Here is a 57,671-nt window from a genome sequence, read left to right on the forward strand (position 1 = left end):
TCGACCTGCAGCAGGTCGATTTCGCCATCCAGCAGTGCCAGCACATGCTCGACACGCGCCGACAAGTCGATGATCTCGAGGATGTCCTGCTTCTGCTCGATTTTCAGCGCCATGTGCGCCGCCATGGTGTCGACCAGACGGCTCGGCTCATCGATGCTGTTGAGGGACGACAGCACCTCAGCCGGGACTTTCTTGCCCAGCTGCACATACTGCTCGAACTGCGAAAGCAGGCTGCGCACGAACACTTCGGATTCACGCTCAGGGGCTTCGACTTCGTCGATCAGCGCCACTTCGGCGCGCAGGTGGCCGTCCACCTCCATGAAACGCTCTACTGCACCGCGCTGCTCGCCTTCCACCAGGACCTTGACGGTGCCGTCGGGCAGCTTGAGCAATTGCAGGACAGTGGCGACGGTGCCGACGCGATACAGGGCGTCTTCGCCTGGATCATCATCAGCAGGATTCTTCTGGGCCAACAGCAGGATCTGCTTGTCGCCCGTCATCGCGGCCTCGAGGGCTTCGATAGACTTCTCGCGCCCCACGAACAGCGGGATAACCATGTGCGGATAGACGACGACATCACGCAACGGCAGGAGAGGCAATTCGCTGGTTGTCTTCATGATTTCGCCTCTATGACAGTTGAAAAATAAGCTTGAAACCAAGATGGGGGTTGCATGCAAAAAAAACAAGCTCAATGCCAGCACTTAAACGCATGAATAAACGCGATTTAATCTGTCATCCCGTAAAAACGCCCCCAAAAAACAAGGGGCCCCGAAAGGCCCCTTGCTTGTACCGCCACTGCAAAGACGCTTAGGCGTCAGGTGCAGCCTTGGCCGTCGGCTCACTGTTTTCGTAGATATACAGTGGCTTGGACTTGCCTTCGATAACGCTTTCGTCGATCACCACTTTACTCACCTCGGACTGCGAGGGGATTTCGTACATGGTGTCGAGCAATACGCCTTCGAGGATCGAGCGCAGACCACGTGCACCGGTCTTGCGCTCCAGTGCCCGCTTGGCCACTGACTTGAGCGCGTCGGTACGGAACTCGAGGTCCACACCTTCCATCTCGAACAGCTTGGCGTACTGCTTGGTCAGGGCGTTTTTCGGCTCGGTGAGGATCTGAATCAGAGCCGCCTCATCCAGCTCGTCCAGCGTGGCCAGGACCGGCAGACGACCCACGAATTCCGGGATCAGGCCGAACTTGACCAAATCGTCAGGCTCAACTTCACGCAGGGACTCGCCAACCTTCTTGCCTTCTTCCTTGCTACGCACTTCCGCGCCGAAACCGATGCCGCCGCGGGTGGAACGCTGCTGAATAACCTTTTCCAGGCCGGAGAACGCACCGCCACAGATAAACAGGATGTTACGCGTATCGACCTGCAGGAATTCCTGCTGCGGGTGCTTACGGCCGCCTTGCGGTGGTACCGAAGCGACCGTGCCTTCGATCAGCTTCAACAGAGCCTGCTGTACGCCTTCACCGGATACGTCCCGAGTGATCGACGGGTTGTCCGACTTGCGCGAAATCTTGTCGATTTCGTCGATGTAGACAATACCCATCTGGGCCTTCTCTACGTCGTAGTCGCACTTCTGCAGCAGTTTCTGAATGATGTTCTCGACGTCTTCGCCCACATAGCCAGCCTCGGTGAGGGTGGTAGCGTCGGCGATGGTGAACGGAACGTTCAGCAGGCGAGCGAGGGTTTCCGCAAGCAGGGTTTTACCCGAGCCTGTAGGACCGATCAGCAGGATATTACTCTTGCCGAGTTCGACTTCGTCGCCTTTCTTGTCACGCTGGTTCAAGCGCTTGTAGTGGTTGTACACCGCTACGGCCAGAACCTTCTTTGCACGCTCCTGACCAATCACATACTGATCAAGGATGCCGCTGATTTCTTTCGGCGATGGGAGTTTGTGCGCACTGCTCTCGGCCTGGGCTTCCTGCACCTCCTCGCGGATGATGTCATTGCACAGGTCGACGCATTCGTCGCAGATAAACACCGAGGGGCCGGCAATCAATTTGCGTACTTCATGCTGGCTTTTGCCACAGAAGGAGCAATAGAGCAGCTTGCCGTTGTCCTCGCCGTTGCGGGTGTCAGTCATTCGTTCGATCCAAATCCGATAGGCTTGCAACACAAGATGAAGGCTTATGCGGGCTTTTTCAAGCCCGCCAGTGGTCGGACATGCCGACCAGCCCTATTTTGAGCGGCTTATATTAAGCGGGGCGCTTTTCGATCACTGCGTCGATCAACCCGTATTCACGGGCGGCTTCAGCGCTCATGAAGTTGTCACGGTTGGTATCACGCTCGATTTCTTCAAGTGTGTGCCCGCTGTGCTTGGCCATCAGCGTGTTGAGACGCTCACGAATGAAGAGGATTTCCTTGGCATGGATTTCGATGTCCGATGCCTGGCCCTGGAAACCGCCCAGTGGCTGGTGAATCATCACGCGTGAGTTCGGCAGGCAGTAACGCTTGCCCTCGGCGCCGGCGGTCAGCAGGAACGCACCCATGCTGCAGGCCTGGCCAATGCAGGTCGTCGACACGTTTGGCTTGATGAACTGCATGGTGTCGTAGATCGACATGCCCGCAGTCACCGAACCACCCGGCGAGTTGATGTAGAGATGGATGTCCTTGTCCGGGTTTTCCGCTTCAAGGAACAGCAGCTGCGCACAGATCAGGTTAGCCATGTAGTCCTCTACCGGGCCAACCAGAAAGATCACTCGCTCCTTGAGCAGGCGCGAGTAGATGTCATAGGCGCGTTCGCCACGAGCGGACTGCTCGACAACCATCGGGACCAGGCCGCCTGCGGCCTGGATATCAGAGTTCTGCTGAATATAGGAATTACGGAACATGCTCTGCAGTTACTCCCAAATAGTCATGTCTTGAAAACGCATAAGCCAGCGCGAGGCTGGCTTATGGTTGAATTTCCAACGAGTTGGACAATCAGTCGGCTTGTGCTGCTTCCGCCGGTTTGACTGCTTCTTCGTAAGAGACCGCTTTATCGGTCACCTTAGCCTTCTGCAGAACAGTATCCACAACTTGTTCTTCCAGCACAACCGAACGTACTTCGTTCAGTTGTTGGTCGTTCTTGTAGTACCAAGCCACGACCTGCTCAGGCTCCTGGTAGGCCGAGGCCATTTCCTGGATCATTTCGCGAACGCGGTCTTCGTCTGGCTTGAGGTCGAACTGCTTGACCACTTCAGCCACGATCAGGCCCAGCACAACGCGGCGCTTGGCTTGCTCTTCGAACAGCTCGGCCGGCAGTTGGTCAGGCTTGATGTTGCCACCAAACTGCTGAACAGCTTGAACGCGCAGACGATCCACTTCGTTGGACAGCAGAGCCTTGGGCACTTCGATCGGGTTGGCAGCCAGCAGACCGTCCATGACCTGGTTCTTGACCTTGGACTTGATGGCCTGACGCAGCTCACGCTCCATGTTCTTGCGAACTTCGGCGCGGAAACCTTCGATGCCGGTTTCCTTGATGCCGAATTGAGCGAAGAACTCTTCGTTCAGCTCCGGCAGCTTAGGCTCGGATACGCTGTTGACGGTCACGGTGAACTCGGCGGCTTTGCCGGCCAGGTCCAGGTTCTGGTAGTCAGCAGGGAATTCCAGGTTCAGCACGCGCTCTTCGCCGGCCTTGGAGCCAACCAGGCCGTCTTCGAAGCCAGGGATCATGCGGTTGGAACCCAGCACCAACTGGGTGCCCTTGGCGGAGCCGCCAGCGAATACTTCGCCGTCGACCTTGCCTACGAAATCGATGTTCAGCTGGTCTTCGTTCTGGGCGGCACGGTCGACCACTTCGAAACGGGTGTTCTGCTTGCGCAGGATTTCCAGCATGTTGTCCAGGTCCGAATCAGCCACTTCGGCGCTCAGGCGCTCGATAGCGATGGCGTCGAAACCCGCCACTTCGAATTCCGGGAACACTTCGAATACGGCTACGTATTCCAGGTCCTTGCCAGCTTCCAGGGACTTGGGTTCGATCGAAGGCGAGCCAGCCGGGTTCAGCTTCTGCTCGACAACGGCTTCGTAGAAGGAAGCCTGGATCACGTCACCTACAGCTTCCTGGCGCGCATCGGCACCAAAACGACGCTTGATTTCGCTCATTGGCACTTTGCCTGGACGGAAACCAGCGATCTTGGCCTTTTGGGCAGTCTGCTGCAGACGCTTGTTGACCGCAGTCTCGATACGCTCTGCCGGCACGGTGATGCTCAGGCGGCGCTCGAGAGCAGTAGTATTTTCAACAGAAACTTGCATGGATATTCCTCGTTGCACAGACGTTAGCCGGCCATTTCCGACCCCAATCAAGGGCATGCATTCTAGTGGGTCGAACTCAAGAAGTCACCCTACTGAAAATACACCCGGAAACAGCCGGCAATTTATCGGTACGAAGGCACTGAAGTACCTCGCCCCGGTGACAAATACAGCCAGTTGCGCCAGGGCTCTGCGCCGCCTCTCTATATATAGAAGAAACAGCCAATCATCTCCCTGACGGCCCGCCCCGCGAACGTGGCGAGCAGGCAACGCGGCATCATCGAGATACATAAATACGATGAAACGCCCTGCCGATGCAGCCCAGTACCTGCGACCACCGAAATTCAAACCGCCAAAACCAAAAAAGGCGCCAGACTGTTAAATCTGGCGCCTTTCGAATATGGGGTGGACGAAGGGGATCGAACCCTCGACAACGGGAGTCACAATCCCGTGCTCTACCAACTGAGCTACGCCCACCATATTGCGTTAACAAAGAAACCAAACTACTTCTTTGTTGAACCTTGTCCCGCCTGACAGCCGAACAACGTTTTATTTGGTGCGGATGAAGAGACTCGAACTCTTACGCCTCGCGGCGCTGGAACCTAAATCCAGTGTGTCTACCAATTCCACCACATCCGCGCTTGAAGCTCTTAAAGCAAAGGCGCCAGACGATTAATCTGGCGCCTTTTCAAAATATGGGGTGGACGAAGGGGATCGAACCCTCGACAACGGGAGTCACAATCCCGTGCTCTACCAACTGAGCTACGCCCACCATCTAGCGCTACTTGTGCCAAAGCTGCCTAATGGCGCACCCGGCAGGACTCGAACCTGCGACCATCCGCTTAGAAGGCGGATGCTCTATCCAGCTGAGCTACGGGCGCCTGATTAATCTGTACTCTTGGAGGATTACAAACTAAGTGTTTCCAGCCTTGCAGCACAACAATTCTGCTCGACCTTCTAACCAGTGCTAGGCTGTGCCCGACAAGTGCGACGAATAGTATAGAGGGTCCTGAAACCCGTCAAATCTTTTTTGAAAAAAACTGATTTTATTTAAGGGGTTAGGGCAATTTGCAGACCAAGCGCCTTTGCCCTCGCGCCTTGGCATGCGAGAATGCGCGCACTTTTCTTCCCCCTCTCGATGGTTAATCACGCGTAATGACTGCACAACTTATCGACGGCAAATCAATCGCCGCCAGCCTGCGCCAGCAGATCGCCAAACGCGTCACCGAGCGTCGCCAGCAAGGCCTGCGCACGCCCGGCCTCGCGGTGATCCTGGTCGGCAGCGATCCTGCCTCTCAGGTTTATGTCTCGCACAAGCGTAAAGACTGCGAAGAGGTCGGCTTCATCTCCAAAGCCTATGACTTGCCTTCGCAAACCACTCAACAGGCCCTGACCGACCTGATTGACAGCCTCAACGATGACCCGAACATGGACGGGATCCTGCTCCAGTTGCCGCTGCCCGAACACCTGGATGCCTCCAAGCTGCTGGAGCGCATCCGCCCGGACAAGGACGTCGACGGTTTCCATCCTTATAACGTCGGCCGCCTGGCCCAGCGCATCCCGCTGCTGCGCCCCTGCACCCCCAAAGGCATCATGACCCTGCTGGAAAGCACCGGGGTTGATCTGTATGGCCTCGACGCAGTAGTAGTCGGCGCATCGAACATCGTCGGTCGCCCGATGGCCATGGAACTGCTGCTGGCCGGCTGCACCGTCACCGTCACCCACCGTTTCACCAAGGACCTCGCTGGCCACGTTGGCCGCGCTGACCTGGTGGTGGTCGCCGCCGGCAAGCCGGGCCTGGTCAAGGGTGAGTGGATCAAGGAAGGCGCCATCGTCATCGACGTGGGCATCAACCGCCAGGATGACGGCAAGCTGGTGGGCGACGTGGTCTACGACACCGCCCTGCCCCGCGCCGGCTGGATCACGCCGGTACCAGGCGGTGTCGGCCCGATGACCCGAGCATGCCTCCTGGAAAATACCCTGTACGCAGCGGAAACCCTGCACAGCTAATAACCAGGCGTACTGAAAAAGCCCTGCCTTATCGCAGGGCTTTTTATTGCCCGAAGAAAATCTGTTTTTTCATAGTTTTTAAGCACTTTCGTCTGGTTCTGGAAGAACATTCGACAGTTTCTGATCCATACTCCTAAAATGTAACGTCATTTGTCACCAAACCCGTTCCCCAACGGTATTTCCTTACTTTTTAGCGAGTTCATCCGCGTGAAAATTCGTCTTTCCATCGTCAGCCTGTTTTTTGCTCTCACAGGCACCTTCGCCCACGCCGCCGAAACCACCCTGGCCCCGCGTGACGCCTCCAAACTGCATATCGCCTCCGGCAGCGCCATGCTGGTGGACCTGCAGACCAACAAGGTCATCTATTCCAGCAACCCCGACGTGGTCGTGCCCATCGCTTCCGTCAGCAAGCTGATGACCGGCCTGATCGTGCTGGAAGCCAAGCAGAACATGGATGAATACATCGACATCAACATCACCGACACGCCGGAGATGAAAGGCGTGTTCTCCCGCGTGAAGATCGGCAGCCAGATGCCGCGCAAGGAAATGCTGCTGATCGCGCTGATGTCCTCGGAAAACCGCGCCGCCGCGAGCCTGGCCCACCATTACCCCGGCGGCTACTCGGCGTTCATTGCCGCGATGAACGCCAAGGCCAAGGCGCTGGGCATGACCAGCACCCATTATGTGGAGCCGACAGGCCTGTCGATCCATAACGTGTCCACGGCCCGCGACCTGAGCAAGCTGCTGGCCTACGCGCGCAAATTCCCGATGTTGAGCCAACTGAGCACCACCAAGGAAAAGACCGTGGCGTTCCGCAAGCCCAACTACACCCTGGGTTTTTCCAACACCGACCACCTGATCAACCGTGCCAACTGGGACATCAAGCTGACCAAGACCGGCTTTACCAACCAGGCCGGACATTGCCTGGTGCTGGTGACCAGCATGGGCAACCGCCCGGTGTCGCTGGTAATCCTGGATGCGTTCGGCAAATTCACCCATTTCGCCGATGCCAGCCGTATTCGCAACTGGGTCGAGACTGGCGCGAGCGGCTCGGTGCCGGATGTGGCGTTGCGCTACAAGGCTGACAAGAATCTGAAGAGCCGTGCGGGTGTGACAGAAGTGCGTCGCTGACTCACTCACAACGCAAATCAAATGTGGGAGGGGGCTTGCCCCCGATAGCAGTGTGTCATTCACAACATCAGTGATTGATCCACCGCCATCGGGGGCAAGCCCCCTCCCACATTTTTTATTTGTGTTCAGCCAGCACCTTGAGTGCCTGAGCCGCCGACTGCTCTTGGCCCGACTGGGCGGTAGCATTTGCCGCCTCCCGCCAACGCTGTGCATCCACATTTGCCGGCAACTGGCTCGGGCGCTGGGTGAGAATCGCCCAGTTACCCGCGCTCTTCCACGCTGACTCGAAATCGCTGAAGCTCATCATCAAGCGCCGTTCCCTGCCGGAACGCAGCAGCACCGTGCTCTTCTGTTGGTTGAACCCCACCACCACGACATAGTGTGGTCCGGACCAGAAGCTTGAGTTGATGCGCGCCATCACCGGGTAGCCCGCGGCCACTTGCGCCAGCACCGCGGTCAGCTTGGCGTCCAGTGGGTACACCATCAGCCCGTACTCACGCGCCAACTTTTGCATGTTGCGCTCAAGGTCGGCCTCGGCGCCCGGCAAGTGCAGCGGCTTATCGAGTAACCCCGGTGTCATGACAATGCCTTGTTGCGACAGCATGCTGGCCAGAGCCGTAGGACCGCTCTGATAAGCCTCGCTGCGAAAGGTCGGTACGCCGTTGAGTTCAACCCGCTCCGGCAGGCCGGGGAGTTTCGAAGGCTGGCTGGAACAGGCCACCATCCCCAGGGCGCAGGCCAGAAGGATGGATGCTTTAAGGTTTGACCGTAAGCGCAATTTTGTACTCTCTTGATCAACTGCCGGTGAGGGCACCGATCATAGGATGCTCTTGGGCAGGGGTATAGCCTCAAATGCCGGTAAACCCCTTGCGATAGAGCAAACAAGTTGGACGGACACGACCATTGGTCAATAGCAGGCAACCGCCAGGTAGCTAGACTGTCCATTGGGAAGACTGTGTGTACCCCGGACGGGGTGAAGGGAGGCCTGAATGAGCCTTGCAACGACGATTTTTCTGTTGATCTGCGGCTGGCTGGCGGTGGCCGCTGCCATGCTGTGGGGGGTGATGCGCGTGTCTCGTCGCCATCACCAGCCCCACGTCAAACCCGCTGCGCCCGCCAAGCCGCGCAAGGCGACGGCGCATCACGCCTAGCCGGGCATGCAGGTGAAATCCTGGGTGGCGGCGACTTCCTTGCCGTGCCCGTCCTTGAGCGCCGCGCGCACGGTAGTGCCCAGGCTCGACTCCTCCAGGGTGTAATGCTCACCCGCCTTGAAATCCTTGTACTCGACCCTGCCCTGGCAATCCTGCTGGTTGTTGTCGCCAGCCTCTTCCTCAAATAGCGTCACGTCCAGGCGGTGTGCCCCGGGGCTTACTTCAAAGTAGCGCCCGTCGTCCACGCGCTGGCCGTCGACGCGCTCGGCCATCAGGTCGTTCGGTGCTTCTTCTGTCAAGCCGATCCAGGCTTCGCTCGGGTCGGCCTTCGGAATCGGGCCAGCACACGCCGACAACATAAAGACAGCCGCAAGGGTGGGGATCAACAACAGGGTTTTCGGTGACATGGCAGGGCTCCAAAGCACATCAGTAAAAAAGACGTATCCGATGGCTGGCAAGCTTGAAGAGCTGCCGTTTGTAGAACAAATGAATACAAATGAAACGATCTTCAGCCATTACCTAAATGTTCCTTCACCTGGCTGAAAGGTGCGTGTTAGGTGGGTCGGGCAAGACTGCCGGGGTTTGCAATCCTGCTCTTTTGGAGATCCACGCATGCTCGGGCTGGTAAAGACCGCACTGCACAAGCCGTACACGTTCATCGTGCTGGCCATATTCATCTGCATCATCGGGCCCATGGCGGCCCTGCGTACGCCCACGGATGTTTTCCCCGATATCGGTATCCCCGTGGTCGCGGTGGTGTGGCAGTACAACGGCCTGTCGCCAGACGCCATGGCCGGGCGGGTGATCTACACCTACGAACGCTCCCTGAGCACCACGGTCAACGACATCGAACACATCGAATCGCAATCGCTGCCGGGCATGGGCATCGTCAAGATCTTCTTCCAGCCCGGCGTGGATATCCGTACCGCCAACGCCCAGGTCACGGCGGTGTCCCAGACCGTGCTCAAGCAGATGCCACCTGGCATCACACCGCCGCTGATCCTCAACTACAGCGCGTCCACCGTGCCGATCCTGCAAATGGCGTTCTCCAGCCCGAGCCTGTCGGAAGCCCGGATTCGCGACCTGGTGCAGAACAACATCCGCCTGCCGCTGAGCGCCCTGCCCGGCCTGGCGATGCCCACGCCAATGGGCGGCAAGCAGCGCCAGATCACCCTCGACCTCGACCCCCAGGCCCTGGCCGCCAAAGGCTTGTCGGCCCAGGACGTCGGCAATGCGCTGGCGCTGCAGAACCAGATCATCCCGGTGGGCACCGCCAAGCTCGGCCCCAACGAATACACGATCCTGCTGAACAACAGCCCCAAGGCCATCGACGAGCTCAATGACTTGCCGATCAAGAGCGTCGACGGCGCGATCATCACCATCGGCCAGGTCGCCCACGTGCGGGACGGCTCGCCGCCGCAGACCAATATCGTGCGCGTCGACGGCCACCGCGCCGTACTGATGCCGGCGTTGAAGAACGGCAGTATCTCGACCCTGTCGATCATCGATGGCATCCGCAACATGCTGCCGCGCATCAACGAAACCCTGCCGCCGTCGCTGAAGACATCGCTGTTGGGCGACGCCTCGGTGTTCGTCAAGCAATCGGTGGGCAGCGTGGCCCAGGAAGGCATCATCGCCGCCCTGCTGACCAGTGCGATGATCCTGCTGTTTCTCGGCAGCTGGCGCTCGACGCTGATCATTGCCGCATCGATTCCCCTGGCAGTGCTGTCGGCCATCGCGCTGCTGGCGGTCAGCGGGCAAACCCTCAATGTGATGACCCTGGGCGGCCTGGCCCTGGCGGTGGGCATCCTGGTGGACGACGCCACGGTGACCATCGAAAACATCAACTGGCACCTGGAACAAGGCAAGGCGGTGAAGACGGCGATCCTCGACGGCGCCGCACAAATCGTCGGCCCGGCGTTCGTCTCGCTGCTGTGCATCTGCATCGTGTTCGTGCCGATGTTTCTGCTGCAAGGCATCGCCGGTTATCTGTTCCGGCCGATGGCGCTGGCGGTGATCTTTGCCATGGCCAGTTCGTTCATCCTCTCGCGCACCCTGGTGCCGACACTGGCGATGTTCCTGCTCAAGCCCCACACACCCGAGCAAGGCCCGGGGCATCATCCGGAAGATCAATTCATCAACCACCACGAGGGCGAACAGCACACCAAGCCGCGCAACGCCGTGCTGCAATCGGTGCTGAACTTCCAGCAGGGATTCGAGCGGCACTTCTCGAATATCCGCGACACCTACCATGGCTTGCTGACGCTCGCACTGGGCGCGCGCAAGCGCTTTATCATCGGCTTTCTCGCCTGCGTGCTGGCCTCGTTCGTGTTGCTGCCGAGCCTGGGTCAGGATTTCTTCCCGGCGACCGATGCCGGTGCGCTGGCGCTGCATGTGCGCCTGCCACTGGGGACGCGTATCGAGGAAAGCGCCGCCGCGTTCGACCGTATCGAGACGCGCATTCGCGAGGTGATTCCGGCGCAGGAGCTGGACACCATTGTCGACAACATCGGCATTCCCCTCAGCGGTATCGACATGGCCTACAGCAGCAGCGGCACCATCGGCCCACAGGACGGTGACATCCAGGTCACCCTGAAAAAGGACCACGCGCCCACCGCCGACTACGTCAAAAAACTGCGTGAAGCTCTGCCGCAAAGTTTCCCCGGCAGTCACTTTGCGTTCCTGCCGGCAGACATCAGCAGCCAGATCCTCAACTTCGGCGCGCCGGCACCGCTGGACGTGAAAATCTCCGGGCGCAACGACGCAGAAAACCGCGCCTATGCCGTGGAGCTCGAACGCCGTTTACAACACGTACCCGGTATCGCCGACCTGCGCATCCAGCAGTCCACTGGCTACCCGTCGCTGCAGGTGAATGTGGACCGCCTGCGCGCCAATGGCCTGGGCATCACCGAGAAAGACGTGACCAACAGCATGGTCGCCTCCCTCGCCGGCAGCTCCCAGGTGGCCCCGACGTTCTGGCTGAACCCGGCCAATGGCGTGTCCTACTCGATTGTGGCTGCAACGCCGCAATACCGCCTCGACAGCCTGCCCTCGCTGGAGGCCCTGCCGGTGACCGGTGCCGATGGCCAGTCACAAATCCTTGGCGGGGTGGCGAGCATCTCGCGGGTACAAAGCCCGGCGGTGGTGACGCACTACAACATCGAACCCACCCTGGACCTGTACGCCAACGTGCAAGGCCGCGATCTTGGCGGCGTGGCCCGGGATGTGCAGAAAGTGCTGGATGACACCGCGTCCATGCGCCCCAAAGGCGCGACGATCAGCTTGCACGGGCAGATCGATGCACTGCATGAGGCGTTCAGCGGGTTGAGCTTCGGCCTGCTCGGCGCCGTGGTGCTGATCTACCTGCTGATCGTGGTCAACTTCCAGTCCTGGGCCGACCCCTTTGTGATCATCACCGCGCTGCCGGCGGCACTGGCGGGGATCGTGTGGATGCTGTTCCTCAGCGGCACCTCATTATCGGTGCCGGCCCTCACCGGCGCGATTCTGTGCATGGGCGTGGCCACCGCCAACTCGATCCTGGTGGTGAGCTTCTGCCGTGAGCGCCTGGCCGAGCATGGCGATGCGTTGAAAGCCGCGATGGAGGCCGGTTACACACGCTTTCGCCCGGTGTGCATGACCGCCCTGGCGATGATCATCGGCATGCTGCCCCTGGCGCTTTCCGAGGAGCAGAACGCACCACTGGGCCGCGCGGTGATCGGCGGCCTGATCTTCGCCACCATCGCCACTTTGTTGTTTGTTCCCGTGGTCTTCAGCCTGGTCCACGGTCGTCACCCTACTCGCGCAACTGCTGGAGAAATGCCCCATGTCGTCTGATCAAAAACCCTCGCGCAAGCGTCTGATGCTCCTGGGTGTCGGCGGCCTGACCCTGGCCGCCCTGTTGGTCGCCAACGGCTTGCACGCCCGCACGCTGCATGAACAATCGGTCGCCGCCTGGACGCAAACCGCAGCCATTCCCCAAGTGCTGGTGTTCCAGCCCCAACAGAATGCGGCCGGCGATACGCTGCGCTTGCCAGCGCACCTGGAGGCCTGGAGCAAAGCGCCGATCCATGCGCGCGTCAGTGGCTACTTGAAAGACTGGAAAGTCGATATCGGCAGCCAGGTCAAGGCCGGGCAGGTCCTTGCGCAAATCGACAGCCCGGACCTGGACCAGCAACTGGCGCAGACCCATGCCCACCTGATCCAGGAACAGGCCAACGCGCGCCTCGCCGCCACCACCGCAACGCGCTGGCAAAACCTGTTGGCCAGCCATTCCGTGTCGCGCCAGGAGGCCGACGAGAAAACCTCGAATGCCGCCGCCGCCAAAGCCAATGCCGACGCGGCCGCCGCCGACTATGCGCGGCTGTGCGCACTGGAAAGCTATAAGACCATCCGCGCGCCCTTCGCCGGCACCATCACCGCGCGCAACACCGACATTGGCCAGTTGATCAAGGCCGACACTGACAGCGATCCGGAACTGTTCAGCATTGCCGACACCCACCAGTTGCGCCTGTACGTGCCGGTGCCACAGAACTACGCGGCGGTGATCCACCCCGGCCTCGAAGCCGAGCTGAGCGTGCCTGAGCACCCGGGCGAACACTTCAAGGCGCACCTGATCGGCGACTCCACGGCCATTGACCGACGCTCCGGCACCCTGCTCGCGCAATTCGTCGCCGACAACCCGAACGGTGAGCTGCTGCCCGGCGACTACGCCGAAGCCAGCTTGCCGATTCCGGCCGACACCCACGGCGTGAGCATCCCGGCCAGCGCGTTGATCTTTCGTGCCCAGGGCACCCAGGTCGCGGTGCTGGATGGGCAAAACCATGTGCACCTGCAAGACATCCATATCGGCCTGGACCTGGGCGAACGCCTGGTGATCGACCAGGGCCTGAAACCCGCCGATCGCATCATCGACAACCCGCCCGACGCCCTGCGCGAAGGCGACCCGGTGCAACTGGCAGCCGCCACTGGGGGTGCCCATGCACCCAAGGCTTAAACCTGTGGCGGCACTCATGTTGCTGGCGTTGCAAGGGTGCTCCATGGCGCCCACCTATCAGGTGCCGTCGGTTGACTTGCCGGCGGGTTACCGCGAACAGACCAGCGATGGCCCATGGCACAGCGCGCAACCGTCCGATCAACTGGCGCCTCAATGGTGGAAACTCTATAACGACGCGAAGCTCGATGAGCTGCAGCAACACCTGCTCAAGGCCAACCCGGACTTGGCCGCGGCGCTGGCCCATTTCGATGCCTCCCAGGCGTATGCCAGCCAGTTGCATGCGGGGCTGTTTCCAAAAATCACCGCCAGCGCACAACCGTTGCGCCAGCGCCAGTCGGATTCGAAACCGTTGCGCGGCAGCTCGCAGCCGTCGGTGTACAACAGCAACACTGCCAACTTTTCGTTGAGTTACGACCTGGACCTGTGGGGCAAAATTCGTAACCAGGTCGCAGCCGGCGACGCCCAGGCGCAAGCGTCCGGCGATGACTTGGCGGTGGCGCGCCTGAGCCTGCAGCATCAACTGGCAACGCTGTATGTGCAACTCAATGGGCTGGATGCCCAAAGCCGGATTCTGAACCGCTCGCTGGACGATTTCAGCCAGGCACTGCAACTCACCCGCAGCCGTTATGAAGGTCAGATCGCCTCGGAGCTGGACCTGACCCGTGCACAAAACCAACTGGCCGAGGCCAAGGCGCAGCTGGATGAAGTGCGCGGGCAGCGCAATCTGACCGAGCACGCCATCGGCGAACTGGTGGGCGTGGCGGCCAGTGATTTCTCACTGCCGCCCACCCCGCAATTGATCGCCTTGCCCGGCATTCCATCACAACTGCCGAGCCACCTGCTGCAACGCCGCCCGGACATCGCGGCAGCGGAGCGCCGAGTGTTTGCGGCCAATGCCAACATCGGCGTCGCCAAGGCGGCCTGGTATCCGGACTTCAGTCTGACCGGGTTGATTGGCGGCCAGACCCAGGGCGTGGGTAACCTGCTTTCGGCGGGCAATCGGTATTGGGCGCTGGGGCCGTTGATGAACGTACCCATCTTCGATGGCGGACGCCTGAGTGCCAACGAACGCCAGGCCAAGGCCGAGTTTGAAGAGGCTTCGGCGCAATACCGCAGCCGAGTGTTGAAAGCCGTTCGCGAGGTGGAAGATAACCTGGCGCAACTGCGCGATTTGCAGCAGCAGGCGCAGGATGAACAAGCGGCGGCGGATGCGGCGCAGCACACCCAGGCCCTGGCGATGAACAGCTATCAGGCCGGTGCGGTGAGTTACCTGGATGTGGTGACCGCACAGACGGCGGCATTGCAGGCGCAGCGGACGTTGCAGGCGGTGCAGACAAGGCAGTTGCAGGCGAGTGTGGGGTTGGTGACAGCGTTGGGGGGTGGCTGGGAACCGGGCGTTTAATACAGTCCGGCAGCGTCAGTTACGGCCTCATCGGGAGCAAGCCCCCTCCCACATTGGTTGTGTGCTAGACACACTTTGCATGAATGCCGCAGAGCCCATGTGGGAGGGGGCTTGCTCCCGATAGCGCCCTCCCAGACACATCCTGCCAAAAGCCTACCCACCCCCTCACTGCCCCCCCAGCTAGCCTCTGATGACACAATCAGAAAGAGGCCAAGGAATGCCTGACTTACCCGCTTCACACCGCCTGCGCATCGGTCGGTACAGCGAACCGAACCGCATCTACTTGATTACCACCAATACCCATGAACGCATACGCCTGTTCAGCGATTTCCACCTCGGCCGCCTGGTCGTCTGGCAATTTCGAATCGCCCAATACCAAGGGCTGGCGAACTCCCTGGCATGGGTGATCATGCCCGACCATTTTCACTGGCTGCTTGAACTGAAAAAAGGCACGCTGGCAAATCTGATGTGCCAAGTAAAATCCAAAAGCACACGAACCATCAACGGCGCGACCGGCCGCAAAGGCCGGCTCTGGCAAGAAAGCTTCCACGACCGAGCACTGCGCAAAGAGGACGACCTGGTAAACATGGCCAGGTACGTGGTGGCCAACCCACTGCGAGCGGGCCTGGTCGAGCGGATTGGCGACTACCCACTGTGGGATGCCATCTGGGTCTGACGCCTGGCAGCATTTTCAGAATCAACACAGATCAAATGTGGGAGGGGGCTTGCTCCCGATGGCGGTGGGTCAGTCAATAAGTCTGGTGACTGGTACACCGCCATCGGGAGCAAGCCCTCTCCCACATTTTTAATCACATTTCAGGCCGCAAGTTTGCCGCTGGCAATGGCGGCCGAAGCAGCCAGCATGGCGCGCAACAGCACCGCACACCCCGCCGCCAGATCATCCGGCGCAGCATTCTCGATTTCGTTATGGCTGATGCCGCCCTCACACGGCACAAAGATCATGCCCGCAGGCCCCAGCTCGGCAATGAAAATCGCGTCGTGCCCTGCCCCACTGACGATGTCCATGTTCGACAAGCCCAAGCCATTGGCCGCATCGCGCACGGCGTCGACGCAGCCCTTGTCGAAGTACAGCGGTGGGAAGTCAGCGGTGGGTTCCATTTCGAAACTCAAGCCATGCTTGGCACAGGTCTCATCGATCACCTTGCGCACCTGGGCAATCATCGAATCGAGTCGCTCCGGCTCCAGATGACGAAAATCCAGGGTCATGCGCACTTCGCCGGGAATGACATTGCGCGAACCGGGATACGCCTGCAGGCAGCCCACGGTCCCGCAGGCATGGGGCTGATGCCCCAGTGCCGCCGCATTCACCGCAGCCACCACCGCGGCCGCGCCTACCAACGCATCCTTGCGCAGGTGCATCGGTGTAGGCCCCGCGTGTGCCTCAACGCCGCGCAGTTTCAGGTCGAACCACTTCTGCCCGAGTGCGCCGAGCACCACGCCAATGGTCTTTTTCTCGTCCTCCAGAATCGGCCCTTGTTCGATATGCGCTTCGAAGTAAGCCCCTACCTTGTGCCCGCTGACCGGGCGAGCGCCCGCATAGCCGATCGCATTCAACGCATCGCCTACGCTCACGCCGTCTGCATCGACCTTGGCCAGGGTATCGGCCAGGCTGAATTTTTCGGCGAACACCCCGGACCCCATCATGCAGGGTGGAAAGCGCGAGCCTTCTTCGTTGGTCCACACCACCACTTCCAGCGGCGCCTCGGTTTCAAGCTTGAGGTCGTTGAGGGTGCGCAGCACTTCCACACCGGCCAGCACGCCGAAGCAACCGTCGAACTTGCCGCCAGTGGGCTGGGTGTCGATATGGCTGCCGGTCATCACCGGTGGCAGGTCGGGATTGCGCCCCGGGCGTCGGGCGAAGATATTGCCGATGCCATCGACGGTTACCGTGCAACCGGCCTGCTCACACCACTGCACGAACAGGTCGCGGGCCTTGCGGTCGAGGTCGGTGAGGGCCAGCCGGCACACCCCGCCTTTGGGGGTGGCGCCGAGCTTGGCCAGGTCCATCAGCGACTGCCACAAACGGTCGCGGTTGATGTGCTGATGGGTCGATTGCAGAACGTCGAGGGCAGCGTTCATGGAGATCTCCTCAGGCTGAGTTTTTCTTAAGATTGGGACACGGTCCAATGTGGGAGGGGGCTTGCCCCCGATAGCGGTGGATCAGTCAATGATGCTGTGATTGAGATACCGCAATCGGGGGCAAGCCCCCTCCCACATTGGGTTCGCATTCCACTTACGCTACAGCGCAGATTTCGCCGGTATCGGGGTGATTGCGCGCCTGGCATTCAAACCGTAATACAACACCCCGCCCAGCGCCGAACCGGTAAACCAGCCGTAGCTGTAGAACCAGCTGAACGCATCGCTGCCCAGCGACAGCAAGGTCAGCGCCACGGGCACGCCAAACGCGATGAACCCACTCCAGTTCCAGGCCGGGTACACGTCGTCACGGTAGAGCCCCGCCAGATCCAGCTGCTGTTTGCGGGTAATGAAGTAGTCCACCACCATGATCCCGGCAATCGGCCCCAGCAGGCTGGAGTAGCCGAGCAACCAGTTGGAATACACCGTCTCCAGGCTGACATCGGAAACGATCAGCCCGAGTTTTTTCAGCAACTCATGGGCCATCAACGCCAACCCCACCAACCCGGTCAGCATCACGGCCTTGGTGCGGTTGATCAGCTTGGGCGCAAGGTTCTGGAAGTCGTTGGTCGGCGAGACAATGTTCGCCGCCGTATTGGTCGACAAGGTGGCAATGATGATCAGCGCCATGGCGATGGCGACCCACACCGGGCTCTGGATATGGCCGATCAGGCTGACCGGGTCGGACACGCTGACGCCCACCAGTTTCACCGAAGCGGCCGTCATGATCACCCCCAGGGAGGCGAACAGGAACATGGTCAGCGGCAGGCCGAAAATCTGCCCGAGGATCTGGTCTTTCTGGCTTCTGGCGTAGCGGCTGAAGTCCGGAATATTCAACGACAAGGTCGCCCAAAAACCCACCATCGCCGTCAGGCCGGCCATGAAGTAACCGGTGAGGCTCGCCCCTTCGGGACGCTTGGGCGGGATCGCCATCAGTTCACTGATCGACACATTCGGCATCGCCCACACCAGCAAGCCGATGCCCACCGCGACCAGCAACGGCGCCGACAGGGTTTCCAGACGCTTGATCGACTCGGCGCCGCGCAGCACCACCCACAGGTTGAGGGTCCAGAACAGCATGAAACCAATCACCTCACCGGTGCCGCCGAGGGATTTCCAGCCCTCGAAAATCGAGCCGAGAAACAGGTGAATCGCCAACCCGCCGAACAGGGTTTGAATACCAAACCAGCCGCACGCCACCAGCGCCCGAATCAGACACGGCACGTTGGAACCGAGGATGCCGAAGGATGAGCGCAACAGCACTGGAAACGGAATGCCGTACTTGGTACCGGGAAACGCATTGAGGGTCAGGGGAATGAGCACCACGATGTTGGCCAGCAGAATCGCCATCAGCGCCTCGCCCACCGACAACCCGAAGTAGGCGGTGAGCACACCGCCCAGGGTGTAGGTCGGCACGCAGATCGACATGCCGACCCACAGCGCGGTGATATGCCAGGTGTTCCAGGTACGTTCGTGCACCTTGGTCGGTGCCATGTCGTGGTTGTAGCGAGGGCTGTCGAGGACGTCGGGGCCGGCGTCGAGTTCGTACAGGCCGTTACGCTCAATGACTTGCGATCTGTTCTGTTGCATGGCCGCTCCACGGTTTTTTTAAAATTATTGTTGCTCACCTGCCCAGTTAAGGCAGGCGGCCGGAGTACCTCGTTTACAACATGACATCTCAGGCCCGGCCAGCCGCCACTGCACTCAATAACCGTGCCGACCAGCACTTCCCGACCCACACTGCATCTATAACTGGCTGATGTTTATCAGCTTTATCTCATTGACCGATTGTGTCTTCGAAACTTGTCGGGCGGCTCACGCGCGGTAGCACGCAAGTTGTACGAACCCGAAGGACTCAATCTGGTGCGACACAATTATTTTTATTTCCCGACGCCGTCAAGCGCCGTCTCTCAACCGGCTGATTTGCAATAAGAAATGTTGCTCAAATCGGCAACCTGTCAAGTGCGTCAAAATGGTGTTTGGCTGCTTCATTTTGGTGAATTACGTTTTTTATCAATGTAAATCAGATAGTTATAATGGTTATAAGCTTAATAAAAATATTCTTGCCCAATCTAAAAACTCGGGCTAGTTTCTATTCCTGTCACCGATGACAGGAATTAACCGACCATCGGCGCGCCGTATTACAACACTTAGAACTGGCACAAGCCGGTCAAGCCTGTGAGGAACTCGACATGTCGCTGTTGATCCGTGGCGCCACCGTTATTACCCATGATGAAAGTTACCGCGCCGATGTGTTATGCGCCGGCGGTCTGATCCGTGCTATTGGCACGAACCTGGATATTGCGGCCGGCGCCGAAGTACTCGATGGCAGTGGCCAGTACTTGATGCCCGGTGGTATCGACCCCCATACCCATATGCAACTACCGTTCATGGGCACCGTGGCCAGTGAAGACTTTTTCAGCGGCACGGCGGCGGGCCTGGCCGGCGGCACCACCTCGATCATCGACTTTGTAATCCCCAACCCGCAGCAGTCCCTGATGGAAGCGTTCCACCAGTGGCGAGGCTGGGCCGAGAAGTCGGCATCCGACTACGGCTTTCATGTGGCGATCACCTGGTGGAGCGAGCAGGTCCGCGAGGACATGGCCGAACTGGTCAGCCATCACGGCATCAACAGCTTCAAGCATTTCATGGCCTACAAGAACGCGATCATGGCGGCCGACGACACCCTGGTGGCCAGTTTCGAGCGCTGCCTGGAATTGGGCGCGGTGCCCACGGTGCATGCGGAAAACGGCGAACTGGTCTATCACCTGCAACGCAAGCTGATGGCCCAGGGCATCACCGGGCCGGAAGCGCATCCGCTGTCGCGGCCTTCCCAGGTCGAAGGCGAAGCGGCCAGCCGTGCGATCCGCATCGCCGAGACCATCGGCACGCCGCTGTACCTGGTGCACGTCTCCACCCGGGAAGCGCTGGACGAAATCACCTATGCCCGCAGCAAAGGGCAGCCGGTCTACGGTGAAGTGCTCGCCGGCCACTTGCTGCTCGACGACAGCGTCTATCAACACCCCGACTGGCAGACCGCCGCCGGCTACGTGATGAGCCCACCGTTCCGCCCGCGCGGGCACCAGGAGGCGCTGTGGCACGGCTTGCAAGCCGGCAACCTGCACACCACCGCCACCGACCACTGCTGCTTCTGCGCCGAGCAAAAGGCCGCCGGGCGTGACGACTTCAGCAAGATCCCCAACGGCACCGCCGGTATCGAAGACCGCATGGCGTTGCTGTGGCACGAAGGCGTCAATACCGGGCGCCTGTCGATGCAGGAATTCGTCGCACTGACCTCCACCAACACCGCGAAGATATTCAACCTCTACCCGCGCAAAGGCGCGATTCGCGTAGGCGCCGATGCCGACCTGGTGCTGTGGGACCCCGAAGGCACGCGCACCATCTCCGCCAAGACCCACCATCAGCAGGTCGACTTCAACATCTTCGAAGGCAAGACCGTACGCGGCGTGCCGAGCCACACCATCAGCCAGGGCAAGCTGGTCTGGGCCGATGGCGACCTGCGCGCCGAGCGTGGCGCCGGGCGCTATGTGCCGCGGCCGGCGTATCCGTCGGTGTTCGAGCAGTTGAGCAAGCGGGCGGAGCAGTCCAGGCCGGTTGCTGTGAAACGCTGAGACCGCTATCGGGGGCAAGCCCCCTCCCACACTTTGATTTGTGAACACATTCAAGTGTGGGAGGGGGCTTGCTCCCGATGAGGCCAGTACAGGCAACAAGATGCCCGCTTAGAGGCAATCCAGAAAAACCGTGAGGCCACCACCGTGATCCAGACCCTGACCCACCTTCCCCACCCCCGCGACGACGAGGCGACCCTCGCCAGCCATTTCACCGACCTGGCGCCGCCCCTCAACGCCCGCCAGGCGCAACTGGAAGCCTCGCGCTGCCTGTATTGCTACGACGCGCCCTGCGTCAACGCGTGCCCCAGCGACATCGATATCCCGTCGTTCATCCGCAACATCCACACCGAAAACGTCCAGGGCGCGGCGCAGACAATCCTCTCGGCCAATATCCTCGGCGGCAGCTGCGCACGGGTATGTCCCACCGAGATCCTGTGTCAGCAGGCCTGCGTGCGGAACAACGCCGAAGAGTGCGCCCCGGTGCTGATCGGCCTGCTGCAACGCTACGCGGTGGACAACGCCCACTTCAGCCAACACCCCTTCCAGCGTGCGGCGCTCACCGGCAAACGCATCGCCGTGGTCGGTGCCGGGCCGGCGGGCCTGGCCTGCGCTCACCGCGCGGCGCTGCACGGCCATGACGTGGTGATCTTCGAAGCGCGGGAAAAAGCCGGCGGCTTGAACGAATACGGGATCGCCAAGTACAAGCTGGTGGATGACTTCGCCCAGAAGGAACTGGATTTCCTGCTGCAGATCGGCGGCATCGACATCCGTCACGGCCAGCGCCTGGGTGACAACCTCACCCTCAGCGAACTGCATTCCCAATTCGATGCGGTGTTCCTCGGCCTCGGCCTGGCCGCCAGCAAACACCTGGGTCTGCCCAACGAGGACGCCCCCGGCCTGCTCGCCGCCACCGACTACATCCGCGAACTGCGCCAGGCCGATGACCTCACCCAACTGCCGCTGGCCGACCGTTGCATCGTGCTCGGCGCCGGCAACACCGCCATCGACATGGCCGTGCAAATGGCCCGCCTCGGTGCGCGGGACGTGAACCTGGTGTACCGCCGTGGCCTGGCCGACATGGGCGCGACCCAGCATGAGCAGGACATCGCCAAGGCAAATCAGGTACGCCTGCTCACCTGGGCCCAACCGGAGCACGTGTTGCTCGATGATCAAGGGCACGTACGCGGTATGCGATTTGCCCGCACCCGCATGGAGAACGGTCGCCTGCACCCCACCGGAGAAACCTTCGAGCTGGCCGCAGACGCCATTTTCAAGGCCATCGGCCAGGGCTTTGCCAGCGAAGCGCTGCACGACCCGCTGGCCCAGCAACTGCACCGCGTGGGCGAACGCATCTTCGTCGACGAACATCTGCGCACCAGCATTCCCGGGGTGTATGCCGGCGGTGACTGCGTCAGCCTCGGCCAGGACCTTACCGTGCAGGCCGTGCAACACGGCAAACTGGCCGCCGAGGCCATGCACGCCCAACTCATGCTCAATGTGGAGGCCGCGTAATGGCCGATCTCTCGATTGTGTTTGCCGGTATCAAAGCCCCCAACCCGTTCTGGCTGGCCTCCGCGCCGCCCACCGACAAGGCCTACAACGTGGTGCGCGCGTTCGAGGCCGGCTGGGGCGGCGTGGTCTGGAAAACCCTGGGTGAAGACCCGGCGGCCGTCAACGTGTCGTCGCGCTACTCGGCCCACTACGGGGCCAATCGCGAAGTGCTGGGCATCAACAATATCGAGCTGATCACCGACCGCTCCCTGGAGATCAACCTGCGCGAAATCACCCAGGTCAAAAAGGACTGGCCGGACCGCGCTTTGATCGTGTCGCTGATGGTGCCGTGCGTCGAAGAGTCCTGGAAAAACATCCTGCCCCTGGTAGAAGCCACCGGCTGCGACGGCATCGAGCTGAATTTCGGCTGCCCCCACGGCATGCCCGAACGCGGCATGGGCGCGGCGGTGGGCCAGGTGCCGGAGTATGTGGAACAGGTGACACGCTGGTGCAAGACCTATTGCTCACTGCCGGTGATCGTCAAGCTCACGCCCAACATCACCGACATCCGCGTGGCCGCCCGGGCGGCGTATCGCGGCGGCGCGGATGCGGTGTCGCTGATCAACACCATCAATTCCATCACCAGCGTCGACCTGGAACGCATGGTCGCGCTGCCCATGGTCGGCAGCCAAAGCACCCATGGCGGCTACTGCGGCTCGGCGGTGAAGCCGATTGCGTTGAACATGGTCGCCGAAATCGCCCGTGACCCGCAGACCCAAGGCCTGCCGATCTGCGGTATCGGCGGCATCGGCAACTGGCGGGACGCCGTAGAGTTCATCGCCTTGGGGTGCGGCGCGGTACAGGTGTGCACGGCGGCGATGCTGCATGGGTTTCGCATCGTGGAAGAAATGAAGGATGGCTTGTCGCGGTGGATGGACAGCCAGGGTTACGCCAACTTGCAGGAATTTTCCGGGCGAGCGGTGGGCAACACCACGGATTGGAAATACCTGGATATCAACTATCAGGTGATCGCCAGCATCGACCAGGCGGCCTGCATTGGCTGCGGGCGCTGCCACATCGCCTGTGAGGACACGTCGCACCAGGCCATCGCCAGCCTGAAGCAGGCCGACGGCACGCATAAATATGAAGTAATCGACGACGAGTGCGTGGGCTGCAATCTGTGCCAGATCACCTGCCCGGTGGCCGATTGCATCGAGATGGTGCCGATTGATACCGGCAAGCCGTTTTTGAACTGGACTCAGGATCCGCGTAATCCTTATCGGGAGGCTGTGTAGTCCTTCAGACCGCTATCGGGGGCAAGCCCCCTCCCACACTTGAATGCATTCACAAATCCAATGTGGGAGGGGGCTTGCCCCCGATAGGGCCAGCAGGCTCACCACACAGCTCAAGGCTCCAACCCAATCCCACGCAATATCACCCCAGTCACCGTCTGTATCGCCCGCTCGAACTGCATGTCCGACAACGGCTGGTGGTCATTCAAAATGTTCACCTGGTGATCGAAGTCGGCGTAGTGCTGGGTCGATGCCCAGATCATAAACAGCAGGCTCGACGGCTCCACCGGCAGGATGCGTTTGTCTTCCACCCAATGGCGAATTTTCGCTTCCTTCATCTTGGCCCAGTCGTACAGGCTTTCATCCAGCGCCTCACCCAGTGTGGGCGCGCCGTGGATGATTTCATTGGCCCAGACTTTCGAGCCATAGGGCCGCGTGCGCGAGCGCTGCATCTTGGCGCGAATGTAGCTGCTGAGGACCACCCGTGGGTCATCGAAGGTCTCGAAGCTCAGGGCGTCCTGTTTCCACAGTTCCAGCAGGTCGAACAGCACCGCGCTGTACAACTCGCTCTTGGTGGTGAAGTAGTAATGCAGATTCGAGCGCGGCAGTTGCGCCTCTTGGGCGATGTCGGCCATGGCGGTGCTGCCGTAGCCTTTTTCAGCGAAGACTTTCTCCGCCGCCAGCAGGATTTTCTCGACGTTGGCCCGTCGAATTCCGATCTTGTGATTGCCCATAAGGGCTCCCTGACAACAACACGAGCTAAAGACTACCATCGGCTCTAGATCGGGGCGACACGCCGAACCGAAACTTCGTACACTGCCGGCTTCTATCCTCTGATTGGTATTGAACAATGTTGATCAAGAAGTCCCTGACCACTGTCGCCCTGCTCGCCTCTCTGCTGGGCGCTTCTGCCGCGTTTGCCCATGCCCACCTTAAAAGCGCCACGCCGGCGGCCGACAGCAGCGTTGCCGCCCCGAGCGATCTGCGCCTGACGTTCAGCGAAGGCGTCGAAGCGACCTTCACCAAGGTGTCCCTGAGCAAGGACGGCACGGAAATCGCGATCAAGGGCCTGGAAACCCCGGACGCCGACAAGAAAACCCTGGTGGTCACCCCGGCCGCTCCGCTGGCGGCCGGTACTTATAAAGTCGAGTGGCATGCGGTGTCCGTCGACACCCACAAAAGCGAAGGCAGCTACAGCTTCAAGGTCGGCCAGTAATCCATGGTGACCCTGCTGGTGCTGTGCCGTTTTGTGCATTTCATCGTGGTGCTGTTGATGTTCGGGGCCAGTGTGTTCAGGCCCCTGTTGCTCGGCGCGGCCGCGCAACCGGCACTCGACCGGCAGCTGCTGCGAATTACCCGTGGGCTGGCATGGCTGGGACTGGGCTCCGGGGTCGCCTGGCTACTGTTGATCACCGCGAGCATGGCCGGCAGTTGGGACGCGGCGTTGCAGCCGGCCACTGTGGAGCTGGTGCTGGGCAAGACCTTCTTTGGGCAGGTGTGGGTGTGGCATTTGCTGCTCAGCCTGGCGCTGGTCATCGTACTGGTCAAACCCTGGGCCGCACTGCGCCTGCCGATCGTCGCGCTGCTGTTGGCGACGCTGGCACCGGTCGGGCATGGCGCCATGCTCGATGGGCTCAGCGGGCGACTGCTGATCCTCAACCAAGTGGTGCACTTGATGTGCGTCGGCGCATGGCTTGGGGGCTTGCTGTTGCTGGTGCTGATCCTCAGGCAACCCTCGCACTTTGCGCTGCAGCCGATCCTGCGGCGCTTCAGTGGCGTGGGCTATGGCTTGGTCGCCGGTCTGCTGGTGACCGGCTTGATCAACGTGCGCGTGCTCACCGGGCAACAGTGGCCTACGCCGCTGTTCGAAGGGTTCGCCTTGATTCTGCTGATCAAGGTGCTGCTGGTGCTGGGCATGTTGGTGCTGGCCTTGCTGAACCGATTGCGCCTGAAACAGTGCGAACAGCGTGTGGGCAGCTTGAAGGTCAGCGTGACGGTGGAATGGTTACTAGGTGTTGCAGCGGTGGCGGCGGTTTCCCTGCTGGGCACCCTGCCGCCGATGGTCATGGCCGGCTGACACCCCGCCGTTCTTATGTTGTCACCCATCAAATGTGGGAGGGGGCTTGCCCCCGATAAGGGTGTGTCTGTGAATACACTTCTCACTGAACCACCGCTATCGGGGGCAAGCCCCCTCCCACATTTGTCCGTGCCCGCTTTTTATTCGGGCTGAGCAAGTCATCCTATAACTTCTGCTTGACACACCTTTAAAACCCCGTAAATATCCCGCCCAATGTTGTACGACGACGTATGACAAATAATAAAAACAACAAAAGAAAAGGGAGCCTCACTGTGAGTCAATTCGCCCGCAATTCCTCCTACCGCCTCGGCCTCATCAGCCTCAGCAGCCTCGCGTTCACCCTGCCGCTCACGGCCCACGCCGATGGGTTTGTCGACGACGCCAAAGCCACGCTCAACCTGCGCAACGCCTACTTCAACCGCAACTTCACCAACCCCACCAATGCCCAGGGCAAGGCCGAAGAATGGACGCAGAACTTCATTCTGGACGCCCGGTCCGGCTACACCCGTGGCACGGTAGGGTTCGGCATTGACGTACTGGGCTTGTATTCGCAGAAGCTCGATGGCGGCAAAGGCACCGCGGGCACCCAGCTGCTGCCGGTGCATGATGACGGTCGCCCCGCCGACAACTTCGGACGCCTGGGCGTTGCGTTGAAAACCAAGCTGTCGAAGACGGAATTGAAGGTCGGCGAGTGGATGCCGGTGTTGCCGATCCTGCGCTCCGATGACGGCCGCTCCCTGCCCCAGACATTTCGTGGCGGCCAGGTGACGTCCAACGAGATTGCCGGCCTGACCCTCTACGGCGGCCAGTTCCGCGGCAACAGCCCGCGCAACGACGCGAGCATGGAAGACATGTTCATGAACGGCAAAGCCGCGTTCACCTCCGACCGGTTCAACTTCGGCGGTGGCGAATACACCTTCAACGACAAGCGCACCCAGGTCGGCCTGTGGTACGCCGAGCTCACCGATATCTACCAGCAGCAGTACCTCAACCTCACCCACAGCCAGCCGGTCGGCGACTGGACCCTGGGCGCCAACCTCGGTTTCTTCAATGGCAAGGAAGACGGCAGCGCGCTGGCCGGCGACCTCGATAACAAGACCGCCTTCGCCCTGCTGTCGGCCAAGTACAACGGCAACACCTTCTACGTGGGCCTGCAGAAACTCACCGGCGACAGCGTGTGGATGCGCATCAACGGCACCAGCGGCGGCACGCTGGCCAACGACAGCTACAACTCCAGCTACGACAATGCCAAGGAAAAATCCTGGCAGGTGCGCCACGACTTCAACTTCGTGGTGCTGGGCATTCCCGGGTTGACCATGATGAACCGCTACATCAGCGGCAGTAACGTGCACACCGGAGCAATCACCGATGGCAAGGAATGGGGCCGCGAGTCGGAACTGGCCTACACCGTGCAAAGCGGTGCGCTGAAGGACTTGAACGTGAAATGGCGCAACTCGACCATGCGTCGGGACTTCAGCAATAACGAATTCGACGAAAACCGGATCTTCATCAGCTATCCAATTTCGTTGCTTTAAAAGTTGCCGATCATCTAAAAAACACCGCAAAACAATGTGGGAGGGGGCTTGCCCCCGATGGCGGTGTATCAGCCACCGAATCTACTGCTGACACACTGCTATCGGGAGCAAGCCCCCTCCCACATTTGAATCTCACTCGGCTGTAAGAACGTTGACAACCTGGGGATCCCTAACAATACTTCGGCATAGTCATACGACAACCTACAACAAAAACTGGAATACCCATGACCACCACTACCCCCGCTCCCTTCAACCGCATCCTGCTCACCGGCGCCGCCGGTGGCCTGGGTAAAGTCCTGCGCGAACGCATGCGCCCCTACGCCCAGGTGCTGCGCCTGTCGGACATCGCCGACATGGCCCCCGCCGCTGCCCATGAAGAAGTGCAGACCTGCGATCTGTCCGACAAACAAGCCGTGCACCACCTGGTGGAAGGCGTCGATGCAATCCTGCATTTCGGTGGCGTGTCGGTGGAGCGCCCCTTTGAAGAAGTGCTTGGCGCGAACATCAGCGGCATTTTCCATATCTACGAAGCCGCGCGCCGTCATGGGGTCAAGCGCGTGATCTTCGCCAGCTCCAACCACGTGATCGGTTTCTACAAACAGGGCGAAAAACTCGACGCCCACTCGCCACGTCGTCCGGACAGCTACTACGGCCTGTCCAAGTCCTACGGCGAAGACATGGCGAGTTTCTACTTCGACCGCTACGGCATCGAGACCGTGAGCATCCGTATTGGCTCCTCGTTCCCGGAACCGCAGAACCGCCGGATGATGCACACCTGGCTGAGCTTCGACGACCTGACCCAGCTGCTCGAACGCGCGCTGTACACGCCGAACGTGGGTCACACCGTGGTCTACGGCGTGTCGGATAACCTGGACACCTGGTGGGACAACCGCTACGCCGCCCACCTGGGTTTTGCGCCCAAGGACAGCTCCGAAGTGTTCCGCGCCCAGGTTGAGACCCAGCCGCCGGTGGCGGACAACGACCCGGCAAAAATCTACCAGGGCGGCGCGTTCTGCGCGGCGGGACCCTTCGGTGACTGAGTTCACTGCAACCTAAAGGGAATGAGTGGCCATGAGTGCAGAATTGATTGTCGACGCCCGCAACGCCGTGGGCGAATGCCCGGTGTGGGTGCCCGAAGAAAACGCGCTGTACTGGGTGGACATCCCCAACGGTCGCTTGCAGCGCTGGGACTCGGCCACCGGCCTCGTCGCAACGTGGCAAGCCCCCGAGATGCTCGCCTGCATTGCGCGCACCGACACAGGCAATTGGGTGGCCGGCATGGAAACCGGCTTTTTCCACCTCACCCCCCACAGCGATGGCAGCCTCGATACCACGCTATTGGCCGGCGTCGAACATCCACGCGCCGACATGCGCTTCAACGACGGCCGCTGTGACCGCCAAGGCCGTTTCTGGGCCGGCAGCATGGTGCTGGACATGAGCCAGAATGCCACCGAAGGCAGCCTTTATCGCTTCGCGTCAGGCGCTGCGCCCCATGCCGAGCTGGGCGGGTTCATCACCCTCAACGGCCTGGCGTTCAGCCCCGATGGCCGCACGATGTACGCTTCGGATTCACACCCGCTGGTGCAGCAAATCTGGGCCTTCGACTACGACATCGACAGCGGCACGCCGTCCAACCGCCGTGTGTTCGTGGACATGCACAACTACCTCGGTCGGCCCGACGGCGCAGCCGTGGACGCCGACGGCTGCTACTGGATCTGCGCCAACGATGCCGGCCTGGTTCACCGCTTCACCCCGGACGGTCGCCTCGACCAGTCGCTGCCCGTTCCGGTGAAAAAACCCACCATGTGCGCCTTTGGCGGCAGCCGCCTGGACACCTTGTATGTCACTTCGATCCGTGACGACGGGAGTGAACACTCGCTGTCCGGCGGCGTGTTCGCCCTCAACCCCGGCGTCCAGGGACTGCCCGAACCCAGTTTCATCCTCTAGCTGTATCGCTGTGCCTTGAATACAACAATAACAAGACAGGAATGACCTCCCATGGACTTCAAACGCACCTTGCTCGCTGCAACACTTGTCGCCCTCAGCAGCGCCGCCCACGCGCTGGAAATCAAGTTCGCCGACATTCACCCCGCCGGCTACCCCACCGTCGTCGCCGAAGAAAACATGGGCAAGGCCCTGACCAAGGAAAGCAACGGCGAACTGACCTTCAAATACTTCCCAGGTGGCGTGCTGGGCTCGGAAAAGGAAGTGGTGGAACAGGCCCAGGTCGGCGCCGTGCAGATGACCCGCGTCAGCCTCGGCATCGTCGGCCCGGTGGTGCCGGACGTCAACGTGTTCAACCTGCCGTTCGTGTTCCGCGACCAGGCGCACATGCGCAAGGTCATCGACGGCGAGATTGGTGACGAGATCCTCGCCAAGATCACCGATTCCGAATTCGGGCTGGTTGCCCTGGCCTGGATGGACGGCGGCACGCGTAACCTCTACACCAAAAAACCGGTGCGCAAGATCGAAGACCTCAAGGGCATGAAAATTCGCGTGCAGGGTAACCCGCTGTTCATCGACGCCTTCAATGCAATGGGCGCCAACGGCATCGCCATGGACACCGGCGAGATCTTCAGTGCCCTGCAGACCGGCGTGATCGACGGCGCGGAAAACAACCCGCCGACGCTGCTCGAGCACAACCATTTCCAGAACGCCAAGTACTACACCCTCACCGAGCATTTGATCCTGCCCGAGCCCATCGTGATGTCGAAGATCACCTGGAACAAACTCACCCCCGCGCAGCAGGACATGGTCAGGAAAGCCGCCAAGGCCGCCCAGGCTGATGAACGCGTACTGTGGGACGCCAAGTCCGCCAGCAGCGAAGAGAAACTCAAGAAGGCCGGCGTCGAGTTCATCACCGTCGACAAAAAGCCCTTCTATGACGCCACCGCCCAGGTTCGCGCCAAGTACGGTGCGCCTTACGCCGACATCATCAAGCGTATCGACGCCGTTCAATAACGCCCTCCTCCCTGACAAGGCCCGGCGCAGCTCCGCTGCTTTTGCAGCGAGCCGCGCCCGGTTACGGTGAACGCCATGAAGAATCTGGTGCTGCGCATCAATGACCGCATTTACATGACCTGTATCTGGGTCGCCGGCCTCTCGGTACTCGGGGTCGCACTGATCATTCCCTGGGGCATTTTTGCCCGCTACATCCTCGGCACCGGCTCAAGCTGGCCGGAGCCCACCGCCATCCTGCTGATGCTGGTCTTCACCTTCATCGGCGCCGCCGCCAGCTACCGCGCGGGTGCGCATATGTCGGTAGCGATGATCACCGACCGCTTGCCCCCCGCCCAACGCCGCATTGCCGGCATTGTTTCCCAACTGCTGATGGGCACCATCTGTCTGTTCATGACGATCTGGGGCGCCAAGCTGTGCTTGTCCACCTGGAACCAGTTCATGAGCGCCATCCCTACGCTGCGGGTGGGCATCACCTACATGCCGATCCCGATTGGCGGCGTGCTGACCTTGGTATTCGTGGTGGAAAAACTGCTGCTGGGCGACCAGAGCAACCGGCGCGTGGTGCGCTTCGATCTGGTTGAAGAAAGCGAAGGGGCCGTCTGAGATGGACGCATTGATTCTGTTGGGCAGTTTTATCGCCTTGATCCTGATCGGCATGCCGGTGGCCTACGCCCTGGGCTTGTCGGCGCTGATCGGTGCGTGGTGGATCGACATTCCGTTCCAGGCCCTGATGATCCAGGTGGCGGGTGGGGTGAACAAGTTTTCGCTGATGGCGATTCCGTTCTTCGTGCTGGCGGGCGCGATCATGGCCGAGGGTGGCATGTCGCGGCGCCTGGTGGCGTTTGCGGGGGTGCTGGTGGGCTTTGTGCGCGGTGGGCTGTCGCTGGTCAACATCATGGCGTCGACGTTTTTCGGCGCAATCTCCGGCTCGTCGGTGGCCGATACCGCGTCGGTCGGTTCGGTGCTGATTCCGGAGATGGAGCGCCGCGGCTATCCACGCGAGTTCGCCACGGCGGTGACGGTCAGTGGCTCGGTGCAGGCGCTGCTGACGCCACCCAGTCATAACTCGGTGCTCTACTCCCTGGCGGCAGGCGGCACGGTATCGATCGCCTCGCTGTTCATGGCCGGCGTGGTGCCGGGCCTGTTGATGAGCGCGTGCCTGATGGTGCTGTGCCTGATCTTCGCGAAAAAGCGCGACTACCCCAAGGGTGAGGTCATTCCCTTGAAGCAGGCGCTGAAGATCGCCGCCGACGCGCTCTGGGGCCTGATGGCCATGGTGATCATCCTCGGCGGCATTCTGTCGGGCATCTTCACCGCCACCGAGTCGGCCGCCATTGCGGTGCTGTGGGCGTTCTTCGTGACCATGTTCATCTACCGCGACTACAAATGGCGCGAGCTGCCCAAGCTGATGCACCGCACGGTGCGCACCATTTCCATCGTGATGATCCTGATCGCCTTCGCGGCCAGCTTTGGCTACATCATGACCCTGATGCAGATCCCGGCGAAGATCACCACGCTGTTCCTGACCCTGTCGGACAACCGCTACGTGATCCTGATGTGCATCAACGTGATGCTGCTGTTGCTCGGCACGGTGATGGACATGGCGCCGCTGATCCTGATCCTCACGCCGATCCTGATGCCGGTGATCCTCGGCATCGGCGTCGACCCGGTGCACTTTGGCATGATCATGCTGGTGAACCTGGGCATCGGCCTGATCACCCCGCCGGTGGGCGCGGTACTGTTCGTGGGCGCGGCAGTGGGCAAGGTCAGCATCGAGAAAACCGTGAAGGCGCTGCTGCCGTTTTATGCGGTGCTGTTCCTGGTGCTTATCGCAGTGACCTACATTCCAGCCTTGTCGCTGTGGTTGCCGAGCGTAGTGCTGTAAATCCAATTTCAAGAACAAAGGCGCTTGAATGTGGGAGGGGGCTTGCCCCCGATAGCAGTAGGTCAGTCTGAGCATCTTTGACTGAAACACCGCAATCGGGGGCAAGCCCCCTCCCACATTTCGGGCAGCGCTGTTTTTACTATTTCCATACGGCAGGTCGATCGTGTCTTTGAACGTCGTTGAGCTTACGGATCAACTCACCCATCTGGTACTCGCCCCCGCCATCGGCGCCAGCCTCGTCAACTGGACGGTGCGCGCCACCGGGCAGCCGTTGCTGCGCCATAGCGACGAACACGCCATCAACACCGGCCTGCCGGGCAAATTGGGCTGTTATCCATTGGCGCCCTGGTCCAACCGGATTGCCGAAGGCGGGTTCGACACGCCCAGTGGCTGGCTCGCACTGGCCCCCAACAGCCTCACCGACCCGCTGCCGATTCACGGCTCGGCCTGGCAACAGGCATGGCAGGTGCTCAGCCACACGGCGGATGAGGTGCTGCTGGAAATGACGTGCGACACGCCGTTCGCCTATCGCGCCGAGCAACGTATCCGCTTGAGCGGTGGGGTTTTGAGGATCGAACTGCGGGTCACGCATCTGGCTGAAACAGCCGCATGGCATGGTGTGGGCCTGCACCCGTACTTTCCGCGCCGGCCGGGTACACGGTTGCAGGCCAAGGCTGCGCAGGTGTGGTTAAGTGATACGTCCAAGCTGCCGACCGGATTGGCGTCGGTGCCGCGGGACTGGGATTTCAGGCGCCCCCAAACGCTGCCGCAAGGCCTGGTGGACAATGGTTTCTGCGAATGGGACGGGTATTGCCTGATCGAACAACCAGAGCTGGGTTACACCCTCGAATGCCAGGCCACCGGCGCCGATTACTTCCTGCTGTACTGCCCTCCAGGGTTGGAGTTTTTCTGCATCGAACCGGTCAGCCATCCGGTGAATGCCCATCACCTGCCAGGCAGGCCGGGCTTGAAGTTGCTGGAACAGAACCAGTCGATTTGCCTCGATTTCACCCTGAAATACAGTCCAACTGTGGGAGGGGGCTTGCCCTAAGACTTATGTAGGAGCGAGCTTGCTCGCGAAAAACGACCAGACAACGCGTTCATTCTGAATATGCGCGGGGGCCTGAATTCCTCGCGAGCAAGCTCGCTCCTACATAAAGCCTCAAGCCAAGCCCCTTCCACACTCAGCTCTACGGCGTGTCAGGGCGGACTGTTCTTCAGCCGCCCCGCCGTGTCGATACTCACCACCACCGACAACCCCGGCCGCAACCGCTCGCTCTCGGCCTGATCCGGGTCCACCGTGATCCGCACCGGCACGCGCTGGGCGATCTTGACGAAGTTGCCGGTGGCGTTGTCGGCCTGCAACAGGCTGAACTCCGATCCGGTCGCCGGGGAGATATGCTGCACGGTGCCGTGAAACTTGCGGTGGTTCAACGCATCCACGGTGAAGGTCACCGGCTGGCCGACCTGCACATTGTCCATCTGGGTTTCCTTCATGTTCGCAATCACCCACAACTGCTTGGGCACCAGCGCCATCAACTGCGCACCGGAGTTGACGTAGGCCCCCAGGCGCACGCCAATCTGCCCCAGCTGACCATCGCGGGGCGCGGTGATGCGCGTGTTGGACAGGTCGATCCGCGCCAACTCCACCGCCGCCTCCGCGCTGGCCACCGCCGCTTCCAGCGAGCCGCGATTGACGATCACCGTTTGCAGGTCCTGCCCGGCGATTTCCAGGCTGGCCTGGGCCTGGGCCACGGCGGCGATGGTCTGCGCGTTGGCGGCACGGGTCACGTCCAGTTCACGCTTGGACACCGAACCGTCGCTGATCAATTCTTCATTGCGGCGCAGGTCAGCCGTGCTTTTGCGGGCCTGCGCCTGGCTGTCCACCAGCGCGGCCTGGCGCAACTTGATGGTCGCCTCGGCGCTGTTGCGTTGCTGTACCCATTGGCCAGCGACGCCTTCTGCACCGCCAGCTGCGCCAGGGCCTGGTCCAGGCGCTGCTTGTAGATGCGGTCATCGAGGCGCACCAGCAGGTCGCCCGCCTTCACATACTGAAAATCCTGCACCGGCACTTCGAACACATAGCCGCTGAGCTGCGGGCCGATGATCGTCACCTGCCCACGCACCAAGGCATTCTCGGTGGTTTCCACCGCGCTGCTGAACGGTGGCAACTGCCACGCATACAGCACGATCAGCACGCCGACGATGGCAATCGCGGCAAAGCCCAGGGACGAGAGGATACGCACCCGCAACGAGCGCGGTTCGGTCACTGTAGCGCCCGGCGGCGTGGAACCCTCAGGCGTGGAGGCGATGGCGTTGGTGGTTGTGGTGGTGGACGTGGGTTCGGTCATGAAGAGGCGCCGACAGGTTGAACGGGAGGGGTTGCTGCTTTGGTGGTGCTCATCAGCCACAGACTGCGGACAAAAATCCAGATCATGGTCAGGATCGCGATGATCGCGATCAGCATGAACACATCGTTGTAAGCCATCACGTTGGCTTCACGGGTGGCCGCCGTGGCCAGGCTGCGGATTCCCATGAGGTTGCGCAATTGCGGGTCGGCAACGACACCGCCATAGGCCGAACCGCCGCTCTGCACCCGCGCCGCAACAAGGGGGTCCAGCAGGGTCAGGTGCTCGGTGATCATGCTGGAGTGATACTTCTCGCGCACGATCTGGAAGGTACCGAGCAGCGCTGCGCCGATCAGGCCGCCGAGGTTCTGGCAAATCCCGAACATCACCGAAAAACTCACCAGGTTGCGCGGGTTGGTCAACACGTTCTTGGTGCCCAGCACCATGGTCGGCCCGAGAAAGAAGGTACCGCCGAAGCCTAGCAGGAACTGGCTGATATACAGGTTCTGCGGCCGCGTGAGGTTACTGGAAAAACTGTCCATCACCGACCCGGTCGCCATCAGCGCCAGGGAGATCACCAGCGGCATCAGCAAGTGCGCCGGGTTGATCGTCAAGGCGCTGACCACCAGCCCTGCAATCGCACCGGCCAGCATCACCACGTACAGCGTGTGCATCTGCTGGTAGCTCATGTTCAGCATCTGCATGAATCCCACCGCGCCCGTGGACTGTTCCGACAGCACCATGCGAATCAGGATCACCGCCAGTGCCAGGCGAATCATGGTGCCGCTGCCCAGCCAGCGGGTCATCAGCATCGGGTTGGCGCGGTTATGCTCGATGGCCAGGCCAGCCATGATCAGCACCAGCGAACAGGCCGAGGCGATGCCGATCCAGGGCGCCTCCAGCCACCAGTCGATGCGGCCCAGGGACAACACCGCGCAGAGCAAGGCAACGCCGGTGGCGAGGATTGCGAAGGTCAGGAAGTCGAGTTTTTCAAAAGTCTTGAAACGGTCGCCGGGCGGCAATTTGAGCAGGAACACGCAGCCCAGGCAGATCAACGCCAGGCCCAGCTCGAACAAATACAAGCCACGCCATTCGGCAATCTGCAGCAAGTCCTCGGAAAACAGCCGCGCCAGGGGCAACGCCAGCTGCGCCGTACCCAGCCCCAGCACCAGGGCTTTGAGGCGCCATTTGGCCGGGAACGCCTGGATCATGTAGTACAAGCCCAACGAACTCAGCGCCGCGCCCACCATGCCGTGGGCCGCGCGCACCGCGATGGCCGAGTTGAGATCGTTGACGAACAAATGGCCGAAGGTCACCAGCGCATACAGCACCAGGAACACTTCGGTAAACGCGCGCAAGCCGAACTGCTGGCGAAACTTCACCAGCAGCAGGTTCATGCACACGTTGGTCATGACATAGGCGGCGGGCAGCCAGGCCATTTCCGCCGTGGTCGCGCCCAAGGCGCCTTGCAGGTATTGCAGGTTGGCGATCACCAGCGCGTTGCCCAGCCCGCCGGTGATCGCCACCAATACGCCGACCAGCGCATACAGCCAGCGTTTGTGGGTGGGGTGCAACGGCGTCGACGGCGAGCCCGGCAGGCTCGGCCGCTCGTGGGGTTGCCAGGTGTGCGGGGTGTATTTATCCATTCGATGACCTTGATGAGCCGACGCGCAAGGCCGGTGAAGCCATTAACTCAGAGAACAGTAAACCTGAGCAGGGTTCATTTTGTCATCCTGGACACACAAATGATGCCTTCAGCCGCCTGCGGCTAAAGCGCGGCCTTTAAGAGCATGCCGACGGCAACTACCCCACACAGGCTGGCGAAGCCCACCTGCAACGCCCGCGCCGGAATCACCGAGCACAAGCGACGCCCGGCCAACATGCCGACAATGCTCGCACCGATAAATACCCCGCCCACCGGCTCGATGCTCACGCCGGCATGAAACGCCCCCACCACGCCGATCAACGAGAGCAGGCTGACGACCATCAACGAGGTCGCGACGATCCCGCGCATCTGCACATCGGTGAGCTGCTTGAACGCCGGCACGATCAGAAAGCCACCGCCCACACCGAGCAGGCCCGAAACCGCACCGGTGACCGCACCCAACGCCGCCAGGGTCGCCGTGCATTTGGCCGTCCAGGCCAGGCGCCCGGTCTGCTGGTTGAGCATGCAATTCTTCTGGGCCCAGGAGGCGGCGCCATGGTCACTTGGCCCGGCCTGGATTTTTTCACGCCGCAGCATGCGCCAGGCCACCAGCACCATCAATGCGCTGAACAGGCCCATCAGCACCGGCTCCGACAGTTGATGGGCGATGAACACCCCCAGCGGCGAAAACAGCGCGCCCAGCAACGCGATCAATAACGCCGCGCGGTAACGCACCAGGCCGTGGCGCAGGCCGTCAATCGCGCCCACCGCCGCCGCCGCGCCCACCGCGAGCAATGACACCGGCGCGGCCTGGGTCATCGTCAGCCCCAGTCCCAACACCAATGCCGGCACCCCAAGGATGCCGCCGCCCGCGCCGGTCAGGCCCATGACCAGGCCCATCAATACCCCCAACACACTCGCCAGCAGCATTCAGTCCACCTTGCTCAGGCGGGTCAGCCACTCGCGCCCCTTGAGCATGCCGTTCCAGTAGAACCACGGCAGCAGCGTGGCCTTGAGGAACCACATCGAGCGGCGCGCCCGGGTCGGGTCGAGGGGAAAGGTCGGCAACAGCTTGCCGCCGTAACCGAACTCGGCCAGCACCACCTTGCCCTTCTCCACCGTCAACGGGCAGGAGCCATAGCCGTCGTACTTGAGCGGCAGCGGCGCCTGCTTGCGCAGGGCCAGCAGGTTCTCGGCAACCACCACGATCTGCTTGCGCACCGCCGCGGCGGTCTTGGCGTTACTGGTGCCGCACACATCGCCAAGGCCGAAGATGTGCGGGTAACGCAGGTGCTGCAGGCTGTGGGGGTTCACTTCGCACCAGCCACCGGCATCGGCCAGCGGGCTTTGGCGGATAAAGTCCGGCGCGACCTGTGGCGGCACGACGTGGAGCATGTCGAAGGTTTTCTCCTGGACCGTCACGTTGCCGTCGGCGTCCTTGACTTCGAACCAGGCGGTGCGCGCCGGGCCATCGACTTTTACCAGGTTGGCATTGAAGGCCAGGCGTGCGTTGTATTTCTCGACGTATTTCATCAAGGGCGGCACGAAGGTCGGCACACCGAACAGCGCGGGACCGGCCAGGTTGAACTCAACGTCGATGTTGTTCAGCGTGCCCTGCTTGAGCCAGTGATCGCAGGACAAATACATGGCCTTCTGCGGCGCGCCGGCGCATTTGATCGGCATGGCCGGCTGGGTGAACAGCGCCTTGCCGCCCTTGAGTTGCTGCACCAGTTGCCAGGTGTAGGCGGCATGCGGGTAGCTGTAGTTGGAAGTGACACCGTGGCGGCCGAGGGTTTCTGGCAGGCCCTCGATCTTTTCCCAGGCCAGGCGCAGGCCGGGGCAGACGATCAAGTGGTTCCAGCTGACGCGCTGGTCGTTGTCGAGCACCAGTTGCTGCTCGTCGGGCAGCACTTGGCTGACGGCGGCCTGGATCCAGGTGACGCCGTTGGGCAGTACATCGGCCAACGGGCGCCGAGTCTTCTGCAGGTCATAGGCGCCGCCGCCGACCAAGGTCCAGGCGGGTTGGTAACAATGAAAATCGTTGGGTTCGATCAGGATGATGTTCAGCTGCGGGTCGCGCTTGAGCAGGCTGGCCAGCAGGCCGATGCCTGCCGAGCCGCCGCCGATGACTACGATATCGCCACTGATGGTGGGTCCCCAGTGTTGTTCGGTCATGGTCTACTGCCTTTTTTGTCAATGCACACAAGGGTCGCTGCCGGAAGGCGTCACGCCCAGCTTTTTATGACCGCGCCGCAGTACAGGCCGGACAGGGTCTTCATCACTTGAATCACTTCGTGGCTAGCCAATCCGTAGAAAATGTATTTGCCTTCCCGACGGGTGGCGACCAACCCTTCGTCCCGCAGGATGCCCAACTGTTGCGACAGCGTGGGCTGGCGTACGCCGGTCAGGGCTTCCAGCTCGCCGACGTTGCGCTCGCCCTGGGTCAACTGGCACAGGATCAGCAGGCGGTCTTCATTGGCCAGCGCCTTGAGCAAGGAACAGGCCTTGGACGCCGATGCACGCAACTGGGCGACTTCGCCCTCACTCAACGTAGATTCCATTTGCCTCGGCTCCTCTGTCTCACTTAAGCTCAAAACATTATGTGTAAACGTAAACTGATTGTAACCACTTTTTTCTTCACCGGGGACAGCCGCCATGCCAGCGTTGATTCAAGCCTTTCTGGACGAGGCATCGTCGACCTATACCTACGTCGTCTATGAAGCGGATGGCGGTCCCTGTGCCATCGTCGACTCGGTGCTCAACTACGACCCGGCTTCCGGGCGCACCGGCACCGCCCAGGCCGACAAGGTGATTGCCTTCGTTCGCGAGCATGGCCTTGAGGTGCAGTGGCTGTTGGAAACCCATGCCCACGCCGACCACCTGTCTGCCGCGCCTTACCTGCGACGCACGCTGGGCGGCAAGATTGCGATTGGCGAGTCCATCAGCAAGGTGCAGCACGTCTTCAAGCACCTGTTCAACCTGGAGCCGGAGTTTCGCGTCGATGGCTCCCAGTTCGACCACCTGTTTGCGCCGAATGAAATCTTTCATATCGGCGGCTTGCAGGCCCAGGCGCTGCATGTACCCGGGCACACACCGGCGGATATGGCCTACCTGATCGATGGCCGCCTGATCCTGGTGGGCGACACCCTGTTCATGCCCGACGTGGGCACCGCGCGCTGCGACTTCCCCGGCGGCGATGCGCGCCAGTTGTATGCGTCGATGCGCAAGTTGCTGGCGTTCCCGGCCGAAACCCAACTGTATGTATGTCATGACTACCCGCCCGAAGGCCGCGAGGCCAGATGCCTGACCACCGTGGCGGCGCAGCGTGCGGGCAATATCCATGTGCATGACGGCGTGGATGAAGCGACGTTCGTGGCGATGCGCACCCAACGCGATGCCGGGCTGGGAATGCCGACGCTGTTGTTGCCGGCGATCCAGGTGAACGTACGGGCGGGGAACATGCCGCCGGCGGAAGAGAACGGAGTGACCTACCTCAAGATCCCCCTCAACCAACTTTGAAACAGGGTTAAAAATGTGGGAGGGGGCTTGCTCCCGATGGCGGTGTGACAGCCAAGTTATCTGTAGCTGACCCTGGGGATCGTTCCCATGCTCTGCGTGGGAATGCCTTCCGGGACGCTCCGCGTCCCGTTAACCGCAGTGGATTTCGGCTACCGCGCACAGGTGACGCGGAGCGTCACGGGCTGCGTTACCACGCGGGAGCGTGGGAACGATCTCGGAATTATGTGTAGCTGATTCACCGCTATCGGGGGCAAGCCCCCTCCCACATTTTGGTCTGTGGAGTGTCAGCAACCGAGGCTGATGCCGTAGGCCGGCACTGGGGATCGTTCCCATGCTCTGCGTGGGAATGCCTTCCGGGACGCTCCGCGTCCCGTTAACCGCAGTAGGTTTCGGCTACCAGGCACAGGTGACGCGGAGCGTCACGGGCTGCATTACCACGCGGGAGCGTGGGAACGATCTCGGAATTATGTGTAGCTGATTCACCGCTATCGGGGGCAAGCCCCCTCCCACATTTTGGTCTGTGGGGTGTCAGGAACCGAGGCTGATGCCGTTGGCCGGCAGTGGCAGCGCGGTTTTGTAGCGCACCTGCTTGAGCGCAAAGCTGGAGCGGATATTCGCCACCCCCGGCACCTTGGTCAGGAAATCCATCATGAAGCGCTCCAGTGACTGGATCGTCGGCACCAGCACCCGAATCAGGTAGTCCGGGTCGCCGGCCATCAGGTAGCACTCCATCACCTCGGGGCGATCCGAGATCGCCCCTTCGAACTGCTGCAACGCCAGTTCATTCTGCTTTTCCAGGCTCACATGGATGAACACATTGACATGCAGCCCCAGCAGGTCGGCGTCCAGCAGCGTGACCTGCTCGCGAATCAGGCCCAACTCCTCCATCGCCTTCACCCGGTTGAAGCACGGCGTGGGCGACAGGTTGACCGAGCGGGCCAGGTCGGCGTTGGTGATGCGGGCGTTCTCCTGCAGGGCGTTGAGAATGCCGATATCGGTACGGTCCAGTTTGCGCATGAGACAAAATCACCTGTTTATTATGTTTATGCAGATTTTTTATCCGCAAATGATCCCAGGCGCAATGAAACACAGATAAATATTCTTCTACGCCACGCCTATGATTGTTGTAGGACAAGATTTCTTCTACCCGAAGACTGACTGTCAGCTAGCGCGCCCACTACAAGAAATTCACAAGATCGAGCGTAGAAGCCATGACCCAGCCGTATGAACCACTGCGCCTGCACGTCCCTGAACCCTCGGGCCGTCCAGGCTGCAAGACCGACTTCACCTACCTGCGCCTGACCGACGCCGGCCTGGTGCGCAAACCCGCCATCGACGTAGAGCCTTCCGACACCGCCGACCTGGCCAAGGGCCTGATCCGCGTGCTCGATGACCAGGGCCAGGCCCTGGGCCCGTGGGCCGAAGGCGTCTCGAGCGAGATCATGCGCCGCGGCATGCGCGCGATGCTCAAGACGCGCATCTTCGACAACCGCATGGTGGTCGCCCAGCGTCAGAAAAAAATGTCGTTCTACATGCAAAGCCTTGGCGAAGAAGCCATCGGCAGCGCCCAGGCCCTGGCCTTGAACATTGACGACATGTGCTTCCCCACCTACCGCCAGCAAAGCATCCTGATGGCCCGCGAGGTGCCGCTGGTGGACCTGATCTGCCAACTGCTGTCCAACGAGCGCGACCCGCTCAAGGGTCGCCAGCTGCCAATCATGTACTCGGTCAAGGACGCCGGTTTCTTCACCATTTCCGGCAACCTCGCCACCCAGTTCGTACAGGGCGTGGGCTGGGGCATGGCCTCGGCGATCAAGGGCGATACCAAGATCGCTTCGGCCTGGATCGGCGACGGCGCCACGGCTGAATCCGACTTCCACACCGCCCTCACCTTCGCGCACGTCTACCGCGCCCCGGTGATCCTCAACGTGGTGAACAACCAGTGGGCCATCTCGACCTTTCAAGCTATCGCCGGTGGTGAAGCCACCACCTTCGCCGGACGCGGCGTGGGCTGTGGCATCGCCTCGCTGCGGGTCGATGGCAACGATTTCATCGCGGTGTACGCCGCCTCCGCCTGGGCCGCCGAACGCGCCCGGCGTAACCTGGGGCCGACGCTGATCGAGTGGGTGACTTACCGCGCCGGCCCGCACTCGACCTCCGACGACCCGTCCAAGTACCGCCCCGCCGATGACTGGAGCCACTTCCCGCTGGGTGACCCGATTGCCCGTCTCAAGCAGCACCTGATCAGGATTGGCCAGTGGTCCGAAGAGGAACACGCGGCGGTCAGCGCCGAACTTGAAGCCGAAGTCATCGCGGCACAGAAACAGGCCGAACAGTACGGCACCCTCGCCGGCGGCCAGATTCCAAGCGCCGCGACCATGTTCGAAGACGTCTACAAAGAGATGCCGGAGCACTTGAAGCGCCAGCGTCAAGAGCTGGGGGTCTGACATGAACGATCACAACAACAGCATCGAACTGGAAACCGCCATGACCACCACCACCATGACCATGATCCAGGCCCTGCGCTCGGCCATGGATGTGATGCTTGAACGTGACGACAACGTGGTGGTGTTCGGCCAGGACGTCGGTTACTTCGGCGGCGTGTTCCGTTGCACCGAAGGCCTGCAAACCAAGTACGGCAGCTCACGGGTATTCGACGCACCGATCTCCGAAAGCGGCATCGTCGGCGTGGCGGTGGGCATGGGTGCCTACGGCCTGCGCCCGGTCGCGGAAATCCAGTTCGCCGACTACGTCTACCCCGCCACCGATCAGATCATCTCCGAAGCGGCGCGCCTGCGTTATCGCTCGGCCGGCCAGTTCACCGCGCCCTTGACCATGCGCATGCCGTGCGGCGGCGGCATTTATGGCGGCCAGACCCACAGCCAGAGCATCGAAGCGGTATTCACTCAGGTCTGCGGCCTGCGCACCGTGATGCCATCCAACCCCTATGACGCCAAGGGCCTGCTGATCGCCTCCATCGAAAACGATGACCCGGTGATCTTCCTGGAACCCAAGCGCCTGTATAACGGCCCGTTCGATGGCCATCACGACCGCCCGGTAACACCGTGGTCGAAACACCCGCAAGCGCAAGTGCCGGACGGTTACTACACCGTGCCGCTGGACGTCGCCGCCATTGTGCGTCCGGGTTCGGCCGTAACCGTGCTGACCTACGGCACCACCGTGTACGTGTCGCAAGTCGCCGCCGAAGAAACCGGCATCGACGCTGAAGTCATCGACCTGCGCAGCCTGTGGCCGCTGGACCTGGACACCATCGTCAAGTCGGTGAAAAAGACCGGCCGTTGCGTGGTGGTGCACGAAGCCACGCGCACCTGCGGGTTTGGCGCCGAGCTGGTGTCGCTGGTGCAGGAACATTGCTTCCACCACCTGGAAGCGCCGATCGAACGCGTCACCGGCTGGGACACCCCCTACCCGCACGCGCAGGAGTGGGCGTATTTCCCAGGCCCGTCCCGAGTGGGCGCGGCGTTGAAACGGGTCATGGAGGTCTGAATGGGCACGCACGTTATCAAGATGCCGGACATTGGCGAAGGCATCGCAGAAGTTGAACTGTCGCAGTGGCACGTAAAAGTCGGCGACCTGGTGGTCGAAGATCAGGTGCTGGCGGACGTGATGACCGACAAGGCGATGGTGGATATCCCCTCGCCGGTCCACGGCAAGGTGCTGTCTCTGGGCGGCGAGCCGGGCGAAGTCATGGCAGTGGGCAGTATTCTGATCAGCATTGAAGTGGAAGGCGTCGGCAACGCCAAGGAAGCACCGGCGGTGGCCGCACCGGTGGAAAAATCCGCGCCTGTGGTGGAGAGCAAATCGGCACCGGTGCAAGCCAAGCCCGCGCCTGTCGCCACTAAGGTTCAAGCGCCCGTGGCCCGCGACGCGGCCGAGCGACCGCTGGCCTCCCCCGCCGTGCGCAAGCATGCGCTGGACGCGGGTATCCCGTTGCGCCTGGTCCAGGGCACAGGCCCGGCCGGGCGGATCCTGCATGAAGACCTCGACGCCTACCTGCAGCAAGGCGCGAGCAGCTCCTCGAGCGCCGCCAACCCCTACGCCGAACGCCACGACGAGCACCAGATTCCGGTGATCGGCATGCGCCGCAAGATCGCCCAGCGCATGCAGGACGCCACCCGCCGCGCCGCGCATTTCAGCTACGTGGAAGAAATCGACGTCACCGTGCTGGACGAACTGCGCGTGCACCTCAATGAGAAACACGGCGCCACACGCGGCAAGCTGACCCTGTTGCCGTTCATCGTGCGTGCCATGGTGGTGGCGCTGCGCGACTTCCCGCAGATCAACGCGCGCTACGACGATGAAGCCCAAGTCATCACCCGCCTCGGCGCCGTGCATGTGGGCGTCGCCACCCAGAGCGACGTCGGCCTGATGGTGCCGGTGGTGCGCCACGCCGAAGCCCGCAATCTGTGGGGCACTGCCGAAGAAATCGCGCGCCTGGCCACGGCGGCGCGCAATGGCAAGGCCAGCCGTGACGAGCTGTCGGGCTCCACCATCACCCTGACCAGCCTTGGCGCGCTGGGTGGGATTGTCAGCACGCCGGTGCTGAACCTGCCGGAAGTGGCCATCGTCGGCGTCAACCGCATCGTCGAGCGGCCCATGGTGATCAAGGGTCAGATCGTGGTGCGCAAGATGATGAACCTCTCCAGCTCGTTCGACCACCGCGTGGTCGATGGCATGGACGCGGCGCAATTCATCCAGGCCATTCGCGGCCTGCTCGAACAACCCGCCAGCCTATTCCTGGAGTAAGGGCATGACTCAGACACTACACACGACGCTGCTGATTATCGGCGGCGGCCCTGGCGGTTATGTGGCGGCGATTCGCGCCGGCCAGCTGGGCATCCCGACCATTCTGGTGGAAGGCCAGGCGTTGGGCGGCACCTGCCTGAACATCGGCTGCATTCCATCCAAGGCCTTGATCCATGTGGCCGAGCAGTTCCAGCAAAGCGTGCACCACAGCCAGGGCTCGCCCCTGGGCATCGAAGTGAATGCGCCGAGCCTGGACATCCGCAAAAGCGTGGAATGGAAAGACGGCATCGTCGACCGCCTGACCACCGGTGTCGCCGCACTGCTGAAGAAACACAAGGTGCAAGTGATCCACGGCTGGGCCAAGGTGGTGGACGGCAAGACCGTCGACGTGGGCGATCAGCGCATTCAATGCGAACACCTGCTGCTGGCCACCGGTTCGAAAAGCGTCGAACTGCCGATGCTGCCGCTGGGCGGGCCGATCATCTCGTCCACCGAAGCCCTGGCACCCACCCGCATACCGAAGCGGCTGATCGTGGTGGGCGGCGGTTATATCGGCCTGGAGCTGGGCATTGCCTACCGCAAACTGGGGGCTGACGTCAGTGTGGTCGAGGCTCAGGACCGCATCCTGCCGGCCTATGAAGCCGAGCTGACCCAGCCGGTCGGCGAGTCCCTCAAGCAATTGGGGGTCAAGCTGTACCTCAAGCACAGCGTCACCGATTTTGCCGATAACTGCCTGCAAGTGCGCGACCCCAATGGCGATACGCTGTCGCTGGCGACCGATCAGGTGCTGGTGGCCGTGGGCCGCAAACCCAACACCCAGGGCTGGAACCTCGAAGCGCTGGACCTGGCAATGAACGGCGCGGCGATCAGGATCGACAGCCGCTGCCAGACCAGCATGCGCAACGTCTGGGCCATCGGCGACCTGAGCGGCGAGCCGATGCTGGCGCACCGGGCCATGGCCCAGGGCGAAATGGTTGCTGAACTGATCAGTGGCAAATCCCGCGAATTCAACCCGGCGGCGATCCCGGCCGTGTGCTTTACCGACCCGGAACTGGTGGTGGTCGGCAAGACGCCTGACGACGCCAAGGCGGCCGGTCTGGACTGCATCGTGTCGAGCTTCCCCTTCGCCGCCAACGGCCGGGCCATGACCCTGGAGTCGAAAGCCGGCTTCGTGCGGGTGGTGGCACGGCGTGACAATCATCTGATTGTCGGCTGGCAGGCGGTGGGCGCGGGTGTCTCGGAACTGTCCACAGCGTTTGGCCTGAGCCTGGAAATGGGTTCGCGCCTGGAAGACGTGGCCGGCACCATCCACGCTCACCCGACATTGGGTGAAGCCGTGCAGGAAGCCGCGCTGCGGGCGCTGGGCCACGCGCTGCATCTGTAGAACCGTGGCGAGGCCATCGGGCGCAAGCCCCCTCCCACAGGGGAACGCATGTGGGAGGGGGCTTGCCCCCGATAGCGATGGATCAGCCAATAGAGATGTCGAATGGCCCATCCGCCCGCTCCCACACAAGCCAAGAATGCAGTATTGTTGCTGCCATCCAGAAAAAAATCCGACTTGACCAGAGATTAGAGGGTGTCATGGGTAACGAAAGCATCAATTGGGACAAGCTGGGTTTTGACTACATCAAGACCGACAAGCGGTTTCTCCAGGTCTGGAAAAACGGCGAATGGCAAGACGGCACCCTGACCGACGACAATGTGCTGCACATCAGCGAGGGCTCCACTGCCCTGCACTATGGCCAGCAGTGCTTTGAAGGCCTCAAGGCCTACCGCTGCAAGGACGGCTCGATCAACCTGTTCCGTCCAGACCAGAACGCCGCGCGCATGCAGCGCAGCTGTGCCCGCCTGCTGATGCCGCATGTGACAACCGAGGCATTCATCGATGCCTGCAAGCAAGTGGTCAAGGCCAACGAGCGCTTCATCCCGCCTTACGGCAGCGGCGGCGCGCTGTACCTGCGCCCGTTCGTGATCGGCACCGGTGACAACATCGGTGTACGCACCGCACCGGAGTTCATCTTCTCGGTGTTCTGCATCCCGGTTGGCGCCTATTTCAAAGGCGGCCTGGTGCCCCACAACTTCCAGATCTCCACCTTCGACCGCGCCGCGCCACAGGGCACCGGTGCCGCGAAAGTGGGCGGCAACTATGCCGCCAGCCTGATGCCAGGTTCGGAAGCGAAGAAATCCGGCTTCGCCGACGCCATCTACCTGGACCCGATGACCCATTCGAAAATCGAAGAAGTCGGCTCGGCCAACTTCTTCGGTATCACCCATGACAACCAGTTCATCACGCCGAAGTCGCCTTCGGTACTGCCAGGCATCACCCGCCTGTCGCTGATCGAACTGGCCCAGACCCGCCTGGGCCTGGACGTGGTCGAGGGCGAAGTGTTCATCGACAAGCTGGATCAATTCAAGGAAGCCGGCGCCTGCGGTACCGCTGCCGTGATCTCGCCCATCGGCGGCATTCAGTACAACGGCAAACTGCACGTGTTCCACAGCGAGACCGAAGTGGGCCCGATCACCCAGAAGCTCTATAAAGAGCTGACTGGCGTGCAGACCGGTGACGTTGAAGCGCCAGCGGGTTGGATCGTAAAAGTCTAAAGCAGCACCGCAAAACCTTGTGGGAGGGGGCTTGCTCCCGATAGCGGTACATCAGTCGCAGATTTATCGACTGATCCAACCCTATCGGGGGCAAGCCCCCTCCCACATTTGATCTGCAGTATTTTCAAGGTTGGGGGATATTGCTGGCAATCTTCTTGCCCATGCTGATCCTCGGTTCCACCCCATACCCCAATGCCTCGTAGAACCCCGCCACCGCTTCATTGCCGCTGGTGATCTGCAGGTTGATCTTCATGCACCCCAGCGCCGTCAGCGCCTGTTCTGCGTAACGCACCAACGACGAACCCAAGCCGTGACGACGATAGTCGGCATGCACCGCCACCGAATACAACCAGCCACGATGGCCGTCGTACCCGGCGAGGATCGTACCGATCACGGTTTTTTTATCGGTCGCCACAAAGAACAACCCATCATTGACCGCCAGTTTCTTATCGATCGCCAGGCTTGGCAGGTTATGCGCGGTGTCGTAGCCGAACGCTTGCTGCCATAACGCAACCACCTGCGCACGGTGCTGGCGGTCGCGATACAGGCCGATGGGGTGCCGAGACAGCAGGGCCTTTTCCATGACCAGCGTGCGCTCATTGCCGTGGTAGACATCGCGCACGGTGTGAAAACCCAGCTTGCTATAGAACGGTTCGGCGGTCAGCGAGGACGGCACGCTCAACACGGTGACCCCGGCTTCACGGGCACGCAGTTCGATCTCGATCATCAGCAGCCGACCAATGCCCTGCCCTTGCAGCGCCGGGTTGACGAACACCGAGCGCACCACATTGGCATCCAGGGCCGCCGTGGCGACGATCACCTGCGCCTGAACCGCCACCAGCACCACACGCCGCTTGAGCAGTTCCAACACCGCATCCGGCGTGAAATGGCTCGCCACACGAGCGATCACATCCGCCGGATAATCTCGTGCATTGCTGCTGTGCAAGGCGGCCAGGATAACTTGGCTGATGCTCTCGGCATCTGAGGTTTGGGCAATACGAACGACGGTGGACATGCTTGCTCCTGGCTGACGGCGACTGGGCGAGCATCACAATACCAATGTGGAAGGGGCGGTGCGACAACTGGACTTGCCCCTGGTTACGGTGGATCAACTACCGATAAGCCGACTGATCTACCGATATCGGGGTATGGGGTATGTACGCAACGTTGGCACGACCCTGAACCCGTGGCGAGGGAGCTTGCTCCCGCTGGACTGCGCAGCAGGCCCATTGTTTGGGGCCGCTTCGCGGCCCAGCGGGAGCAAGCTCCCTCGCCACGGGTTTGGTGTTCGCCTTAACTGACTGGCATCAGGGCTTGCCGCTCTCCCACATTTTCTAGCCGTGCCCGCTAGCAATACGCTTGCCGGGTTTAGCGCCCACCAGCTTGGCCTGCCCATCTTTCTGCTTGCCGGTGCGCGCCTCGCTGATAAGCCCCGGTATCAACTTGCCCTCCGGCAAATTCTTCCAGAACCGGCTGGGCAAGTGCCCTTCCATGACCTTGGGGTTCAACCGCGCCGGGTTGAAGATGTGGCTGTAGTAGGTCAGCCACATGGCGCTGTGCGGATCCTCGACATTCTGCGCCAGTTGCTGCCAGGCCTCGGGGCACCGGCGTTGGTGGATCAACTGCTCGCCGTCGTAATACACCCCGTCCAGCGGGGTTGCGATCATCCAGCGATGCCGGCCCATGCGCCCGATAAAATGCTGGCTGGCACTCTTGAGGATGTCGTGGGCGGGCTCGTGCCAGGCCACGTATTCCGGCAGCTCGGCCCCCGCCTCGGCTGGCAGTGCAATGAACCGTACGAACGCATGCAGGTGGTGGGCTTCACGGCTGACCTGCTTGATGCGCCGCTGCAACTCGCTACCCAGCTTGTCACCCGCCAGCATGGCCGTGCGGTCGCCATGGCTGACCCGCCACAGCACCTCGTAAAGCAGGCTCCAGCGCTGCTCGCCGTGGTAGCAGGCGGCCGACTCCAGCAGTTGCAGCAACGCCTTGGGAATGCGCGCCTGGAACGGACCGGGCTCGGCCGGAATCGGCTCGTCGGTGGCAAACAGATCCGCCACCTCAGCCTCGCCCCAGCTCACCTGGCTGGGGTCGACCTGATGGCTGAGCAGCCAGCGCGCCTGTTCGCGCCAAGTGCTGAACAGGTTGTCGCATTCCAGGCTGATCATCCCCACAGCCCCATTTGTTGCGGTTGCGGGCGATCACGCAGCTGTTCACGCAGCAGTACGCTGGTGCTGTCGGCCTGCTGGGGGTGGTAATCGCTGGTGATGAAGAACGGCTTGGCCTTGGCCAGCACGCAGCGCATGCGCGCCAGGTCTTCGAAGCGGATCTTGCGTTCGCGGCGCAGGTCGACCAGGCGCTGGGTGGTGCGCAGGCCAATGCCGGGGATGCGCGCGATCAAGGTTGGTTCGGCGCGGTTCAGGTCCAGGGGGAACACTTCGCGATGCTCCAGGGCCCACGCCAGCTTGGGGTCGATATCCAGGGCCAGGTGGCCGGGGCCTTCGAACAGCTCGTTGGCGCTGAAACCGTAGCTGCGCAACAGGAAATCGGCCTGGTACAAGCGATGCTCGCGCATCAGTGGCGGCGCGGCCAGGGGTACGCTTTTCGGGCTGTTGGGGATGGGGCTGAATGCCGAGTAATACACACGGCGCAGCTTGTAATTGCCGTACAAGGCTTCGGCACCGTGCAGGATGGTGCTGTCATCGGTGTCATCGGCGCCGACGATCATCTGCGTGCTTTGCCCGGCCGGGGCGAAGCGTGGCGCGCGGGGCTCGTTGAACACGGTTTGTTCACCGGTGTAGATGGTCTGCATGGCCTGCTTGATCGAGCCGATCTGCTTTTCCGGTGCCAGGGTTTGCAGGCTGGCATCGGTGGGCAGTTCGATATTCACGCTCAGGCGGTCGGCATAGCGCCCGGCCTCGGCGATCAGCGCCGGGTCGGCTTCGGGGATGGTCTTGAGATGGATATAGCCGCGAAAGTCGTGCTCTTCGCGCAGCAGTTTGGCAACCCGCACCAACTGTTCCATGGTGTAGTCGGCTGAACGGATGATGCCGGAACTGAGAAACAGGCCGCTGACGCAGTTGCGCTTGTAGAAGTCCAGCGTCAGGGTGACCACCTCTTCCGGACTGAAGCGCGCCCGGGGCACGTCGCTGGAGCGGCGGTTGACGCAATACTGGCAGTCGTACAGACAAAAGTTGGTGAGCAATACCTTGAGCAGCGAGACGCAACGCCCATCCGGGGTATAGCTGTGGCAGATGCCCATGCCATCGGTGGAACCCAGCCCCGCCTTGCCTTCGGAACTGCGCTTGGGTGCGCCACTGCTGGCGCACGAAGCGTCGTACTTGGCGGCGTCGGCGAGGATGCTGAGTTTTTCGATCAACTGCATGGGAAGCTACCGATACTGGTTTTTTGTACAGTATCAGGGGGTAGCTGCAAGCCGCAAGCTTTTAGCTGCAAGCTTGCGGCTGGCGGCTGGAACTCAGCTCGCGGTCGCCAACAACAGGTCCCGTACCGAGCGTGCTGAATCACGGTTGCGATCGTTCTCATACAGCGACGCCGCAATTTCATCCGCCCGGATCGGCAGCACCGACAGCAACGTATCGCTCAAACCATGGCTGGCCTGGCTGAACCCCTGGATGTAGATGCCTGCCTTGCAGCGCTCGTCAGTGACGATGCGGTAGTCGCGGGCCACTTCGAAATCGCCCATGTAGGCCTGCAGCGGCGCGAGCAGTTCGCGGTGCATCTGGCGATCGTAGCCGGTGGCCAGGATCACCGCGTCGTAATGACTGACGCTGGTTTCGCCGGTGGCATTGTTGCGCAGCGTCAGTTCGATACCCAGCGGGCCGGGGGTGGCTTTTTCGACCACGGTCAGCGTGCGGAACGCCTGGCGCGCGATGCCGGAGACCTTCTGCCGATAGAAAATGCCGTAGATGCGTTCGATCAGGTCCAGGTCCACCACCGAGTAGTTGGTGTTCTGGTACTCGGCGACCAGCCGCTCACGCTCAGCGCCGACCTGCTGGAACACCAGGTCGGTAAAGGCCGGCGAGAACACTTCGTTGACGAACGGGCTGTCATCGGCCGGCTTGAGCGCCGAGCCGCGCAGGATCATGTCGACCTGCACCGACGGGAAGCTGTCGTTGAGGTCGATAAACGCCTCGGCGGCGCTCTGGCCACCGCCGATCACCGCGACGCGCATGGCCTTGCCCTCGACACACGGCTGGCTCGCCATGCGCTCCAGGTACTGGGAATGGTGGAACACCCGGCTGTCGCCCTTGAGCGCCTTGAACGCTTCGGGAATGCGCGGCGTGCCACCGGCGCTGACCACCACCGAGCGCGTGGTGCGCACATGCTGTTCGCCCTGGGCATCACGGGAGATCACGCGCAGCGCTTCAACCTGCTGCTGATGCAGGATCGGCTCGATGGCCAGCACTTCTTCGCCGTAGTGGGCCTGGGCCTGGAATTGCCCGGCGACCCAGCGCAGGTAGTCGTTGTACTCCATGCGGCACGGGTAGAAGGTGCCCAGGTTGATGAAGTCCACCAGGCGCTCGTGGGCCTTGAGGTAATTGACGAAGGAGTACGGGCTGGTGGGGTTGCGCAGGGTCACCAGGTCCTTGAGGAAGGAAATCTGCAGTTCGCTCTGGGTCACCAGGGTATTGCCGTGCCAGCGGTAATCGGCTTGTTTGTCGAGAAACAGCACGTCCAGTTTGCCCTGGGCCTTCTCACGCTCCTGCAGGGCGATGGCCAGCGCCAGGTTCGAAGGGCCGAAACCGATACCGATCAGGTCGTGAACCGCGGGCGAAGCAATAGCCTGTGTCATTCCAGTGTCCTCTGGATAAGCCCCTTGGCGGTTGGGGCGGGAATACCTTCATGGCCTGAACAACAGGCCTGTGTGTTGATAGGAAACGAGGACAGTGAAATAAAATTTAACTAACAGCGCTTCAGTGCGCTTCCCACTCGCGCATGCGTGACCGGCAGTGCTTCATGGCGTTGACGATGTGCTTTTCCACCAGGCTGCGGGAAATGCCCAGACGCTCGGCGATTTGCAGATGGGACAGGCCCTCCAGTTTGCGCAACAGGAAACTGTCGCGGCAGGCAGCCGGCAACTCGGCCAGGGCGCGTTCGAGCAGCTCCAGGCGCTGGCCCTGGGCGTGGCTGGCGTGGGGTGAGCACGGGGCGAAGCGTTCCTTGCTGTCCAGCACTTCCAGCGGCTCGACCTGGCGCAGGGCGTTGCGCCGATGGCCGTCGATCACCAGGTTCAACGCGGTGCGGTAGAGGAACGCGCGCGGCTGCTCGATCGGGGTGTCACTGGCGCGCTCCAGCACCCGCAGATACGCGTCATGCACCACATCCTCGGCCACCTGACGGTTGCCCAGCTTGGCGTTGAGGAAACACACCAGCTCGCGATAGTAGTTTTCCAACATGACTCCTGGCCCCATGGCCGTGGTGCTAACGATGCCAGCCCGTGTAGGAACAAGCCTGTGGATGATGGCAGTTTGAGTGTGTGCAATTTATAGTAATTCTCATCTACTTTTAAAGAAGTCTTGCATCAACAGCCGATTTTTTTCTCCACGCACCCTGTCATCGCACGTGTCACACGCCTAAATCCGCGGGCCTTTTCTTCGTTTAACTGTCAGCTCTGCGCGACTGCGCCCCGATCTTTCCTGGCTGGAACCTACGCATGAAACGCCCTCGACCTGCCCGACGCGCCCTGCTTGTGGTGGCGTGCCTGATTCCCATCGTTGCGTTTGCCACCTGGCAGGGCCTGGCGTCGGGCCGCGACACCCTCTCCACTGTCACCGTCACCCGTGGCGATATCGAAAACAGCGTCACGGCCCTGGGTACCTTGCAACCACGGCGCTATGTGGATGTTGGCGCCCAGGCCTCCGGGCAGATCCAGAAGATTCACGTCGAGGCCGGCGATCAGGTCAAGGAAGGCCAGCTGCTGGTCGAAATCGACCCGTCGACGCAAAAAGCCAAGCTCGACGCCAGCCGCTATGCCATCGACAACCTTGCGGCGCAGTTGCAGGAGCAGAAGGCCCTGCATGCCTTGGCACGCCAGAAGTACCAGCGCCAGCAACGTCTGAGCGCCGGTAACGCCACTCGCGAAGAAGACGTACAAACCGCCAAGGCTGAACTGAGCGCGACCCAGGCGCGGGTCGACATGTTCCAGGCCCAGATCCGCCAGGCCCAGGCCAGCCTGCGCAGCGACGAGGCGGAACTGGGCTATACGCGCATCTACGCACCGATGGCCGGCACCGTGGTCGCGGTGGATGCACGGGTCGGCCAGACGCTCAACGCCCAGCAACAAACCCCGCTGATCCTGCGCATCGCCAGGCTGTCGCCGATGACCGTATGGGCCGAGGTATCCGAGGCGGATATCGGCCACGTCAAACCCGGCATGCGTGCGTACTTCACCACCTTGAGCGGCGGCAGCCGGCGCTGGACCAGCACCGTGCGCCAGATCCTGCCGATCCCGCCCAAGCCGTTGAACGAAACCCAGGGCAGCGGCAGCCCGAGCAGCGCCAGCAAGAGCGGCACCGGCCGCGTGGTGCTGTACACAGTATTGCTGGACGTGGACAACGCCGATAACGCGCTGATGGCCGAGATGACCACCCAGGTGTTTTTCGTCGCAAGCCAGGTCAAGGACGCCCTCACCGTGCCGGTCGCCGCGTTGCAAGGCACCTCCAACGCGGACACCCAAGTCGCCCGGGTGGTGGCGAAAAACGGCCGCATCGAGCAGCGCGAGGTGCGCCTGGGCATCAGCGACCGCCTGCGCGTCCAGGTGCTGGAAGGACTCAACGAAGGCGATCATGTGTTGATCGGCCCGGCCGACAGCAGTGGGGGTTGAGTTGACCACGCCCCTGATCGAATTCAAGCACATCCGCAAATCCTACGGCGGCGGCGACAGCCCGCAGGTCGACGTGCTGCGCGGTATCGACCTATCGATCCATGCCGGGGAATTCGTCGCCATCGTCGGCGCGTCCGGCTCCGGCAAATCGACGCTGATGAATATCCTCGGTTGCCTCGACCGCCCGAGCGAAGGCGACTACCTGTTCGCCGGCGAAAACGTCGCTCACCTGGGCAGCGACGAACTGGCCTGGCTGCGCCGTGAGGCCTTCGGTTTCGTGTTCCAGGGCTACCACCTGATCCCTTCGGCGTCGGCCCAGGAAAACGTCGAGATGCCGGCGATCTATGCCGGCATCAGCGCCAGCGAACGGCATGCCCGCGCGAGCGCCCTGCTCAGCCGGCTGGGCCTGGCCGAACGCACCGGCAACCGGCCGCACCAGCTTTCCGGCGGCCAGCAGCAACGGGTGTCCATCGCGCGCGCGTTGATGAACGGTGGGCACATCATCCTTGCGGACGAACCCACCGGCGCCCTCGACAGCCACAGCGGCGCCGAAGTGATGACCCTGCTTGACGAACTGGCGAGTCAGGGCCACGTGGTGATCCTGATCACCCATGACCGCGAAGTGGCCGCACGGGCCAACCGCATCATCGAGATTCGCGACGGCCTGATCATCAGCGACTCGGCCAACGCCGACGCCTTTGTGCCCGCCGAAGCCAACAGCGCTGCGTTGCAAGCGGTAGACCTGCGTCAGCGCCTGGCCGACGGCGCCGAACACAACGGCGCCTGGAAAGCCGAACTGCTCGACGCGCTGCAAGCGGCCTGGCGCGTGATGTGGATCAACCGCTTCCGCACCGCGCTGACCCTGCTCGGGATCATCATTGGCGTGGCCTCGGTGGTGGTCATGCTCGCCGTAGGTGAAGGCAGCAAGCGCCAGGTGATGGAGCAGATGGGCGCGTTCGGCTCCAACATCCTGTATGTCAGTGGCTCGTCACCCAACCCGCGCACGCCCCTGGGCATCATCACCCCCGAAGATGTAGCCGCCCTGGCCACCCTGCCGCAGGTGAAAAAGATCATGCCGGTCAACGGCGCCGAAGCCGGCGTGCGGTTCGGCAACATCGACTACATGGCCTATGTCGGCGGCAATGACACGAATTTCCCGACGATTTTCAACTGGCCGGTGGTCGAGGGCAGCTACTTCACCGAAGCCGACGAACGCAACGCCGCCACCGTCGCAGTGATCGGCGCACGGGTGCGCGACAAGCTGTTCAAAGGCCTGGTCAACCCCATCGGCCAATACATCCTGATCGAAAACGTGCCATTCCAGGTGGTCGGCGTGCTCCAGGAAAAAGGCTCCAGCTCGGGCAATAAAGACAGCGATGACCGCATTGCCATCCCCTACTCCGCCGCCAGCATTCGCCTGTTCGGCAGCTACAACCCGGAGTACGTGGTGATTGCCGCCGCCGACGCCAGCCGCGTTAACGCCGCCGAACAGGCCATCGATCAGTTGCTCAAGCGCCTGCACCACGGCAAGGACGACTACCACCTGACCAACAACGCCGCGATGATTCAGGCCGAAGCGCGCACCGCCAATACCCTGTCGTTGATGCTGGGTTCGATTGCGGCGATTTCGCTGCTGGTGGGCGGTATCGGCGTGATGAATATCATGCTGATGACCGTGCGCGAACGCACCCGCGAAATCGGTATCCGCATGGCCACCGGCGCCCGCCAGCGCGACATTCTGCGTCAGTTTCTCACCGAGGCGGTGATGCTTTCGGTGGTCGGCGGGCTGTTCGGTATCGCCCTGGCGCTGCTGGTGGGCGGCGTGCTGGTGCTGGCCGATGTGGCGGTGCAGTTCTCCCTGGTGGCGGTGCTCGGCGCATTTGGCTGCGCGCTGGTCACCGGTGTCGTATTCGGCTTTATGCCGGCCCGTAAAGCTGCCCGGCTCGATCCGGTTAAGGCGTTGACCAGTGAATAAACACCCCCTCGCCCCCCCGCTGACGCTGCTCAGCCTGTGCCTGTTGCTCAATGCCTGCGCAAGCCATGCGCCCGCCGTCGACAGCGGCATCGCGCCGCCCGCCGCCTGGCAATATGCCGAGCGCGCAGCCAGCCAGGCCACCAACCAGCGCTGGTGGACGCAGTTTGGCAGCCCATCGCTCAACCGTTTGATCGACCAGGCCCGCCGTGACAGTTTCGACGTGGCCGCGGCCATGGCGCGCGTGCGTCAGGCGCAGGCAACGGCAGTGATTGCCGGCGCGCCGCTGCTGCCCGAGGTCAAGTTCAACCTCACCGCCAGCCGCGAAAAGCTGTTGCGCGGCAGCGGCAATTCGGACCTGAACGCCACCGAGAGCGACCGAACCGTCAGCAGCTATGACGCCAACCTCAGCGCCAGCTACGAACTCGATTTCTGGGGCGGCCGCGCCGCTGCGCGAGACAGTGCGCTGCACAGCCTGCAAGCCAGCCAGTTCGACCAGGCCAATGTGGAGCTGACCCTGCTCAGCAACGTGGCCGACCGCTACGCACAAACCCTGGCCGCACGCCAACGCCTGCAGATCGCCGAGCTGAATCTGGCGAATGCACGCAACGTGCTCACGCTGGTGCAAACCCGCTACGACGCCGGTTCCGCGACTGCCCTGGAATTGGCGCAGCAGAAAAGCCTGGTGGCCAGCCAGCAACGGCAACTGCCGCTGATCGAGCAGCTGGCCGAAGCGTCGCGGATCACCCTCGCCGCGTTGCTCGGCCAGCCCGTGCAGGCGCTGGAGCTGGGCGGCGAGCCGTTCCAGGCCCTGACCTGGCCAACCATCGGCCCCGGCGTGCCGAGCCAGTTATTGAGCCGGCGCCCCGACCTCGCCCAGGCCGAGGCACAGCTGGCGGCGGCGAACGCCGACGTGCGCGTGGCCCGTGCGGCGATGCTGCCGGCGGTGACCCTGGGCGCGACCCTGGGTTCGGGGGCGTACAAGGCCGACGATATCCTGCGCAGTCCGTTCTACACCCTGACCTCGGGGCTGGTGGCCCCCATTTTCAACAATGGTCGTCTGAGTGCGGAGCGCGACAAGGCCCGCGCACGCCAGGATGAGCTGCTGCAAACCTACCGTGGTGCGATCATCAACGGCTTTGCCGACGTGGAAAAAGCCCTCAGCAACATCACCCGCCTGGACCAGCAGCGCCAATGGCAGTCCGAAGAGCTGCGACAGGCCCAGACGGCCTTCCAGATCGCGCAGAGCCGCTACCAGGCCGGAGCCGAGGATTGGCTCACGGTGCTGGAGACCCAACGCAGCCTGTACGCCGCCCAGGACCTCAACGTGCAGCTGCGACTCTCGCGCCTGCAAGCCAGCATCGCGTTGTATAAAGCGCTGGGCGGCGGTTGGAGTAACGAGATCCGATAAACGAAACTCCAATTTCTTACACGAACCGTTTAATCGCCTTACATTATTAGCCCCAAGGTCCTTGGTAAAACAGCCGCCTTCACTCGGCGCTCCAGGACCTTTTAATGAAACCCAGCGTTGTTGGAAAATGCCTGGTCTGCCTGGGCGGCTTGCTGTTCGCACAGCTGGCACTGGCCGAAGCCCTGATCGCGCCCACTGCCATTGACTGGTTACTCGATTGCCCCTTCCCGGCAGTTGAACGGCTCGACCCCGAAGTCCTCGCCCGCACCCAATGCGCGCTGGTGACCGTGCCCCGCGACCATGCCGCACCAGGGCGCGGGCGCACACGCCTGAGCCTGACACGCGTCGGCGCGCGCGACCCGCTCAACCGTGAGGGCGTGGTATTTATCCAGTCCGGCGAACCACCTACGTCCAAAAACGCGACGTTTGCCCTGCACCTGGCCGGCCGCTGGGAGTCTTACGCCACCCAGGCTTACCGCACACTGGTCGACCGCTATGACGTGATCGAATTGCGCAGCCGCGACCTGCAAGAGCACAACGCCATCGAACAGGCGGCGCAGGATATGGAATATGTCCGTGCACAACTGGGCGAGGCCCGGCTCAGCT

48 protein-coding genes, 4 tRNA genes and 1 pseudogene (2 of these 53 cut by a window edge) are annotated in these 57,671 nt (G+C 61.8%); 29 read left to right on the plus strand and 24 right to left on the minus strand.

The genetic code is table 11. The features are described from left to right. The 8 genes from lon to SC318_RS16440 form a co-directional block, all read right to left on the minus strand. Positions 1 to 617: the 5' portion of an endopeptidase La gene (gene lon, locus SC318_RS16405; protein ID WP_306493559.1), read on the minus strand. The gene continues 1,780 nt to the left of window position 1, outside the view; the window shows 617 of its 2,397 coding nt (coding positions 1-617); the start codon lies at positions 615 to 617; its stop codon lies off the left edge, out of view. Between the two features lie 190 nt (positions 618 to 807). Further along, complete coding sequence (clpX, locus tag SC318_RS16410; RefSeq protein ID WP_083357885.1) at positions 808 to 2,091, minus strand: ATP-dependent Clp protease ATP-binding subunit ClpX; 1,284 nt, start codon at positions 2,089 to 2,091, stop codon at positions 808 to 810. A gap of 112 nt (positions 2,092 to 2,203) precedes the next feature. Further along, positions 2,204 to 2,839 carry an ATP-dependent Clp endopeptidase proteolytic subunit ClpP gene (gene clpP, locus SC318_RS16415; RefSeq protein ID WP_003174822.1) on the minus strand — a complete coding sequence of 212 codons (636 nt, stop codon included), beginning with the start codon at positions 2,837 to 2,839 and terminating at the stop codon, positions 2,204 to 2,206. A gap of 91 nt (positions 2,840 to 2,930) precedes the next feature. Next, positions 2,931 to 4,241: a trigger factor gene (gene tig, locus SC318_RS16420; RefSeq protein ID WP_320427643.1), complete on the minus strand. Its 1,311-nt coding sequence runs from the start codon at positions 4,239 to 4,241 to the stop codon at positions 2,931 to 2,933. A gap of 398 nt (positions 4,242 to 4,639) precedes the next feature. Beyond that, positions 4,640 to 4,715: transfer RNA gene (locus SC318_RS16425), tRNA-His, on the minus strand. 77 nt (positions 4,716 to 4,792) lie between these two features. Then, positions 4,793 to 4,877, minus strand: a tRNA-Leu gene (locus SC318_RS16430). A gap of 57 nt (positions 4,878 to 4,934) precedes the next feature. Next, positions 4,935 to 5,010, minus strand: a tRNA-His gene (locus SC318_RS16435). Between the two features lie 32 nt (positions 5,011 to 5,042). Further along, positions 5,043 to 5,119, minus strand: a tRNA-Arg gene (locus tag SC318_RS16440). A gap of 274 nt (positions 5,120 to 5,393) precedes the next feature. On the opposite strand from SC318_RS16440, the gene folD reads away from it, so the two are divergent. Both folD and pbpG read left to right on the plus strand, forming a co-directional pair. Further along, positions 5,394 to 6,248: a bifunctional methylenetetrahydrofolate dehydrogenase/methenyltetrahydrofolate cyclohydrolase FolD gene (gene folD / locus SC318_RS16445; RefSeq protein WP_320427644.1), complete on the plus strand. Its 855-nt coding sequence runs from the start codon at positions 5,394 to 5,396 to the stop codon at positions 6,246 to 6,248. A 207-nt stretch (positions 6,249 to 6,455) separates the two neighbouring features. Beyond that, on the plus strand, positions 6,456 to 7,379 hold the full coding sequence (gene pbpG, locus SC318_RS16450; RefSeq protein ID WP_320427645.1) for a D-alanyl-D-alanine endopeptidase: 924 nt from the start codon (positions 6,456 to 6,458) through the stop codon (positions 7,377 to 7,379). Positions 7,380 to 7,494: 115 nt separating this feature from the next. Here pbpG and SC318_RS16455 read toward each other — a convergent pair whose 3' ends face one another. After that, a complete protein-coding gene (locus SC318_RS16455; protein ID WP_320427646.1) occupies positions 7,495 to 8,157 on the minus strand; it encodes a PA2778 family cysteine peptidase in 663 nt (220 codons plus the stop codon). A 211-nt stretch (positions 8,158 to 8,368) separates the two neighbouring features. On the opposite strand from SC318_RS16455, the gene SC318_RS16460 reads away from it, so the two are divergent. Then, positions 8,369 to 8,530: a hypothetical protein gene (locus SC318_RS16460; protein WP_320427647.1), complete on the plus strand. Its 162-nt coding sequence runs from the start codon at positions 8,369 to 8,371 to the stop codon at positions 8,528 to 8,530. Here the strand turns inward: SC318_RS16460 and SC318_RS16465 are convergent. Continuing rightward, positions 8,527 to 8,937 (minus strand): PA0061/PA0062 family lipoprotein, encoded by a 411-nt coding sequence (locus tag SC318_RS16465; protein ID WP_320427648.1) that lies wholly within the window; start codon positions 8,935 to 8,937, stop codon positions 8,527 to 8,529. The genes SC318_RS16460 and SC318_RS16465 overlap by 4 nt on opposite strands. 205 nt (positions 8,938 to 9,142) lie before the next feature. Between SC318_RS16465 and SC318_RS16470 the strand changes: the two genes are divergently transcribed. The 4 genes from SC318_RS16470 (at position 9,143) to SC318_RS16485 (ending at position 15,601) form a co-directional block, all read left to right on the plus strand. Then, the gene (locus SC318_RS16470) at positions 9,143 to 12,364 is read left to right on the plus strand and encodes an efflux RND transporter permease subunit (protein ID WP_320427649.1); all 3,222 of its coding nucleotides are present in this window, start codon (positions 9,143 to 9,145) and stop codon (positions 12,362 to 12,364) included. After that, positions 12,354 to 13,523 carry an efflux RND transporter periplasmic adaptor subunit gene (locus SC318_RS16475; RefSeq protein WP_320427650.1) on the plus strand — a complete coding sequence of 390 codons (1,170 nt, stop codon included), beginning with the start codon at positions 12,354 to 12,356 and terminating at the stop codon, positions 13,521 to 13,523. Before SC318_RS16470 ends, SC318_RS16475 begins: the two co-directional genes overlap by 11 nt. Next, positions 13,507 to 14,925, plus strand: a complete 1,419-nt coding sequence (locus tag SC318_RS16480; RefSeq protein WP_320427651.1) for an efflux transporter outer membrane subunit — start codon at positions 13,507 to 13,509, stop codon at positions 14,923 to 14,925. Before SC318_RS16475 ends, SC318_RS16480 begins: the two co-directional genes overlap by 17 nt. A 217-nt stretch (positions 14,926 to 15,142) precedes the next feature. Further along, positions 15,143 to 15,601: an REP-associated tyrosine transposase gene (locus SC318_RS16485; RefSeq protein ID WP_320427652.1), complete on the plus strand. Its 459-nt coding sequence runs from the start codon at positions 15,143 to 15,145 to the stop codon at positions 15,599 to 15,601. A gap of 140 nt (positions 15,602 to 15,741) precedes the next feature. On the opposite strand, the gene SC318_RS16490 is transcribed toward SC318_RS16485, so the two are convergent. Next, complete coding sequence (locus SC318_RS16490) at positions 15,742 to 17,025, minus strand: Zn-dependent hydrolase (protein WP_320427653.1); 1,284 nt, start codon at positions 17,023 to 17,025, stop codon at positions 15,742 to 15,744. Positions 17,026 to 17,184: 159 nt separating this feature from the next. Further along, positions 17,185 to 18,672: an NCS1 family nucleobase:cation symporter-1 gene (locus SC318_RS16495; RefSeq protein WP_320427654.1), complete on the minus strand. Its 1,488-nt coding sequence runs from the start codon at positions 18,670 to 18,672 to the stop codon at positions 17,185 to 17,187. 602 nt (positions 18,673 to 19,274) lie between these two features. On the opposite strand from SC318_RS16495, the gene hydA reads away from it, so the two are divergent. The 3 genes from hydA (at position 19,275) to preA (ending at position 23,500) form a co-directional block, all read left to right on the plus strand. Continuing rightward, positions 19,275 to 20,714 (plus strand): dihydropyrimidinase, encoded by a 1,440-nt coding sequence (hydA, locus tag SC318_RS16500; RefSeq protein WP_320427655.1) that lies wholly within the window; start codon positions 19,275 to 19,277, stop codon positions 20,712 to 20,714. A gap of 144 nt (positions 20,715 to 20,858) precedes the next feature. Further along, positions 20,859 to 22,226 (plus strand): NAD(P)-dependent oxidoreductase, encoded by a 1,368-nt coding sequence (locus tag SC318_RS16505; RefSeq protein ID WP_320427656.1) that lies wholly within the window; start codon positions 20,859 to 20,861, stop codon positions 22,224 to 22,226. Then, positions 22,226 to 23,500, plus strand: a complete 1,275-nt coding sequence (gene preA, locus SC318_RS16510; protein WP_320427657.1) for an NAD-dependent dihydropyrimidine dehydrogenase subunit PreA — start codon at positions 22,226 to 22,228, stop codon at positions 23,498 to 23,500. Before SC318_RS16505 ends, preA begins: the two co-directional genes overlap by 1 nt. A 110-nt stretch (positions 23,501 to 23,610) precedes the next feature. Here preA and SC318_RS16515 read toward each other — a convergent pair whose 3' ends face one another. Next, complete coding sequence (locus SC318_RS16515; protein WP_320427658.1) at positions 23,611 to 24,231, minus strand: TetR/AcrR family transcriptional regulator; 621 nt, start codon at positions 24,229 to 24,231, stop codon at positions 23,611 to 23,613. A gap of 116 nt (positions 24,232 to 24,347) precedes the next feature. Between SC318_RS16515 and copC the strand changes: the two genes are divergently transcribed. From copC to SC318_RS16560, 9 genes are all read left to right on the plus strand, one after another. Beyond that, positions 24,348 to 24,713: a copper homeostasis periplasmic binding protein CopC gene (gene copC / locus SC318_RS16520; RefSeq protein WP_320427659.1), complete on the plus strand. Its 366-nt coding sequence runs from the start codon at positions 24,348 to 24,350 to the stop codon at positions 24,711 to 24,713. A gap of 3 nt (positions 24,714 to 24,716) precedes the next feature. After that, on the plus strand, positions 24,717 to 25,574 hold the full coding sequence (gene copD / locus SC318_RS16525) for a copper homeostasis membrane protein CopD (RefSeq protein ID WP_320427660.1): 858 nt from the start codon (positions 24,717 to 24,719) through the stop codon (positions 25,572 to 25,574). A 272-nt stretch (positions 25,575 to 25,846) separates the two neighbouring features. Continuing rightward, the gene (locus tag SC318_RS16530; protein ID WP_320427661.1) at positions 25,847 to 27,109 is read left to right on the plus strand and encodes an OprD family porin; all 1,263 of its coding nucleotides are present in this window, start codon (positions 25,847 to 25,849) and stop codon (positions 27,107 to 27,109) included. 224 nt (positions 27,110 to 27,333) lie between these two features. Then, a complete protein-coding gene (locus tag SC318_RS16535) occupies positions 27,334 to 28,149 on the plus strand; it encodes an NAD-dependent epimerase/dehydratase family protein (RefSeq protein WP_320427662.1) in 816 nt (271 codons plus the stop codon). 31 nt (positions 28,150 to 28,180) lie between these two features. Beyond that, on the plus strand, positions 28,181 to 29,056 hold the full coding sequence (locus tag SC318_RS16540; protein ID WP_320427663.1) for an SMP-30/gluconolactonase/LRE family protein: 876 nt from the start codon (positions 28,181 to 28,183) through the stop codon (positions 29,054 to 29,056). Between the two features lie 51 nt (positions 29,057 to 29,107). Then, the gene (locus SC318_RS16545) at positions 29,108 to 30,070 is read left to right on the plus strand and encodes a TRAP transporter substrate-binding protein (protein ID WP_124387243.1); all 963 of its coding nucleotides are present in this window, start codon (positions 29,108 to 29,110) and stop codon (positions 30,068 to 30,070) included. Between the two features lie 75 nt (positions 30,071 to 30,145). Further along, complete coding sequence (locus tag SC318_RS16550; RefSeq protein WP_320427664.1) at positions 30,146 to 30,673, plus strand: TRAP transporter small permease; 528 nt, start codon at positions 30,146 to 30,148, stop codon at positions 30,671 to 30,673. Between the two features lies 1 nt (position 30,674). Continuing rightward, a complete protein-coding gene (locus SC318_RS16555; protein WP_124387245.1) occupies positions 30,675 to 31,955 on the plus strand; it encodes a TRAP transporter large permease in 1,281 nt (426 codons plus the stop codon). Between the two features lie 163 nt (positions 31,956 to 32,118). Then, positions 32,119 to 33,006, plus strand: a complete 888-nt coding sequence (locus SC318_RS16560) for an aldose 1-epimerase (RefSeq protein WP_320427665.1) — start codon at positions 32,119 to 32,121, stop codon at positions 33,004 to 33,006. A gap of 149 nt (positions 33,007 to 33,155) precedes the next feature. Here the strand turns inward: SC318_RS16560 and SC318_RS16565 are convergent. From SC318_RS16565 to SC318_RS16585, 5 genes and pseudogenes are all read right to left on the minus strand, one after another. Next, positions 33,156 to 34,306: pseudogene (locus SC318_RS16565) on the minus strand (HlyD family secretion protein). After that, positions 34,303 to 35,949 carry an MFS transporter gene (locus tag SC318_RS16570; protein WP_320427666.1) on the minus strand — a complete coding sequence of 549 codons (1,647 nt, stop codon included), beginning with the start codon at positions 35,947 to 35,949 and terminating at the stop codon, positions 34,303 to 34,305. The pseudogene SC318_RS16565 and the gene SC318_RS16570 overlap by 4 nt, the downstream one beginning before the upstream one ends. 122 nt (positions 35,950 to 36,071) lie before the next feature. Next, positions 36,072 to 36,878 carry a sulfite exporter TauE/SafE family protein gene (locus SC318_RS16575; protein ID WP_320427667.1) on the minus strand — a complete coding sequence of 269 codons (807 nt, stop codon included), beginning with the start codon at positions 36,876 to 36,878 and terminating at the stop codon, positions 36,072 to 36,074. Further along, positions 36,879 to 38,123 carry an FAD/NAD(P)-binding oxidoreductase gene (locus SC318_RS16580; RefSeq protein WP_320427668.1) on the minus strand — a complete coding sequence of 415 codons (1,245 nt, stop codon included), beginning with the start codon at positions 38,121 to 38,123 and terminating at the stop codon, positions 36,879 to 36,881. A 50-nt stretch (positions 38,124 to 38,173) separates the two neighbouring features. Next, entirely contained in the window at positions 38,174 to 38,509 is a 336-nt protein-coding gene (locus SC318_RS16585) for an ArsR/SmtB family transcription factor (protein ID WP_005789341.1), read from the minus strand. A 94-nt stretch (positions 38,510 to 38,603) separates the two neighbouring features. Here SC318_RS16585 and SC318_RS16590 point away from each other — a divergent pair, with 94 nt between their 5' ends. Beyond that, positions 38,604 to 39,467 (plus strand): MBL fold metallo-hydrolase, encoded by an 864-nt coding sequence (locus SC318_RS16590; protein ID WP_320427669.1) that lies wholly within the window; start codon positions 38,604 to 38,606, stop codon positions 39,465 to 39,467. 528 nt (positions 39,468 to 39,995) lie between these two features. Here the strand turns inward: SC318_RS16590 and bkdR are convergent. Then, entirely contained in the window at positions 39,996 to 40,484 is a 489-nt protein-coding gene (gene bkdR / locus SC318_RS16595) for a Bkd operon transcriptional regulator BkdR (protein ID WP_003174877.1), read from the minus strand. 194 nt (positions 40,485 to 40,678) lie between these two features. On the opposite strand from bkdR, the gene SC318_RS16600 reads away from it, so the two are divergent. From SC318_RS16600 to SC318_RS16620, 5 genes are all read left to right on the plus strand, one after another. Further along, positions 40,679 to 41,914 (plus strand): 3-methyl-2-oxobutanoate dehydrogenase (2-methylpropanoyl-transferring) subunit alpha, encoded by a 1,236-nt coding sequence (locus SC318_RS16600; RefSeq protein ID WP_320427670.1) that lies wholly within the window; start codon positions 40,679 to 40,681, stop codon positions 41,912 to 41,914. Position 41,915: 1 nt separating this feature from the next. Then, the gene (locus SC318_RS16605) at positions 41,916 to 42,974 is read left to right on the plus strand and encodes an alpha-ketoacid dehydrogenase subunit beta (protein WP_124387252.1); all 1,059 of its coding nucleotides are present in this window, start codon (positions 41,916 to 41,918) and stop codon (positions 42,972 to 42,974) included. Further along, positions 42,975 to 44,234 carry a dihydrolipoamide acetyltransferase family protein gene (locus SC318_RS16610; protein WP_320427671.1) on the plus strand — a complete coding sequence of 420 codons (1,260 nt, stop codon included), beginning with the start codon at positions 42,975 to 42,977 and terminating at the stop codon, positions 44,232 to 44,234. A gap of 4 nt (positions 44,235 to 44,238) precedes the next feature. Then, positions 44,239 to 45,618, plus strand: coding sequence for a dihydrolipoyl dehydrogenase (gene lpdA / locus SC318_RS16615; protein WP_320427672.1), 1,380 nt, complete (start codon positions 44,239 to 44,241; stop codon positions 45,616 to 45,618). A 197-nt stretch (positions 45,619 to 45,815) separates the two neighbouring features. Further along, the gene (locus tag SC318_RS16620; protein ID WP_124387255.1) at positions 45,816 to 46,835 is read left to right on the plus strand and encodes a branched-chain amino acid aminotransferase; all 1,020 of its coding nucleotides are present in this window, start codon (positions 45,816 to 45,818) and stop codon (positions 46,833 to 46,835) included. A 124-nt stretch (positions 46,836 to 46,959) separates the two neighbouring features. Here the strand turns inward: SC318_RS16620 and SC318_RS16625 are convergent, their stop codons facing one another. The 5 genes from SC318_RS16625 to SC318_RS16645 all read right to left on the minus strand — a co-directional run bounded on the left by SC318_RS16625 (position 46,960) and on the right by SC318_RS16645 (position 52,255). After that, complete coding sequence (locus SC318_RS16625; RefSeq protein WP_320427673.1) at positions 46,960 to 47,850, minus strand: GNAT family acetyltransferase; 891 nt, start codon at positions 47,848 to 47,850, stop codon at positions 46,960 to 46,962. Between the two features lie 319 nt (positions 47,851 to 48,169). Next, entirely contained in the window at positions 48,170 to 49,003 is an 834-nt protein-coding gene (locus SC318_RS16630) for a TIGR03915 family putative DNA repair protein (protein WP_320427674.1), read from the minus strand. Then, on the minus strand, positions 49,000 to 50,220 hold the full coding sequence (locus SC318_RS16635) for a putative DNA modification/repair radical SAM protein (protein ID WP_056861349.1): 1,221 nt from the start codon (positions 50,218 to 50,220) through the stop codon (positions 49,000 to 49,002). Before SC318_RS16635 ends, SC318_RS16630 begins: the two co-directional genes overlap by 4 nt. Before the next feature lie 93 nt (positions 50,221 to 50,313). Next, a complete protein-coding gene (locus SC318_RS16640; protein WP_320427675.1) occupies positions 50,314 to 51,651 on the minus strand; it encodes a lysine N(6)-hydroxylase/L-ornithine N(5)-oxygenase family protein in 1,338 nt (445 codons plus the stop codon). Between the two features lie 121 nt (positions 51,652 to 51,772). Beyond that, positions 51,773 to 52,255: a sigma-70 family RNA polymerase sigma factor gene (locus tag SC318_RS16645; protein ID WP_320427676.1), complete on the minus strand. Its 483-nt coding sequence runs from the start codon at positions 52,253 to 52,255 to the stop codon at positions 51,773 to 51,775. Between the two features lie 257 nt (positions 52,256 to 52,512). Here SC318_RS16645 and SC318_RS16650 point away from each other — a divergent pair, with 257 nt between their 5' ends. From SC318_RS16650 to SC318_RS16665, 4 genes are all read left to right on the plus strand, one after another. Beyond that, complete coding sequence (locus SC318_RS16650; RefSeq protein WP_320427677.1) at positions 52,513 to 53,682, plus strand: efflux RND transporter periplasmic adaptor subunit; 1,170 nt, start codon at positions 52,513 to 52,515, stop codon at positions 53,680 to 53,682. Position 53,683: 1 nt separating this feature from the next. Next, entirely contained in the window at positions 53,684 to 55,657 is a 1,974-nt protein-coding gene (locus SC318_RS16655; protein WP_320427678.1) for a MacB family efflux pump subunit, read from the plus strand. Then, a complete protein-coding gene (locus SC318_RS16660) occupies positions 55,650 to 57,065 on the plus strand; it encodes an efflux transporter outer membrane subunit (RefSeq protein ID WP_320427679.1) in 1,416 nt (471 codons plus the stop codon). Before SC318_RS16655 ends, SC318_RS16660 begins: the two co-directional genes overlap by 8 nt. A gap of 104 nt (positions 57,066 to 57,169) precedes the next feature. Further along, a protein-coding gene (locus SC318_RS16665) for an alpha/beta fold hydrolase (RefSeq protein WP_320427680.1) crosses the window boundary here: on the plus strand, positions 57,170 to 57,671 show its 5' portion. The gene runs 254 nt beyond the window's last position; 502 of the gene's 756 nt are visible here — the first part of the coding sequence; it begins with the start codon at positions 57,170 to 57,172; the stop codon falls past the right edge of the window.

Source organism: Pseudomonas sp. MUP55, assembly GCF_034043515.1.
GTDB lineage: Bacteria > Pseudomonadota > Gammaproteobacteria > Pseudomonadales > Pseudomonadaceae > Aquipseudomonas.

What these genes read in the sequence shown, in the direction of transcription:
- clpX (WP_083357885.1), bottom strand. Translation starts at nt 2,091, where the DNA reads ATGACTGACACCCGCAACGGCGAGGACAACGGCAAGCTGCTCTATTGC.
- clpP (WP_003174822.1), bottom strand. Translation starts at nt 2,839, where the DNA reads ATGTTCCGTAATTCCTATATTCAGCAGAACTCTGATATCCAGGCCGCA.
- tig (WP_320427643.1), bottom strand. Translation starts at nt 4,241, where the DNA reads ATGCAAGTTTCTGTTGAAAATACTACTGCTCTCGAGCGCCGCCTGAGC.
- folD (WP_320427644.1), top strand. Translation starts at nt 5,394, where the DNA reads ATGACTGCACAACTTATCGACGGCAAATCAATCGCCGCCAGCCTGCGC.
- SC318_RS16460 (WP_320427647.1), top strand. Translation starts at nt 8,369, where the DNA reads ATGAGCCTTGCAACGACGATTTTTCTGTTGATCTGCGGCTGGCTGGCG.
- SC318_RS16465 (WP_320427648.1), bottom strand. Translation starts at nt 8,937, where the DNA reads ATGTCACCGAAAACCCTGTTGTTGATCCCCACCCTTGCGGCTGTCTTT.
- SC318_RS16470 (WP_320427649.1), top strand. Translation starts at nt 9,143, where the DNA reads ATGCTCGGGCTGGTAAAGACCGCACTGCACAAGCCGTACACGTTCATC.
- SC318_RS16475 (WP_320427650.1), top strand. Translation starts at nt 12,354, where the DNA reads ATGTCGTCTGATCAAAAACCCTCGCGCAAGCGTCTGATGCTCCTGGGT.
- SC318_RS16480 (WP_320427651.1), top strand. Translation starts at nt 13,507, where the DNA reads ATGCACCCAAGGCTTAAACCTGTGGCGGCACTCATGTTGCTGGCGTTG.
- SC318_RS16485 (WP_320427652.1), top strand. Translation starts at nt 15,143, where the DNA reads ATGCCTGACTTACCCGCTTCACACCGCCTGCGCATCGGTCGGTACAGC.
- SC318_RS16490 (WP_320427653.1), bottom strand. Translation starts at nt 17,025, where the DNA reads ATGAACGCTGCCCTCGACGTTCTGCAATCGACCCATCAGCACATCAAC.
- SC318_RS16495 (WP_320427654.1), bottom strand. Translation starts at nt 18,672, where the DNA reads ATGCAACAGAACAGATCGCAAGTCATTGAGCGTAACGGCCTGTACGAA.
- hydA (WP_320427655.1), top strand. Translation starts at nt 19,275, where the DNA reads ATGTCGCTGTTGATCCGTGGCGCCACCGTTATTACCCATGATGAAAGT.
- preA (WP_320427657.1), top strand. Translation starts at nt 22,226, where the DNA reads ATGGCCGATCTCTCGATTGTGTTTGCCGGTATCAAAGCCCCCAACCCG.
- SC318_RS16515 (WP_320427658.1), bottom strand. Translation starts at nt 24,231, where the DNA reads ATGGGCAATCACAAGATCGGAATTCGACGGGCCAACGTCGAGAAAATC.
- copC (WP_320427659.1), top strand. Translation starts at nt 24,348, where the DNA reads ATGTTGATCAAGAAGTCCCTGACCACTGTCGCCCTGCTCGCCTCTCTG.
- copD (WP_320427660.1), top strand. Translation starts at nt 24,717, where the DNA reads ATGGTGACCCTGCTGGTGCTGTGCCGTTTTGTGCATTTCATCGTGGTG.
- SC318_RS16535 (WP_320427662.1), top strand. Translation starts at nt 27,334, where the DNA reads ATGACCACCACTACCCCCGCTCCCTTCAACCGCATCCTGCTCACCGGC.
- SC318_RS16540 (WP_320427663.1), top strand. Translation starts at nt 28,181, where the DNA reads ATGAGTGCAGAATTGATTGTCGACGCCCGCAACGCCGTGGGCGAATGC.
- SC318_RS16545 (WP_124387243.1), top strand. Translation starts at nt 29,108, where the DNA reads ATGGACTTCAAACGCACCTTGCTCGCTGCAACACTTGTCGCCCTCAGC.
- SC318_RS16550 (WP_320427664.1), top strand. Translation starts at nt 30,146, where the DNA reads ATGAAGAATCTGGTGCTGCGCATCAATGACCGCATTTACATGACCTGT.
- SC318_RS16555 (WP_124387245.1), top strand. Translation starts at nt 30,675, where the DNA reads ATGGACGCATTGATTCTGTTGGGCAGTTTTATCGCCTTGATCCTGATC.
- SC318_RS16570 (WP_320427666.1), bottom strand. Translation starts at nt 35,949, where the DNA reads ATGGATAAATACACCCCGCACACCTGGCAACCCCACGAGCGGCCGAGC.
- SC318_RS16575 (WP_320427667.1), bottom strand. Translation starts at nt 36,878, where the DNA reads ATGCTGCTGGCGAGTGTGTTGGGGGTATTGATGGGCCTGGTCATGGGC.
- SC318_RS16580 (WP_320427668.1), bottom strand. Translation starts at nt 38,123, where the DNA reads ATGACCGAACAACACTGGGGACCCACCATCAGTGGCGATATCGTAGTC.
- SC318_RS16585 (WP_005789341.1), bottom strand. Translation starts at nt 38,509, where the DNA reads ATGGAATCTACGTTGAGTGAGGGCGAAGTCGCCCAGTTGCGTGCATCG.
- SC318_RS16590 (WP_320427669.1), top strand. Translation starts at nt 38,604, where the DNA reads ATGCCAGCGTTGATTCAAGCCTTTCTGGACGAGGCATCGTCGACCTAT.
- bkdR (WP_003174877.1), bottom strand. Translation starts at nt 40,484, where the DNA reads ATGCGCAAACTGGACCGTACCGATATCGGCATTCTCAACGCCCTGCAG.
- SC318_RS16600 (WP_320427670.1), top strand. Translation starts at nt 40,679, where the DNA reads ATGACCCAGCCGTATGAACCACTGCGCCTGCACGTCCCTGAACCCTCG.
- SC318_RS16605 (WP_124387252.1), top strand. Translation starts at nt 41,916, where the DNA reads ATGAACGATCACAACAACAGCATCGAACTGGAAACCGCCATGACCACC.
- SC318_RS16610 (WP_320427671.1), top strand. Translation starts at nt 42,975, where the DNA reads ATGGGCACGCACGTTATCAAGATGCCGGACATTGGCGAAGGCATCGCA.
- lpdA (WP_320427672.1), top strand. Translation starts at nt 44,239, where the DNA reads ATGACTCAGACACTACACACGACGCTGCTGATTATCGGCGGCGGCCCT.
- SC318_RS16620 (WP_124387255.1), top strand. Translation starts at nt 45,816, where the DNA reads ATGGGTAACGAAAGCATCAATTGGGACAAGCTGGGTTTTGACTACATC.
- SC318_RS16625 (WP_320427673.1), bottom strand. Translation starts at nt 47,850, where the DNA reads ATGTCCACCGTCGTTCGTATTGCCCAAACCTCAGATGCCGAGAGCATC.
- SC318_RS16630 (WP_320427674.1), bottom strand. Translation starts at nt 49,003, where the DNA reads ATGATCAGCCTGGAATGCGACAACCTGTTCAGCACTTGGCGCGAACAG.
- SC318_RS16635 (WP_056861349.1), bottom strand. Translation starts at nt 50,220, where the DNA reads ATGCAGTTGATCGAAAAACTCAGCATCCTCGCCGACGCCGCCAAGTAC.
- SC318_RS16640 (WP_320427675.1), bottom strand. Translation starts at nt 51,651, where the DNA reads ATGACACAGGCTATTGCTTCGCCCGCGGTTCACGACCTGATCGGTATC.
- SC318_RS16645 (WP_320427676.1), bottom strand. Translation starts at nt 52,255, where the DNA reads ATGTTGGAAAACTACTATCGCGAGCTGGTGTGTTTCCTCAACGCCAAG.
- SC318_RS16650 (WP_320427677.1), top strand. Translation starts at nt 52,513, where the DNA reads ATGAAACGCCCTCGACCTGCCCGACGCGCCCTGCTTGTGGTGGCGTGC.